Annotated in this window: 52 protein-coding genes, 3 tRNA genes, 1 pseudogene and 1 riboswitch (2 of these 57 running past the window's edge); of the genes and pseudogenes, 42 read left to right on the top strand and 14 right to left on the bottom strand. The window is 62.0% G+C overall.

Annotation, left to right across the window (positions count from 1 at the left end; genetic code table 11):
- The 11 genes from AB5Y98_RS01475 to AB5Y98_RS01425 all read left to right on the top strand — a co-directional run.
- Positions 1–65: the 3' end of a ketoacyl-ACP synthase III gene (locus AB5Y98_RS01475; protein WP_208200449.1), read on the top strand. Its footprint begins 1,024 nt before the window's first position; 65 of the gene's 1,089 nt are visible here — the last part of the coding sequence; the start codon falls outside the window, past its left edge; its stop codon occupies positions 63–65.
- Positions 66–364: 299 nt separating this feature from the next.
- A complete protein-coding gene (locus AB5Y98_RS01470; RefSeq protein WP_368231180.1) occupies positions 365–1,579 on the top strand; it encodes a methyl-accepting chemotaxis protein in 1,215 nt (404 codons plus the stop codon).
- A gap of 9 nt (positions 1,580–1,588) precedes the next feature.
- On the top strand, positions 1,589–1,957 hold the full coding sequence (locus tag AB5Y98_RS01465) for a response regulator (protein ID WP_005303778.1): 369 nt from the start codon (positions 1,589–1,591) through the stop codon (positions 1,955–1,957).
- A 14-nt stretch (positions 1,958–1,971) separates the two neighbouring features.
- Positions 1,972–2,298, top strand: coding sequence for an STAS domain-containing protein (locus AB5Y98_RS01460; RefSeq protein WP_042049606.1), 327 nt, complete (start codon positions 1,972–1,974; stop codon positions 2,296–2,298).
- A gap of 26 nt (positions 2,299–2,324) precedes the next feature.
- Entirely contained in the window at positions 2,325–4,538 is a 2,214-nt protein-coding gene (locus AB5Y98_RS01455; RefSeq protein WP_368231178.1) for a chemotaxis protein CheA, read from the top strand.
- A 15-nt stretch (positions 4,539–4,553) separates the two neighbouring features.
- The gene (locus tag AB5Y98_RS01450) at positions 4,554–6,476 is read left to right on the top strand and encodes a methyl-accepting chemotaxis protein (protein WP_368231176.1); all 1,923 of its coding nucleotides are present in this window, start codon (positions 4,554–4,556) and stop codon (positions 6,474–6,476) included.
- A 12-nt stretch (positions 6,477–6,488) separates the two neighbouring features.
- Positions 6,489–7,061 (top strand): chemotaxis protein CheW, encoded by a 573-nt coding sequence (locus AB5Y98_RS01445; RefSeq protein WP_017763910.1) that lies wholly within the window; start codon positions 6,489–6,491, stop codon positions 7,059–7,061.
- 65 nt (positions 7,062–7,126) lie between these two features.
- Positions 7,127–9,298, top strand: a complete 2,172-nt coding sequence (locus AB5Y98_RS01440; RefSeq protein WP_043171048.1) for a methyl-accepting chemotaxis protein — start codon at positions 7,127–7,129, stop codon at positions 9,296–9,298.
- Between the two features lie 56 nt (positions 9,299–9,354).
- Positions 9,355–10,158 (top strand): protein-glutamate O-methyltransferase CheR, encoded by an 804-nt coding sequence (locus AB5Y98_RS01435; protein WP_017779178.1) that lies wholly within the window; start codon positions 9,355–9,357, stop codon positions 10,156–10,158.
- A gap of 10 nt (positions 10,159–10,168) precedes the next feature.
- The gene (gene cheD / locus AB5Y98_RS01430; RefSeq protein ID WP_005303792.1) at positions 10,169–10,639 is read left to right on the top strand and encodes a chemoreceptor glutamine deamidase CheD; all 471 of its coding nucleotides are present in this window, start codon (positions 10,169–10,171) and stop codon (positions 10,637–10,639) included.
- Between the two features lie 10 nt (positions 10,640–10,649).
- On the top strand, positions 10,650–11,711 hold the full coding sequence (locus tag AB5Y98_RS01425) for a chemotaxis response regulator protein-glutamate methylesterase (RefSeq protein ID WP_010634881.1): 1,062 nt from the start codon (positions 10,650–10,652) through the stop codon (positions 11,709–11,711).
- Positions 11,712–11,757: 46 nt separating this feature from the next.
- On the opposite strand, the gene AB5Y98_RS01420 is transcribed toward AB5Y98_RS01425, so the two are convergent.
- Positions 11,758–12,990: a cysteine desulfurase-like protein gene (locus tag AB5Y98_RS01420; protein ID WP_005303796.1), complete on the bottom strand. Its 1,233-nt coding sequence runs from the start codon at positions 12,988–12,990 to the stop codon at positions 11,758–11,760.
- 335 nt (positions 12,991–13,325) lie between these two features.
- Here AB5Y98_RS01420 and AB5Y98_RS01415 point away from each other — a divergent pair.
- From AB5Y98_RS01415 to AB5Y98_RS01380, 8 genes and pseudogenes are all read left to right on the top strand, one after another.
- Positions 13,326–13,410 (top strand) — tRNA-Tyr (locus AB5Y98_RS01415).
- Between the two features lie 31 nt (positions 13,411–13,441).
- A tRNA-Tyr gene (locus AB5Y98_RS01410) sits at positions 13,442–13,526 on the top strand.
- Positions 13,527–13,557: 31 nt separating this feature from the next.
- Positions 13,558–13,642 (top strand) — tRNA-Tyr (locus AB5Y98_RS01405).
- A gap of 134 nt (positions 13,643–13,776) precedes the next feature.
- Positions 13,777–14,049, top strand: coding sequence for a hypothetical protein (locus AB5Y98_RS01400; RefSeq protein ID WP_005303800.1), 273 nt, complete (start codon positions 13,777–13,779; stop codon positions 14,047–14,049).
- Positions 14,050–14,774: 725 nt separating this feature from the next.
- On the top strand, positions 14,775–15,512 hold the full coding sequence (locus tag AB5Y98_RS01395; RefSeq protein ID WP_368231173.1) for an EAL domain-containing protein: 738 nt from the start codon (positions 14,775–14,777) through the stop codon (positions 15,510–15,512).
- Positions 15,513–15,731: 219 nt separating this feature from the next.
- A complete protein-coding gene (yegQ, locus tag AB5Y98_RS01390; protein ID WP_005303943.1) occupies positions 15,732–17,096 on the top strand; it encodes a tRNA 5-hydroxyuridine modification protein YegQ in 1,365 nt (454 codons plus the stop codon).
- Between the two features lies 1 nt (position 17,097).
- Positions 17,098–17,346, top strand: a complete 249-nt coding sequence (locus tag AB5Y98_RS01385) for a YfhL family 4Fe-4S dicluster ferredoxin (protein ID WP_005303946.1) — start codon at positions 17,098–17,100, stop codon at positions 17,344–17,346.
- Positions 17,347–17,370: 24 nt separating this feature from the next.
- Positions 17,371–17,457, top strand: a pseudogene (locus AB5Y98_RS01380) (ferredoxin); the annotation flags it as partial.
- A gap of 85 nt (positions 17,458–17,542) precedes the next feature.
- Here AB5Y98_RS01380 and alr read toward each other — a convergent pair.
- A complete protein-coding gene (gene alr, locus AB5Y98_RS01375) occupies positions 17,543–18,616 on the bottom strand; it encodes an alanine racemase (protein WP_211028148.1) in 1,074 nt (357 codons plus the stop codon).
- 149 nt (positions 18,617–18,765) lie between these two features.
- Complete coding sequence (gene dnaB / locus AB5Y98_RS01370) at positions 18,766–20,160, bottom strand: replicative DNA helicase (protein ID WP_010673258.1); 1,395 nt, start codon at positions 20,158–20,160, stop codon at positions 18,766–18,768.
- Between the two features lie 445 nt (positions 20,161–20,605).
- Between dnaB and AB5Y98_RS01365 the strand changes: the two genes are divergently transcribed.
- From AB5Y98_RS01365 to AB5Y98_RS01340, 6 genes are all read left to right on the top strand, one after another.
- Positions 20,606–21,466 carry a Tim44 domain-containing protein gene (locus AB5Y98_RS01365; protein WP_368231170.1) on the top strand — a complete coding sequence of 287 codons (861 nt, stop codon included), beginning with the start codon at positions 20,606–20,608 and terminating at the stop codon, positions 21,464–21,466.
- A gap of 158 nt (positions 21,467–21,624) precedes the next feature.
- Positions 21,625–23,166, top strand: coding sequence for an EAL domain-containing protein (locus AB5Y98_RS01360; RefSeq protein ID WP_368231168.1), 1,542 nt, complete (start codon positions 21,625–21,627; stop codon positions 23,164–23,166).
- A 233-nt stretch (positions 23,167–23,399) separates the two neighbouring features.
- Entirely contained in the window at positions 23,400–25,238 is a 1,839-nt protein-coding gene (locus tag AB5Y98_RS01355; protein ID WP_368231166.1) for a bifunctional UDP-sugar hydrolase/5'-nucleotidase, read from the top strand.
- Between the two features lie 86 nt (positions 25,239–25,324).
- Positions 25,325–25,666: a DUF2956 domain-containing protein gene (locus tag AB5Y98_RS01350; RefSeq protein ID WP_024943060.1), complete on the top strand. Its 342-nt coding sequence runs from the start codon at positions 25,325–25,327 to the stop codon at positions 25,664–25,666.
- A 127-nt stretch (positions 25,667–25,793) separates the two neighbouring features.
- Complete coding sequence (locus AB5Y98_RS01345) at positions 25,794–26,129, top strand: hypothetical protein (protein ID WP_005303968.1); 336 nt, start codon at positions 25,794–25,796, stop codon at positions 26,127–26,129.
- Positions 26,130–26,242: 113 nt separating this feature from the next.
- Positions 26,243–27,112, top strand: a complete 870-nt coding sequence (locus AB5Y98_RS01340) for a tetratricopeptide repeat protein (RefSeq protein ID WP_368231164.1) — start codon at positions 26,243–26,245, stop codon at positions 27,110–27,112.
- 81 nt (positions 27,113–27,193) lie between these two features.
- Here the strand turns inward: AB5Y98_RS01340 and AB5Y98_RS01335 are convergent, their stop codons facing one another.
- Entirely contained in the window at positions 27,194–28,600 is a 1,407-nt protein-coding gene (locus tag AB5Y98_RS01335; RefSeq protein ID WP_368231162.1) for a sigma-54-dependent transcriptional regulator, read from the bottom strand.
- Positions 28,601–28,738: 138 nt separating this feature from the next.
- Complete coding sequence (fkpA, locus tag AB5Y98_RS01330) at positions 28,739–29,545, bottom strand: FKBP-type peptidyl-prolyl cis-trans isomerase (RefSeq protein WP_005303977.1); 807 nt, start codon at positions 29,543–29,545, stop codon at positions 28,739–28,741.
- Positions 29,546–29,664: 119 nt separating this feature from the next.
- On the opposite strand from fkpA, the gene AB5Y98_RS01325 reads away from it, so the two are divergent.
- Both AB5Y98_RS01325 and AB5Y98_RS01320 read left to right on the top strand, forming a co-directional pair.
- Complete coding sequence (locus AB5Y98_RS01325) at positions 29,665–30,633, top strand: WD40 repeat domain-containing protein (protein WP_010634893.1); 969 nt, start codon at positions 29,665–29,667, stop codon at positions 30,631–30,633.
- Between the two features lie 14 nt (positions 30,634–30,647).
- Complete coding sequence (locus AB5Y98_RS01320) at positions 30,648–30,863, top strand: SlyX family protein (protein ID WP_005303987.1); 216 nt, start codon at positions 30,648–30,650, stop codon at positions 30,861–30,863.
- 62 nt (positions 30,864–30,925) lie between these two features.
- On the opposite strand, the gene AB5Y98_RS01315 is transcribed toward AB5Y98_RS01320, so the two are convergent.
- Positions 30,926–31,564, bottom strand: coding sequence for a peptidylprolyl isomerase (locus AB5Y98_RS01315; RefSeq protein ID WP_005303992.1), 639 nt, complete (start codon positions 31,562–31,564; stop codon positions 30,926–30,928).
- 232 nt (positions 31,565–31,796) lie between these two features.
- A complete protein-coding gene (locus AB5Y98_RS01310; RefSeq protein WP_005303994.1) occupies positions 31,797–32,003 on the bottom strand; it encodes a YheV family putative zinc ribbon protein in 207 nt (68 codons plus the stop codon).
- 39 nt (positions 32,004–32,042) lie between these two features.
- Between AB5Y98_RS01310 and AB5Y98_RS01305 the strand changes: the two genes are divergently transcribed.
- The 4 genes from AB5Y98_RS01305 to AB5Y98_RS01290 all read left to right on the top strand — a co-directional run bounded on the left by AB5Y98_RS01305 (position 32,043) and on the right by AB5Y98_RS01290 (position 35,192).
- Positions 32,043–32,729: a hypothetical protein gene (locus AB5Y98_RS01305; protein WP_368231160.1), complete on the top strand. Its 687-nt coding sequence runs from the start codon at positions 32,043–32,045 to the stop codon at positions 32,727–32,729.
- A 182-nt stretch (positions 32,730–32,911) separates the two neighbouring features.
- Complete coding sequence (locus tag AB5Y98_RS01300; protein ID WP_005304001.1) at positions 32,912–33,811, top strand: chemotaxis protein; 900 nt, start codon at positions 32,912–32,914, stop codon at positions 33,809–33,811.
- Between the two features lie 56 nt (positions 33,812–33,867).
- On the top strand, positions 33,868–34,842 hold the full coding sequence (locus AB5Y98_RS01295) for a hydrolase (RefSeq protein ID WP_368231158.1): 975 nt from the start codon (positions 33,868–33,870) through the stop codon (positions 34,840–34,842).
- Between the two features lie 107 nt (positions 34,843–34,949).
- On the top strand, positions 34,950–35,192 hold the full coding sequence (locus AB5Y98_RS01290; RefSeq protein ID WP_005304010.1) for a YheU family protein: 243 nt from the start codon (positions 34,950–34,952) through the stop codon (positions 35,190–35,192).
- Between the two features lie 433 nt (positions 35,193–35,625).
- Here the strand turns inward: AB5Y98_RS01290 and AB5Y98_RS01285 are convergent, their stop codons facing one another.
- A complete protein-coding gene (locus tag AB5Y98_RS01285; protein ID WP_126882483.1) occupies positions 35,626–36,972 on the bottom strand; it encodes a UDP-glucose/GDP-mannose dehydrogenase family protein in 1,347 nt (448 codons plus the stop codon).
- 221 nt (positions 36,973–37,193) lie between these two features.
- On the opposite strand from AB5Y98_RS01285, the gene arnB reads away from it, so the two are divergent.
- From arnB to AB5Y98_RS01240, 9 genes are all read left to right on the top strand, one after another.
- Complete coding sequence (gene arnB / locus AB5Y98_RS01280; protein WP_095593328.1) at positions 37,194–38,330, top strand: UDP-4-amino-4-deoxy-L-arabinose aminotransferase; 1,137 nt, start codon at positions 37,194–37,196, stop codon at positions 38,328–38,330.
- A 6-nt stretch (positions 38,331–38,336) separates the two neighbouring features.
- Entirely contained in the window at positions 38,337–39,317 is a 981-nt protein-coding gene (gene arnC / locus AB5Y98_RS01275) for an undecaprenyl-phosphate 4-deoxy-4-formamido-L-arabinose transferase (protein ID WP_005304019.1), read from the top strand.
- Positions 39,314–41,305: a bifunctional UDP-4-amino-4-deoxy-L-arabinose formyltransferase/UDP-glucuronic acid oxidase ArnA gene (arnA, locus tag AB5Y98_RS01270; protein ID WP_368231156.1), complete on the top strand. Its 1,992-nt coding sequence runs from the start codon at positions 39,314–39,316 to the stop codon at positions 41,303–41,305. The genes arnC and arnA overlap by 4 nt, the downstream gene beginning before the upstream one ends.
- Entirely contained in the window at positions 41,298–42,197 is a 900-nt protein-coding gene (gene arnD, locus AB5Y98_RS01265) for a 4-deoxy-4-formamido-L-arabinose-phosphoundecaprenol deformylase (RefSeq protein ID WP_042049585.1), read from the top strand. The genes arnA and arnD overlap by 8 nt, the downstream gene beginning before the upstream one ends.
- A gap of 68 nt (positions 42,198–42,265) precedes the next feature.
- Positions 42,266–43,909, top strand: a complete 1,644-nt coding sequence (gene arnT / locus AB5Y98_RS01260; protein ID WP_368231154.1) for a lipid IV(A) 4-amino-4-deoxy-L-arabinosyltransferase — start codon at positions 42,266–42,268, stop codon at positions 43,907–43,909.
- On the top strand, positions 43,909–44,253 hold the full coding sequence (locus tag AB5Y98_RS01255; protein WP_005304030.1) for an EamA family transporter: 345 nt from the start codon (positions 43,909–43,911) through the stop codon (positions 44,251–44,253). Before arnT ends, AB5Y98_RS01255 begins: the two co-directional genes overlap by 1 nt.
- Positions 44,250–44,663 (top strand): 4-amino-4-deoxy-L-arabinose-phosphoundecaprenol flippase subunit ArnF, encoded by a 414-nt coding sequence (gene arnF / locus AB5Y98_RS01250; protein ID WP_368231152.1) that lies wholly within the window; start codon positions 44,250–44,252, stop codon positions 44,661–44,663. The genes AB5Y98_RS01255 and arnF overlap by 4 nt, the downstream gene beginning before the upstream one ends.
- 166 nt (positions 44,664–44,829) lie before the next feature.
- Positions 44,830–45,699, top strand: coding sequence for a phosphoribulokinase (locus AB5Y98_RS01245; protein WP_019840217.1), 870 nt, complete (start codon positions 44,830–44,832; stop codon positions 45,697–45,699).
- A 15-nt stretch (positions 45,700–45,714) separates the two neighbouring features.
- The gene (locus AB5Y98_RS01240) at positions 45,715–46,248 is read left to right on the top strand and encodes a DUF4136 domain-containing protein (RefSeq protein ID WP_368231149.1); all 534 of its coding nucleotides are present in this window, start codon (positions 45,715–45,717) and stop codon (positions 46,246–46,248) included.
- 62 nt (positions 46,249–46,310) lie between these two features.
- Here AB5Y98_RS01240 and AB5Y98_RS01235 read toward each other — a convergent pair whose 3' ends face one another.
- Positions 46,311–46,607, bottom strand: coding sequence for an MliC family protein (locus AB5Y98_RS01235; protein WP_005304042.1), 297 nt, complete (start codon positions 46,605–46,607; stop codon positions 46,311–46,313).
- A gap of 49 nt (positions 46,608–46,656) precedes the next feature.
- Positions 46,657–47,061 (bottom strand): OsmC family protein, encoded by a 405-nt coding sequence (locus AB5Y98_RS01230; RefSeq protein ID WP_005304045.1) that lies wholly within the window; start codon positions 47,059–47,061, stop codon positions 46,657–46,659.
- Between the two features lie 311 nt (positions 47,062–47,372).
- On the opposite strand from AB5Y98_RS01230, the gene crp reads away from it, so the two are divergent.
- Both crp and AB5Y98_RS01220 read left to right on the top strand, forming a co-directional pair.
- Entirely contained in the window at positions 47,373–48,011 is a 639-nt protein-coding gene (gene crp / locus AB5Y98_RS01225) for a cAMP-activated global transcriptional regulator CRP (RefSeq protein ID WP_005304048.1), read from the top strand.
- A 126-nt stretch (positions 48,012–48,137) separates the two neighbouring features.
- Entirely contained in the window at positions 48,138–48,938 is an 801-nt protein-coding gene (locus AB5Y98_RS01220) for a putative RNA methyltransferase (protein WP_005304051.1), read from the top strand.
- Positions 48,939–48,997: 59 nt separating this feature from the next.
- On the opposite strand, the gene AB5Y98_RS01215 is transcribed toward AB5Y98_RS01220, so the two are convergent.
- From AB5Y98_RS01215 to AB5Y98_RS01200, 4 genes are all read right to left on the bottom strand, one after another.
- Positions 48,998–50,920 (bottom strand): glycoside hydrolase family 19 protein, encoded by a 1,923-nt coding sequence (locus AB5Y98_RS01215; RefSeq protein ID WP_368231147.1) that lies wholly within the window; start codon positions 50,918–50,920, stop codon positions 48,998–49,000.
- A 75-nt stretch (positions 50,921–50,995) separates the two neighbouring features.
- Positions 50,996–53,374 carry a M66 family metalloprotease gene (locus AB5Y98_RS01210; RefSeq protein ID WP_368231145.1) on the bottom strand — a complete coding sequence of 793 codons (2,379 nt, stop codon included), beginning with the start codon at positions 53,372–53,374 and terminating at the stop codon, positions 50,996–50,998.
- A 68-nt stretch (positions 53,375–53,442) separates the two neighbouring features.
- Positions 53,443–56,052 (bottom strand): glycosyl hydrolase family 18 protein, encoded by a 2,610-nt coding sequence (locus tag AB5Y98_RS01205; protein WP_368231143.1) that lies wholly within the window; start codon positions 56,050–56,052, stop codon positions 53,443–53,445.
- A 110-nt stretch (positions 56,053–56,162) separates the two neighbouring features.
- Positions 56,163–56,250, bottom strand: a riboswitch (cyclic di-GMP riboswitch).
- A 174-nt stretch (positions 56,251–56,424) separates the two neighbouring features.
- Positions 56,425–57,135, bottom strand: partial view of a NahK/ErcS family hybrid sensor histidine kinase/response regulator gene (locus AB5Y98_RS01200; RefSeq protein ID WP_368231141.1) — the 3' portion only. The gene runs 2,790 nt beyond the window's last position; 711 of the gene's 3,501 nt are visible here — the last part of the coding sequence; its start codon lies beyond the right edge, outside the window; its stop codon occupies positions 56,425–56,427.

Below are 57,135 nucleotides of genomic sequence, written 5' to 3'. Positions count from 1 at the left end.
GCGCGCTCGAACTCATCGCCCATGCCGTGGAAGGGTGCCAAAAAGCCCACGTCAACGAGGCATAAAGCCGCCCGCACAACGCCGAGAGCCTGCCATATGCAGGCTCTTTTTCGTTCTCCCCTCCTTCCTTATTGTGCAGATACGCCATTCCCCGCCAGCAAGGGGCTGCAAGCTGCCAAGCGTCCCCTCCATATTCCATTTTTCTCAGTAACCCCAATCAAGAAAGAGCAATTTGTAACCAGGCGATTTTTTTGCGCTAACCTTACTGAGTTATTGATAATTAGCGGGTTGCGCTTGGCTCATTCGGTCTGACTGAAATGACGGCTCACCCTCTTCACATTCAAGAGCAGGGGCCAGTTTGCGTATGACAGACAACACACGGGCACACACCTTAGCCTTCTGGGAGCCGGTCAGCTGGGCTTGCGGCCTTGGCCTGGGCCTGTTCAGCACCCTGCTGTTGCTGCTCGCAGGCAGCCCCCTCCCTTATCTGCTGGCCAACCTGGCGGCTGCACTGGCCGCCACCCTCTGGGGCGCCCGCCACTACCACGCCAAACCCGCCGGCACAGAGAGTGAGGCGACGCAGCCCCCCCCATTTGCCGATAACGGACTCAACCACTCCATCATCGGGCTCGAGCAGGTATGTGAAAAAGCGGTGCCTATCTGGTCGCAACAGATTGAAAACTCTCGCCAGCAAACCGAAGGAGCCATGATCGATCTCACCCAGCGCTTCGCCGGCCTGACCACCAAACTGGAAGAGGCGGTCGCTGCCTCCCACAATGCCGCCGGCGATCTGGGGGGGGAGAAGTCGGCCGGCATGGCCGCCGTGCTGGCCCAGAGTCAGGCCCAACTCAATCAGGTCATCACCATCATGCACTCCACCCAGGCCAACCGCGATGCCATGCTGGCTGAGATCAAGACACTCACCGCCTACACCATAGAGCTCAACACCATGGCGCTCGACGTGGCCAAGATTGCCTCCCAGACCAACCTGCTGGCCCTCAACGCCGCCATCGAAGCGGCCCGGGCCGGTGAGGCTGGTCGTGGCTTCGCCGTGGTGGCTGACGAGGTGCGCACCCTGTCGCGCCTCTCCAGCGAGACCGCCCAGAAGATGACCGACAAGGTCGACACCATCAATGCCGGTATCGGCCGCGCCTTCCAGATTGCCGAGAGCGCTGCCGGGCGCGACCAGGTTGCCGTCAGCGATGCCGAGCACGCCATCGAGCAGGTACTGGAACGCTTTCGGATGGCCACCACCAGCCTGGCAGAATCCGCAGCCCTGCTGCAGAGCGAGAGCAGCGGGATCCATCGCGAGATCTCCGATGTCATCGTTTCGTTACAGTTCCAGGATAGGGTCAGTCAAATCCTCAGCCATGTGCGTCAAAACATGGACAGCCTCAACGACCACCTGGTCTCGTCTCGCAACAGAACACACCAGTCAGGCCCCATCCGGATCGATGCGGAGAGCTGGTTGGCGGACATGGAGCTCTCATACGCCACCGATGAACAACGCAACATTCATCATGGTCGCCAGCACCAGGCGGCAACCCCTTCCAGCAATGCAGATGTCACTTTTTTCTAGGAGAGATATATGCCCAAAACAGTCCTGATCGTGGATGACTCGGCCACCATACGCCAGGTCGTCGGCATGACGCTCAAGGGAGCCGGTTACGAGGTGATGGAGGCCAGTGACGGCAAGGATGCCCTCAAAAAGCTCGACGGCAAGAAGATCAACCTCATCATCAGTGACGTCAACATGCCGAACATGGACGGCATCAGTTTCGTCAAGGAGGCCAAGAAGCTGGCCAGCTACAAGTTCACTCCGGTGATCATGCTGACGACGGAGTCCCAGGACAGCAAGAAGCAGGAGGGACAGGCCGCGGGAGCCAAGGCCTGGGTGGTCAAGCCGTTCCAGCCGGATCAGATGCTGGCTGCCGTGGCCAAGCTCATCATGCCCTGAGCCGGGAGGCGTTCATGCCGCTGCAAATCGAAACGGGTGAGCACAAGAGTGTCGTGACCATCTCGGGCGAGATGACCATCTACACGGCAGCCGAGCTGAAACAGGCGCTCACACCCCTACTCTATCGCCAGCAGGAGCTGGAACTGGATCTCTCCCAGATCAGCGAAATGGACAGCGCAGGTTTGCAGCTGCTGCTGGCGGCCAAGAAGACGGCGCAGCAGGGAGGCTATCCACTGCATCTGGTCATGCACAGCCATGCCGTGCTCGATGCCCTTGAGCTGTGCCAGCTGGCGGCCTTCTTCGGTGATCCCACCCTCATTCCCCACGCCGATCACGCCTAACCGGTTCCGCGGACAAGGAGTCATTCGTGAGCATCAATCTTGATCAGGCCCTGCAAACCTATATCGCCGAGGCGCGCGAGCTGCTGGAGGAGATGGAGTCCGCGCTGCTGACCCTGGAGAACGACCCGGACAATGGCGAGCTCATCGGCGCCATCTTCCGGGCGGCGCACACCATCAAGGGTTCCGCCGGCCTGTTCGGCCTGCAACCCATCGTCAGCTTCACCCACATCGTCGAGGACCTGCTCGATCAGGTGCGCAACCAGCAACTGGCGATAAGTGCCCCCCTCATCAGGGATCTGCTGGAGAGTCGGGATCACATCGAACGCCTGGTCAGCCTGGTGGCTGAACAGGGGGAAGCCCTTGGTGCGGATGAACAGGCTCAGGATGAGCAGTTACGGCGCAATCTGGCCCGTCACCAAAGCTGCAACCAGACCACGCTGCCGGAGCGGACCCAGCCTGCCGATGCCGATCCGGTCAGCAAGGAGGAGGGTCATGTCAGCGCTACCTCCCTGTGGCACATCTCCCTGCGCTTTGGTCCTGACGTGCTGCGCAACGGCATGGATCCCACCTCTTTCCTGCGCTACCTCGGTACCATGGGCACCCTCTGCGCCATCGAGACCATTCACCATGCCCTGCCGGAGTGGGAACATTTCGATCCGGAGAGCTGTTACCTCGGCTACGAGATTGATCTGGACTCCCAGGCCGACAAGAGTGCCCTGAGCGACGTGTTCGAATTCGTGCGAGATGACTGTCTCATCAGCATCTTGCCGCCCCACAGCAAGATCGCCGAGTACATAGCGCTCATCAACGCCCTGCCGGAAGACAACGAGATGCTGGGGCAACTGCTGGTCAAAACAGGCGCACTGACGGCCAGCGAGCTTGCGCTCGGCCTGCAAGCCCAACATGAGCAGCCGCAGGCCGACACCAACAAGCTGGGGGAGATCCTGATAGCCCAAGGTGCCGTCAATGAAGTGGTGGTGGACGCCGCGCTCAAGAAACAGAATCAGAGCAAGGAGAACAAGAACAAGGAAGGGCGTTATGTCCGGGTCCACGCCGACAAGCTGGATGAGTTGATCAATCTGGTGGGAGAACTGGTCGTGGCCAGCTCCGGCGCCAACCTGCTGGCCCAGCGTTCACGGGACAGCCAGCTGCAGGAGGCCAATTCCACCATTACCATGCTGGTCGAGGAGATCCGCGATGGTGCCCTGCGCCTGCGCATGGTGCCCATCGGCGATACCTTCAACCGCTTCCAGCGGGTGGTGCGGGATGTCAGCCACGAGCTGAACAAGGACATAGCGCTGGTGATCACCGGCGGCGACACCGAGCTGGACAAGTCTGTGGTGGAGAAGATCGGCGATCCCTTGATGCATCTGGTGCGCAATGCCATGGATCACGGCATAGAAGCGGCCGAGAAACGGCTGGCGGCCGGCAAGCCGGCACGAGGCACCTTGACCCTCAACGCCTATCACGACTCCGGCAGCATCGTCATCGAGATCCAGGACGATGGTGCCGGCCTCAACAAAGCCAGGATCCTGCAAAAAGCACAGGAGCGGGGGCTGGCGGCCGCCAATGCCACCCTGTCGGATCAGGAGATCTACCAGCTCATCTTCGAGCCCGGATTCTCCACCGCGGAGGCCATCACCAATCTCTCCGGACGCGGGGTGGGCATGGATGTGGTCAAACGCAATATCCAGGCCCTGCGTGGCAGCGTCGAGCTGGACAGCAAGCCCGACCTCGGCACTCGGGTGCAGATCCGGTTGCCGCTGACTCTAGCCATCATCGACGGTTTTCTGGTGCGCGTCAGCACCACTTACTACGTTATCCCCCTCGACATGGTGATCGAGTGCGTGGAGCTGACCCAGAGCGCGCTGGCCGATACCCAGGGGCGCAACTACATCAATCTGCGTGGTGAAGTACTGCCATTTGTCCGGCTGCAGCACTACTTCGATGTCGAGGGAACCCGTGGTCGCCGGGAAAATATCGTGGTCGTCAGCCACGGCGGCAAGAAGTCAGGATTGGTGGTCGACGAGCTGCTGGGAGAGTTTCAGACCGTCATCAAGCCGCTCGGCAAGCTGTTCCAGCGCCTACAGGGGATCAGCGGCTCCACCATTCTGGGTGGCGGCGAGGTAGCCCTCATTCTGGATATTCCCTCTCTGATCCAGCATGCCATCGACCAGGAGCTGGGCCAGCTGAGCCAGTACGCCATTCCACGTCTGCAATCCCAACCAAGAGTCAATTAACATCAGGAGCCTGACATGTTCAAAAACTCCACCATCAAACTGCGACTCACCATACTGCTCTGTCTGCTCTGCGTACTGCTATTCAGCGTGGGTGTGCTCGGGCTCTACAACATGCATAGCAGCAACAAGGGGCTGCAACGGGTCTACAACGACCGGGTGGTACCGCTCAAGCAGCTCAAAACCATCTCGGACAACTACGCCGTCGCCATCATAGACAATGTCAACAAGGCCAATGCCGGTCTCGTCAGCGCCGAGGAGGCGTTGCAGCAGATCCAGCATGCCCAGCAGCAGATCAAGCTGGAGTGGCAACACTATCAGGCCACCAAGTTGACCGCGGCCGAACAGAAGCTGTCAGCCGAGGCCAACAGCCTGTTCAATACCGCGGATCGAGACATCACCAGGCTGGAGGCCTTTCTCTCAAATCAGCATGGTGTCATTGCTGATACGCTCAATGAGTTTGACGGCAAACTCTACAGCTCCATCGACCCCATCGGCAGCAAGATAACCGAGCTGGTCAGTCTGCAGCTCGACGTTGCCAAATCAGAATACGAACAGGCCCAGGCCTGGTATGACGTCATGCTGCTTACCATGATGGCTGTGGTCGCCGCCGGCATGGTGGCTGCAGCCTGGTTTGGCATCGTCCTCATTCGCAGCATCATCTCTCCCATCAACCAGGCTCTGCAGGTTGCCAACCACCTGGCGGACGGCAATCTCGACGTCACCATCGACATCGGAGCCCACGATGAAGCCGGCCAGCTGTTGCTGGCCATGCAAAACATGGTCAACAAGCTGACGTCCCTCATTACCGACATAGAAACGCTGGTGACCGCCGCCGTCGAACAGGGGGATTTCAGCTACAAAATTGAACTGGACGGACGGCAGGGTTACATCAAGCGCCTGTCCGAACTGCTCAATCGTCTCTCCAACGTAACCGACACCAGCCTCAACGACGTGATGCGCATTGCCACCGCCCTGTCGCAGGGTGACCTCACCCAGAAGATTGAGCAGCCCTATCCGGGAATTTTCGGTCAGACCAAGGATGGTCTCAACAGCACCATCGCCGCACTGACCGCCATCATCGAGGAAGTACGCAACGCCGCCGACAACCTGACCAACGCCTCCAATCAGGTCAGCACCACGGCCCAGTCCCTCAGCCAGGCCACCAGTGAGCAAGCGGCCAGCGTGGAAGAGACCAGCGCCTCCATCGAACAGATGAGCGCCAGCATCAATCAGAACACGGACAACGCCAAGGTGACCGACAACATGGCGAGCAGCGCCGTACTGGAGGCCACCGAAGGGGGCCGTTCGGTACAACAGACGGTTGCCGCGATGCAGCAGATCGCCCGCAAGGTCAGCATCATCGACGACATCGCCTACCAGACCAATCTGCTGGCGCTCAATGCCGCCATTGAGGCGGCCAGGGCCGGTGAACATGGCAAAGGCTTTGCTGTGGTCGCCGCCGAGGTCCGCAAGCTGGCCGAACGCAGCCAGATCGCGGCGCAGGAGATAGGCGAACTCTCGTCAAGCAGCGTCGATACCGCCGAGAAGGCGGGCAGTCTGCTCGACAAGATAGTGCCCTCCATTCGCAAGACCTCCGATCTGGTGCAGGAGATCAACGCAGCCTCCGGGGAGCAGGCCAGCGCCGCCAACCAGATAAGCCTTGCCATGAGCCAGCTCAATCAGGTGACCCAGCAAAATGCTGCCAGCAGCGAGGAACTGGCCGCCACTGCAGAAGAGATGAGCTCCCAAGCCAACGAACTGCAGCAGACCATGGACTTTTTCTCCCTGCAAGGCAGCGGCCGCTCACCCAGACAGGTCGAAAACCTGCACAAGGGGGTGCCTCCCAGAGGCAAGTTTGTGATGCCGGCCCAGCCTCCGTTGCATGGCAATGTGGCTGCGCAACCGCAGGTTGACGAAACCGATTTTGTCCGCTTTTAACCGGAGAGCCTCATGAGCATGTCTACCGAAGTGGTCGCCCAGCCTGGCACGCTGGTACATGACAATCAGGGTGATGCCCAGTACCTGACTTTTCTCATCAACGGCGAGATGTTTGCCATCAACATTCTCGGGGTCAAGGAGATCATCGAATACGGCAACATCACCCCCATCCCCATGATGCCGAGTTTTATCCGGGGTGTGATCAACCTGAGGGGCGCCGTCGTCTCTGTGGTGGATCTCAATGCCCGTTTTGGCAATGCCCCCTCCAGCATCACTCGCCGCAGCTGCATCGTGATCATCGAGAACGTGCACCCGGACGACCCGGAACACGGCAATCAGGACATTGGCGTGGTGGTGGACTCCGTCTCCGAGGTACTGACCATCCCCTGCAACGAGATTGAGCCGCCACCAAGCTTCGGCGCCCGCATCCGGGCCGACTTCATCAGCGGCATGGGCAAGGTCAACGGCAAGTTCGTCATTCTCATCAATACCGAGAAGGTGCTCTCCATCGACGAGATGGCCCAGCTCAGCGAGCTGACCCAACAGCAGGAACGGCTACTGGAACAAAAACCACAAACGCCATGACAACAACATAAATCAGCGTTTCGCTCCACCACACAGCAATGACATGTCGCACAAGGATAAGGCCCATGACTCAATCACTCTTTGGCAATCTGTTTGGCAACGGCAATGCTCATGCCTTGCTGCAGGAACAACTGCGCCAGTTGACTGGTGCAACCCGCACCCTGGCTCAGGGGATCCAGCAAGGCAAACAGTCCGCCCAGCTAGAGCTGGATACGCTCACCGGCCCTCTCAAGGAGCTCTGCCAGGAGTTCAATGCCGTGCTGGGGCTGCTGGGAGATCGCCTTGGCAGTGCGCTCGCCGCCCGCGAGGCCAATCAGGCGCTCTACGAAGAAAACCTGCGAGTGCGCAAGGCGCTGGATGGTGCCTCGACCAATGTGATGATCGCCGATACCAATTTGAACATCGTCTACATGAATGAAGCCGTGCTGGCCATGCTGGGACTGGCCGAGTCGGATATTCGCAAGGATCTGCCTAGCTTCGACGTCAGGCACCTGATGGGCAAGAACATCGATACTTTCCACAAGGAGCCCTCCCACCAGCGCAACATGCTGGCCAAGCTGGACAAGACCTACCGTACCCAGATCACGGTCGGAGGCCGCACCTTCTCCCTGATCGCCAACCCCGTTTTCAATGACGGTGGCGAGCGGCTCGGCTCCGTGGTGGAGTGGGCCGACCGCACCAAGGAGATCGCCATCGAGAATGAAGTGAAAGCCGCCAATGCCGCCGCCAAGCAGGCGGCCGCCGAAAGTCTGCGAGTCAAGAAGGCGCTCGACGGGGCCAGCACCAACGTGATGATCGCCGATACCGATCTCAACATCATCTACATGAACGAAGCGGTCAGGGAAATGCTGGGCCAGGCCGAAACCGACATCCGCAAGGAGCTGCACCACTTCAACTCGGCCAACCTGATGGGCGCCAACATCGACAGCTTTCACAAGAATCCGGGCCATCAACGCAGCATGCTGGCCAAGCTGAACAACACCTATCGTACCCAGATCATGCTGGGGGGACGCACTTTCGCCCTCATCGCCAACCCGGTATTCGGCGACGATGGCGAGCGGCTGGGCTCCGTGGTCGAGTGGTCGGATCGCACCAAGGAGGTCGCCATCGAGCGGGAGATGTCGGAAATCGTCCAGTCTGTCATCAATGGCGAACTGCACCGTCGCATGGATCTCACCGGCAAGAGCGGTTTCTTCCAGAACCTTGGGGAGGGGATAAACCGTATCGCCGAGGTGATCGACACCAGTCTCAACGACGTGATCAGGGTGGTTCAATCACTGGCGCGCGGGGATCTGACCCAACACATAGAGGCCGATTATCCCGGCGTATTCGGCACGACCAAGGACTCCCTCAATCAGACCATCGTCTCGCTCACCAACATTGTCACCGAGGTGCTGGGGGCATCCGACAACCTCTCCAGCGCCGCCGAGCAGGTCAGCGCCACCGCCCAGTCCATCAGCCAGTCCAGCAGCGAGCAGGCTTCCAGCATGGAGGAGACCAGCGCCTCCATCGAGCAGATGAGCGCCAGCATCAACCAGAACACCGACAACGCCCAGGTTACCGATGGCATGGCCAGCAAGGCGGCCAAGGAGGCGGTGGAAGGCGGCGAGGCGGTCAAGCTCACGGTCGATGCCATGAAGCAGATTGCCAAGCGCATCGGCATCATAGATGACATCGCCTACCAGACCAATCTGCTGGCCCTCAACGCCGCCATCGAGGCGGCCCGGGCTGGCGATCACGGCAAGGGTTTCGCCGTGGTGGCCGCCGAGGTTCGCAAGCTGGCGGAGCGCAGCCAGGTAGCGGCCCAGGAGATTGGCGAGCTGGCATCAAGCAGCGTCGACATGGCGGAGAAAGCGGGACGCCTGCTCGATCAGATGGTGCCCTCCATCAACAAGACCTCGGATCTGGTGCAGGAGATCAGCGCCGCCTCCGCCGAGCAGTCAACCGGCGTCAGCCAGATCAACATCGCCATGAACCAGTTGAGCCAGGTGACCCAGCAGAACGCATCCTGCAGCGAAGAGCTGGCCGCCACTGCCGAGGAGATGAGCAGCCAGGCCGAACAGCTGCAACTGGCGATGGAGTTCTTCACCCTCGAGCGGCACAAGCTCAATGCCGGCCAGAAGGTGGCAGCCACCCGTACCGGCCCCCGTGGCCGCTTCATGCTCGAGAACAGTGCCGCAGAGGGTAATGGCAACCTGCCCCGGCCCCACAATGACGGCGACTTTGTTCGCTTCTAACCCGGATGCGGGTGAGTGGAACTCACCCGCATCCCGTTTGTTTCGGGAGTCCTTCCTTGTATCAGACCCAGTTGCATGATGATGAATTTGCGCAGTTTCAACGCTGGATCCACCAGACGGCGGGGATCGATCTGTCACCGGCCAAGAAGGCCCTGGTCGCCAGCCGATTGTCAAAACGGCTCTGTTACTATGAGCTGGAGAGCTATGGCGACTATTTCAGCCTGATCATGCACAACCGCGGCAGTGAACTGCAGATTGCGCTCGATCTGCTCACCACCAACGAGACCTACTTTTTTCGCGAACCCAAGCACTTCGAATTTCTCGGTAACAAGGTGCTGCGCCAGTTGCCAAAAGAGCGGATGGTTCGGATCTGGAGCGCAGCCAGCTCTTCCGGCGAAGAGCCCTACAGCCTGGCCATGACCCTGGCCGACCATCTGGAGCTGGGTAACTGGGAAGTGATCGCCTCGGATATCTCGACCCGGGTGCTGGAACAGGCGAGAACGGGGCTCTATCCCATCGAACGGGCCCACAACATCCCGCTGCCATTGTTGATGAAGTACTGCCTGAAGGGGGTCGGATTTCAGGAGGGCACCTTCATCATCGATCGCAAGCTGCGCGAGAAAGTGCAGTTTTACCATATCAACCTGAATCAGGAGTTGCCTGACATCGGGCTGTTCGACGTCATCCTGATCCGCAACGTGATGATCTATTTCAACCGGGAAACCAAGGGACAGGTGCTGCAGCGGCTGGTGCCGCGCCTGAGAAAAGGGGGCTATCTCATCGTCAGTCACGCCGAGAGCCTGAACGGCCTGCCCCACGGCCTGCAACTGGTATCCCCTTCCATCTATTTGAAACCTTGAGTTTTTCAGTATGAAAGAGGTCATGCTGCAACCGGGCGAGTTCTTCTTTGGGCAGGATGACGCCATCATCCGCACCCATCTTGGCTCCTGCGTGGCCATTACCATGTGGCATCCGGAGCAGAAGCGAGGTGGCATGTGCCATTACATGCTGCCCAGCCGCGGCCACAGCGCACCGAGTCTGGACGGTCGTTATGCCGATGAGGCAATCCAGCTGTTTATCCACGAAATAGGCAAGCACCCCGCCCCCATCCATGAATACGAGGTCAAGCTGTTTGGCGGCGGCAACATGTTTATAGAACAGCAAACGCTCAACACCATGAATGTGGCCATCAAGAACATCAAGGCGGCCTGGCAGCTGACCCAGCACCTGGGCCTGACCATCAAGGCCCACCATCTTGGCCATGCGGGACACAGAAGTCTGATTTTCGAGCTGGCCAACGGCAATGTCTGGGTACGTCATCATCGCTTGCCACACCGCTAAGGGGACGGGAATGAAACAGATAAGAGTCATGCTGGTGGATGATTCCGCCGTGGTGAGGCAGGTGTTGCAGGCCATTCTCGAGCAGGAGCCCGATATCAAGGTGATTGCCACCGCCTCCGACCCGCTGTTTGCACAAGAGAAACTGAAGAAGGAGTGGCCAGACGTGATCGTGCTGGACGTGGAGATGCCACGTATGGATGGCATCACCTTCCTCACCAAGATCATGGCCGAGCACCCCACCCCAGTGGTGATCTGCTCCTCCCTGACCGAGAAGGGGGCGGAAACCACGCTGCAGGCGATGGCCGCCGGCGCCGTCGACATCATCACCAAGCCCACGGTCGGCCTGAAAAGCTTTCTGCAGGAGTCGGCGCAAGAGCTGGCCATGGCGGTGCGCGCCGCTGCCCAGGCCAATGTCAGACGCCAAGTCAGAACCCAGTCCACCACGGTCGCCCCCAAGCTCAATGCCGACGCCATCATGGCGCCGGCCAGCCAGCATGCCATGGCCCAGACCACGGAGCGGATCGTGGCGATCGGCACCTCCACCGGCGGCACCCAGGCACTGGAGGCCGTGCTGACTACCCTGCCCCGGGTCTGCCCCGGCATCGTCATCGTGCAGCACATGCCGGAGAAGTTCACCGCCTCCTTTGCCGAGCGGCTCAACAACCTGTGCCAGATAGAGGTGCGGGAGGCCAGGAGCAATGATCGGGTGATCCCCGGGCTAGCGCTCATCGCCCCCGGCGGCAAGCACATGCTGCTCAAGCGCAGCGGAGCCTACTATCACGTCGACGTGATGGACGGCCCCCTCATCAACCGCCACCGCCCTTCGGTGGACGTGCTGTTTCGCTCGGTGGCCAAGTTTGCCGGCAGCAATGCCACCGGCATCATCATGACCGGAATGGGGGATGACGGTGCACGCGGTCTGCGCGAGATGCTGGAGGCAGGCGCCAATACCTTTGCCCAGGATGAGGCCTCCTGCGTGGTCTTCGGCATGCCCAAGGAGGCCATCAAGCTCGGCGCCGCCCGCCATGTCCTGCCGCTGCAGGATATCCATCACGCCATCGTGGGACGCTAGCAGACAGATGAGGTGACACAGCCCGGCCTGACCGGGCTGTGTTGTTTCAATGCGGCATGTCGTCGAGCAGGGCGAACAGGCGATCAATCTCCGCCGAGGTGTTGTAGTGCATGCAACCTATTCGCAGCACACCGTCGCTCACCCCCAGCTGCTCCACCAGTGCCAGCGCATAGAAGTGGCCGGCCCAGCTGCACACCTGATGCTGCCCCAGAAACTCGGCCATCTCGGCTGGGCTATGACGGCTTGAAGTGAGGGCGAAGGTAGGAGTGCGCCCCTTGCTGCCCTGAATGCCGTGCAGTGTGAACCAGGGGCGCTCGGCCAGCCTGGCCAGCAGATGCTCGCTGAGCTGCCGCTCATGGGCCTGGCTGCGGGCAAACGCCAGATCGAGGCGAGCCTCCAGCTCATGCTCGGTGCCGTCCAGCCCGGACAGGGAGGCCAGATACTCTACGGTCGCTTCTACTCCGGCCAGCGCCTCCCAGCTCTGGGTACCGGTTTCCCACTTGTAGGGCGCCACATTTTTGGCCGGTTCAACCTTGTAGGGGGTGAAATGCGCCAGGTGACGATGCTTGCCGAAGAGGATGCCGAGGTGCGGGCCGAAAAACTTGTAGGCGGAGCAACCGAGGAAGTCGCAATCCCAGGCCTGCACGTCGATGCGCTCGTGGGGCGCAAAGTGCACCGCATCTACATAGAGCAGGGCCCCCACCCCGTGCACCGCATCGGCGATACGCGGAATGTCGACCAGAGTGCCCGTGGTGTTGGAGGCCGCTGTTACCGCCACCAGCCGGGTTTTGGGCCCGAGCAGGCTGAACAGATGCGCATAGTCCAACCCCCCGGTCGTCACATCTACTCTTGCCTGATGCACTACCACGCCGCGATCCGCTGCCGCTTGCTGCCAGCTGGAGACGTTGGAGTAGTGATCGAGCGCGCTGACGATAATCTCGTCCCCCGCCTGCCACTCTCTGGCCAAGGCACGACTCAGCGCAAAGGTCAGGGTGGTGAAGTTGGCGCCGAACACTATCTCTTCAGCCCGCTCCGCCCCCAGCAAGGCAGCCACCGCCAGCCTGGCCCGCAGGGCCTGCTGCTCGGTCGCCCTGGCCGAGAAAAAGGGGCCGCCCAGATTGGCGTTGAAGCGGCCGAGGTAATCTGTCATGGCCGTGAGCACGGCGTGTGGTACCTGGGCCCCGCCGGGGCCGTCAAAAAAAACGGGGGTTTTGCCTTCAACCAACTGATTGAGAGCGGGGAACTGGCCGCGCAACACGGCGATATCGAGAGCCTGCATAGGAGAAGTCCACAATCCATGTTAACAGTTGAATAACATGGCGAGAGTAAAATGCGGCAGCAGCAATGTCCATCAGTGAAGCGGTCAGCCATCACACTTACAAAATAAGGTGAATTTTTCAGTATAAAACGCTGCCTGATGGCAACCGGCTGGTGCGACACCTCGCCTCGCCACCATCCTGATCAATGCCAGACAGCAGCAGGGAAGTCGTTGATAAGCGTGAAAAATGAGCGACAAATATCAAAAAATGACCGAATGATACTTTTTTGTCGCCAGATATGCCCGCAAGGGGTTCACAAAGAGCGAAGATCTGATAGTATGCGCCTCGCACTTGGGGAGGGGTTCCCGAGCGGCCAAAGGGATCAGACTGTAAATCTGACGGCTCTGCCTTCGAAGGTTCGAATCCTTCTCCCTCCACCATTCAAGTGCAACAATCAGGAAAATACCCCGTGGAGGGGTTCCCGAGCGGCCAAAGGGATCAGACTGTAAATCTGACGGCTCTGCCTTCGAAGGTTCGAATCCTTCTCCCTCCACCATCTTCCTGAACAATTTGTGTAGTCCCCCTGTGGAGGGGTTCCCGAGCGGCCAAAGGGATCAGACTGTAAATCTGACGGCTCTGCCTTCGAAGGTTCGAATCCTTCTCCCTCCACCATCATTCAAGAAAACCCGGCCTAGTGCCGGGTTTTCGCTTTTCATGCATCTATTCATTTGACACTGTCAGATCTGACAATTGCCTGTGGGCCCACTTTTGGAAACAGTATTGCCATATCGTTCAAGGACATGACCATGTTTGAGATCTGGGATGAAGCAGGGCAGGCGAAAGGATTGAACCTGCAGCAATTGCAACAGCGGCTGACCAGCTACCGGGGTGAGGTGATGGTGCGTTATATCAACCGCATCGGTTTGCCGACCACCCTGTTTCTGACGGTCGACAAGGGTCTCGCCTATCAGCGTTTCAAGGCAGACACCCCCCTGCTCGACTGGGACTGGCTGGCACAGGCCATAGAGCCAGAACAGCGCAAAACCCCATTGCTGCCGCTTGAGGCCGTTGCCCGCTGATAGTCAGCGCCCGCGATACCGTTACATACAGAAATGAACTCAATATCGGTATTTATTTTAAAAATTCTGTCCAAGACTTTTACCACAAGCTACTCACTATAGCTGGCCATGCGGCGGGATATATCTTCTCAACCAGGCAGCACATTTCTTTAATCCCCCCCATCATTATCCCTGCGAAATATCCCGCCAAACTATGAACCAATGAAAACAACCTTGATAAAATACATCGAAAGCTCGCCATCAATATTTTTGGTCAGTCACCAAGTCTGTTTCTCATAAACATTCTATTTTCCCCTCCCCTGTGGTCCTGGTTGATGACCCCAGAGGGAACGCCACCTAAGTCCTGCCGACTTTGCTCTGCTAAGGTGGTGAGCAAGGCAGGCCAGCTAGCGGGTAATCCAATGAATGGCAACCCTCACCAACACCTTGGCATCAGCAGTTTGAGTGCCCAATTTTTACCAAATCATGCTGACCTGCCATACAGCGTTGAAATGCTTGTTCAAGCCGACATTTAGACGCTGTTATTTAATACCAGCATCCGGTTAACTTCTCTGCATTATCACATGCAGTCAGGAAGTATTGATTTTATATAAAAAATATATTTCATCGAGGCACGTGAATATATCCATCCGGCTAGCTCATCCATATTATCAGAGAATTCCTATAGAACATTCCGCGCTCCCTCCGCTATTATCCACGGCCATATCCGTCAACAGGTGAGTGCCGTGTTTGCATTTCAAGCAGAGTATCCAATGAGTGACATGGCAAGCATCCCGGCGACCGAGCTTGCTGTGCCCTTCTATCAGCCGATCATAGGGCGGGACCATCAGGTCAAGGGTTATGAGGTGCTGGCCAGACGCTGGGATCCGGCGCAGCTGAGCTATCAGGGCATCGACTTTCTCTCCCTCAGTGAGGAGCAGTCACTGCATCTGGACATCGTCATGCTCAGAGCCGTCATGCGGGATCTGCCGACCCTGGCAAAGGCGGGCTCCTATCTGCTCTCCATCAACCTCAACCCGACCCTGAGCAGCCCCACCTATCAGAACCTGTTGCTGCTGGTGTTGATCCAGGCGCGCAAGCTGGGGATCGAGATCTGGTTCGAGGTGCTGGAGCACGCCCCGCTGCACCCTCCGCATCGGGCGCTGATCGAGGTGCTGCGCGAGCACGGTGCCCACATAGCCTGCGACGATTTTGGCCCCCAGGCCTGCAACTTCCAGCGAGTGATGGCGCTACCCTACGAGATCATCAAGCTGGATCGCTCCCTGCTGCTGCAAGCCAGCAAGACACCCCATGCCCTGCGCATGCTGACCGGTCTGGTGGAGTACCTGCAGCGGCTTGGCATCAAGGTGGTGTGCGAAGGGGTCGAAACCCTGCAGCACATCGAGACAGCCAACCGGCTCGGCTGCGACTATCAGCAGGGCTACGCCTACGCCATGCCTTCCCCCCTCTCCCGCTGGGCCTGAGCGGCCCATTTTACCCGTCGACTCGCGCCGGGGATGATTCCCTGCCAAATTGCATGATGCGGTGAGGGCGAGTACAATCTCGCACCCCGTTTATCCGGCCGATGCCGGGTATGCCGTGACCGGGTGTGCGGTGTGAGTATCCACTCCCGGCGCAGCTCAACCCATACGACGCCATCAGGTGGCGCCGTCCTGATTTGCAATCAGACATAAGAGTCCGACATGTTTAAACCAGAATTGCTCTCCCCCGCAGGTTCCCTCAAGAACATGCGTTACGCCTACGCCTATGGCGCCGATGCCGTCTATGCCGGCCAGCCCCGCTACAGCCTGCGGGTGCGCAACAACGAATTCGATCACGAGAACCTGCAGCTCGGCATCAACGAAGCCCATGCCCTCGGCAAGCAGTTCTACGTGGTGGCCAACATCCAGCCCCACAACTCCAAGCTCAAGACCTTCATCCGCGACATGCGCCCCGTGGTGGAGATGAACCCGGATGCGCTGATCATGTCCGACCCCGGTCTCATCATGATGATGCGTGAAGCTTTCCCGGACATGCCCATTCACCTCTCGGTGCAGGCCAACGCGGTCAACTGGGCTACGGTGAAGTTCTGGCATCAGATGGGCCTGACCCGTGCCATCCTCTCTCGCGAGCTGTCGCTGGACGAGATCGAAGAGATCCGCATGCAGGTCCCTGAGATGGAGCTGGAAGTGTTCGTCCATGGCGCCCTGTGCATGGCCTACTCCGGCCGCTGCCTGCTCTCCGGCTACATCAACAAGCGCGACCCCAACCAGGGCACCTGCACCAACTCCTGCCGCTGGGAGTACAAGGTGCACGAGGGTAAAGAGGACGAGGTGGGCCAGATCGTCCACCGCCAGGAGCCCATCGCCGTGCAGAAGGTCGACCCGACCCTGGGTGCCGGCAAACCGACCGATGCGCTGGTGCTGCTGGAGGAATCCAACCGTCCGGGCGAGTACATGAGCGCGTTCGAGGACGAGCATGGCACCTACATCATGAACTCCAAGGATCTGCGCGCCGTCGAGCACGTGGAGCGGCTGACCAGGATGGGCGTCCATTCGCTCAAGATCGAAGGCCGTACCAAGTCCTTCTACTACTGCGCACGCACCGCCCAGGTCTATCGCAAAGCGATCGACGATGCGGTTGCCGGCCGGCCGTTTGACCGCAGCCTGATGGGCACCCTGGAAAACCTGGCCCACCGCGGTTACACCGAGGGCTTCCTGCGCCGTCACAACCACAGCGAATACCAGAACTACGACTACGGCTACTCGGTCTCCGACACCCAGCAGTTCGTCGGCGAGATCACCGGTCGCAACGGTGACATGGTGGAAGTCGAGGTGAAGAACAAGTTCCTGGTGGGCAACAGCCTGGAGCTGATGACCCCGCAGGGCAACCTCAGCTTCAATCTGGAGCAGATGCAGAACCGCAAGGGCGAGCTCATCGACACAGCGCCGGGCAACGGCCACGTGGTCTATGTGCCGGTACCGAAGGAAGTGGACGTGAACTACGGCATCCTGCTGCGCAACCTCGGCGAGCGCGAGGACACCCGTCAGCCCCACTCGGCCGCCTGAGATGTCCCTGCTCATCACCGACAAGTGCATCAACTGTGACATGTGCGATCCCGAGTGTCCGAACCAGGCCATCAGCCTCGGCGAGGAGATCTACGAGATTGACCCCAGTCGCTGCACCGAGTGCGTCGGTCACTACGAGAAGCCGACCTGCATCAGTGTCTGCCCCATCGACTGCATCATCTGGGATCCCGCTCACGTGGAAACCGAAGAGCAACTGATGGAGAAGTTCGTGCGGATGCACAGGCAGTAACACTGGCATCAGCGTCAGCTCTACATGGACTGCATCCTCCGGGATCCCCTCCATATGGTGGAAACCGAAGAGCAGCTGATGGAGAAGTTTGTGCGGATGCACAGGCAGTAACATCGGTAATCCGGTAATCCGGTAATCCACAGGTATAAAAAAAGCCCCGCATGCGGGGCTTTTTCACGTTTGGCGCTCACGGCAGCTAGACGTATTCCATAAAGACCCGGGAGGTGAGCTTGGTGATGAGCTCGTAGGGAATGGTCCCGATCTGGTCGGCCACCCGCTCCACCGGCAAGCCCTCACCCCACAGCACCGCCTCGTCGCCCGCCTTGTCGGTGGCGCCGGGGCCGAGATCCACCGTCGTCATGTCCATGGAGACGCGGCCTACCAGGGGTACGATGCGACCGTTGACCAGCACAGGCGTGCCGTTGGGGGCCATCCGCGGATAACCGTCACCATAGCCGATGGCGATGACACCAAGGCGGGTATCGCGATCCGAAACCCAGTTGGCTCCATAGCCCACCGGCTCGCCCGCCTTGTGATCCCGCACCGCAATCAGTTGTGTCTTGAGGGTCATCACCGGCTGCAAGTCGTAATCCGCCGCCACCGTATTGGGGAAGGGCGAAACGCCGTAGAGGATGACACCCGGGCGCACCCAGTCGCAGTGGGAATCCGGCCAGGCCAGAATGCCCGCCGAGTTGGCCATGGCCCGCTCGCCCTTGAGCGGCGCGGTCAGCTGGCTGAACAGGTCGATCTGCTCGCGGGTGGTGGGCTGTTCTAGCTCATCTGAGCGGCTGAAGTGGGTCATGATGTTGAACGGCTGCACCACGTTCTTGCACTTGCCGAGCCGCTCGATAAAGGCAGGCATCTCGTCGGCCCGTACCCCGAGCCGGTGCATGCCGGTGTCGAGCTTGAGCCAGGCCACCACGGGAGCGGGCAAGTCCGCCTGCTCCAGCGCCTCGAGCTGCTCCCAGGTGTGCACCGCGGTCTGCAGGTTGTTGGCTGCCAGCACCGGCAGGTCGGCGGCGCTGAAGAAGCCCTCCAGCAGCACGATGGGCTTGACCACGGCGCAAGAGCGCAGCATCAGCGCCTCTTCGATGCGGGCCACCGCGTAGGCGTCCGCATCCACCAGGGTGCGGGCGACCGGCAGCAAGCCATGGCCATAGGCGTTGGCCTTGACCACCGCAATGATCTTGCATTGGGGAGCGTGTCGTTTGACCACGGCGAGGTTGTGGCGCAGGGCCGCTGTATTGATTTGGGCGATAGCCGCTTTCATCTGTTTTCCCTTACGAGGGCATGATAACGCGCCAACGCGTCAGGCACCGGGTGGTGTCAGCCCTCAAATGTCATCGTCTAAGGCCGGACCGGCAGAATTGTCGAACCGGGAAAACTGTTTCTGGATACCGGGAACACTGTCCGGCTTACTTAGTAGTCATCATCAAACGCCGGACCCGCGTAGTTGTCAAAACGCGAGAACTGACCCTGGAAAGTGAGGCGTACCCGGCCGATGGGGCCGTTACGCTGTTTGCCGATGATGATCTCGGCGATCCCCTTGTCGGGGCTGTCGTCGTGATAGACCTCGTCGCGGTAGATGAACATGATCAAGTCCGCATCCTGCTCGATGGAGCCCGATTCCCGCAGATCCGAGTTGACCGGGCGCTTGTCGGCCCGCTGTTCCAGGCTTCGGTTGAGCTGGGAGAGCGCCACTACCGGGCACTGCAGCTCTTTCGCCAGCGCCTTGAGGGAGCGGGAGATTTCACCGATCTCCAGGGTACGGTTGTCGGAGAGGCTCGGCACCCGCATCAGTTGCAGGTAGTCCACCATGATCATGCTGATGCCGCCGTTGTCCCGCGCCACCCGACGGGCACGCGAGCGCACTTCGGTCGGGGTCAGGCCGGAGGAGTCGTCGATGTACATCTTGCCCTTCTCGAGCAGCAGCCCCATGGTGGAGGAGAGACGTGCCCAATCCTCGTCATCGAGCTGACCGGTCCGCACCTTGGTCTGGTCAATGCGCCCCACCGAGGCGAGCATACGCATGATGATCTGCTCGGAGGGCATCTCGAGGGAGAAGATCAGCACCGGCTTGTCGGCGGTGAGCGCCGCGTGCTCGCACAGGTTCATGGCAAAGGTGGTCTTGCCCATGGAGGGACGGGCCGCGACGATGACCAGATCCGAGCGCTGCAGGCCGGCGGTCATCTTGTCCAGGTCGTTGTAGCCGGACGAGACGCCGGTCACCCCGTTGTGGGGGGTTTTGAACAGCTCTTCAATCTTGTCGACGGTCTGCTCGAGGATGAGCTTGAGCGGCTGGGGGCCCTCGTTGGCGCTGGTGCGCTGCTCGGCGATCTGGAACACCTTGCTCTCGGCAAGATCCAGCAGATCGTTGGAGGTACGGCCCTGGGGCTCGTAACCCGCTTCGACTATCTCGTTGGCGACCGAGATCATCTCCCGCACCACCGCCCGCTCACGCACGATCTCGGCGTAGGCGCTGATGTTGGCGGCACTCGGGGTGTTCTTGGCGATCTCCACCAGATAGGCGAAGCCACCGGCCTCTTCCAGTTGCTCGGAGCGCTCTAGCTCCTCCTGCAGGGTGATGAGGTCGATAGGGTTGCCCGCGTTGGAGAGGCGGGTCATGGCCTGGAAGATCAGGCGGTGCGGGCGGCTGTAGAAATCCTTGTCGATCACCCGTTCGGCGACCCGATCCCAGGCCTCGTTGTCCAGCATCAGGCCGCCCAGTACGGACTGTTCGGCCTCAAAAGAGTGGGGAGGTACTTTCAGCTGTTGTGTCTTGGCGTCTTTTTTCGCCGTCACTTGCTCTGCCATACACATAAAAACCGCAGCGGGAAGGGGACGGGAATTTTACAAAAGAAACCCCGCCATCGCGAGCGCAAATACGCGCTATTCACTTCTCTGTGGCCCAACCGCCCTCCTGTTGGTTGCTGCCATCGCCTCCTGATGTCCGTTGCCGCGCAAAACGGGGCTCAAACCACGATAAAGGGCCAGACCAGGGTCAGTTCACCCTTGCTCTGTCTGGTTTTGCTGCGCAGTTTGCGCTCCTTGCGGCTCAACCGTCTGTTTTTCATGGGACACACTCCTGCCATTGACACCCACACGACGTGGTTCTTCGTTCATGAATAATTCATGCCAATCATGGTACATATCGGCCCAAGCTGCGACACATTTAGGGACATGCAGCCTGCCATGCGCCTCGCTGAGCTTGCCAAAGCAGAGCATGCCCCACCCACAGACGAGAGTGAAAAGAGTCAAAATGAAAAAGATGCTGACCCTGTTTGCCGTGATCCTGGCCATTGGCCTGGGGGCACCTCACGCCGAAGCCAAGAAGTTTGGCGGCGGCAAATCCTTCGGCAAGAGCTACAAGACGGCGCCGGCCCAGCCCGCCGCCAAGCCGGTCGACACCAAGAACCCCACCGTGGGCGCCCAGACCCCGCCGAAAAAGAGCGGCATGATGGGTGGTCTGCTGGGTGGTCTGCTGGCCGGCGGCCTGTTCGCCTACCTGCTGGGCAGCGGTGCCTTCGAAGGCCTGCAAGGGATGGACTTCCTGCTGATCGCCCTGCTGGCACTGGGCGGCGTATTCCTGTTCCGCACCCTGCGCAAGGGCAAGGTGGCGGTATCGCAGCAGCAACAGACGGCCTATGCCGGCTATCAGCCGCCCCAGAGTGCGGCTCCCCAGCAGTTCGAGCAGAACCACAGCGCCCCGCAGGCCACCGGTTTCGCCGACAGCGACGTGCCGTTCCGCCTGCCGCCAGGTTTTGACATGAACGGTTTCCTGGCCGGTGCCCGCGATCACTACCGCACCCTGCAGGAAGCCTGGAACAAGAACGATCTGGAGAAGATCCGCGAATACGTCAGCCCCGAGCTGTTCGAGCAGCTCAAGGCCGACCGCGCCGAGCTGACCGGTGAGCAGCACACCGAGGTGATGTATGTGGATACCCAGCTGGTGCGCGCCGACTACGGCAGCGACTGGGCCCAGGTGAGCGTGCGCTTCAGCGGCCGCTACATGGATCGCCAGGAGCAGGTCGAGGAGGACATCAAGGAGGTGTGGCACCTCGAGCGCAACCTGGCCAAGGACAATGCACCCTGGCACATCGTCGGCATCGAGCAGCTGTAAGCTCGACCAGCCAGTGATGACGGATAAAGGCGGCCTGCGGGCCGCCTTTGCTTTTTGGTGGTCGCTGAAGCCCCTTGTGGTGGCTAGGAGATTGAGGTGTGATTGTGTAGTATGTCCGACCTTTTTTTGTTCAATTGAACCTTCACGAGGCGTGGTACATGGTGTTCCCCTTTCTGCGTAGCAGCAACATGCCTCGTCTCCTGGCCAGCCTGCTCTGCTGCGCCATCCTGATACTCATCTCCCTTGCCACCCTCTACTGGCAAACCTGGTCGATGACCCGGCAGCAGGCCCAGACCGCCGCCGAACGCGCCATCACGCAGATCGACAGCGCGCTCTCCCATTCGACCCAGGCGGCCAGGGCGGCCCTGCCGCTGGCCAGCCGCCCCTGTCGCGAGGTGGCCCGCGAGCTGCGGGTGCTGGTCGCCACTTCCCTCTATGTGCGCTCGATCAACCTCTCCCGCAACGGCCGTCTCTACTGCTCCTCCATCTTCGACGAGATCGATCTCGAGGACCGGTTGCAGGGCGATCGCCACAAGCGGCTCAGGCTGGAGGCCGTGACCCGGCTCGGACGCAAGCCGTCGCTGCTGTTTTATCACCTGAGCGAGGGGAACAACGCCGTGGTGGTCGCCATCAACCCCTATCACCTGAGCAAACCGCTGCAGTGGCGCCTCGCCGGGGCGCACAGCTGGGTACAGATAGGCGAGCAGTGGCTCGACCTGCGTGGCAAGGTGCACGATGGCCAACCGCCCAGGCTGCGAGGCTTCAACTACCAACTCGACTCGGCAGCATTCAACTACAGCCTCAATCAGGGATTCCCGCTGAGCGCCGTGCTGACCACCACCCTGCAAAAACAGAGCACCATCATACTGCTGATCCTGCTCCTGGGAGGGCTGGCCGGCCTCGCCACCTACCGCTGGTGGAGCCATATCTCGACCCCGATCCAGGAGCTCAGACGCGCCATCATCAAGCAGGAGTTCGTGCCCTATCTGCAACCCATCGTTGTCAGCCAGAGTGGCCAGCTGCACGGCTGCGAGGTGCTGATGCGCTGGCAGCATCACAGCCAGGGGCTGATCCGGCCGGATCTCTTCATCCCGCTGGCGGAGGAGAGCGGCCTCATCATCCTGATGACCCAGACCCTGATGCAGCAGGTGCGGCTGCAGTTCGCCCCCCATGCGGCAGCGTTGCCACCCCGCTTCCACTTCAGCTTCAACATCTGTGCCCGTCACTGCCAGCAGCTGAGCCTGGTGGATGACTGCCGCACCTTTCTCGCCGCCTTCGCCGCCAACGAGGTCACCCTGGTGCTGGAGCTGACCGAGCGCGAGCTCATCACCCCCAACCAGCTCACCGGGCAGCTGTTTGACGAGTTGCGGCAGATGGGGGTCAGGATAGGGCTGGACGACTTTGGTACCGGCCACTCCAGCCTCACCTATCTGCAGCAGTTTCATGTGGACTATCTCAAGATCGACCAGAGCTTCGTCGCCATGATCGGCACCAACGCCCTCTCCCGCCACATTCTCGACAGCACCATCAACCTGGCGACCCGGCTGGGGTTGAAAACCATCGCCGAGGGGGTCGAGACCCGGGAGCAGGCCGACTTCCTCACCGAGCGTCACGTCGACTACCTGCAGGGCTATCTCTATGGTCGCCCGCTCACCCCGCAACAATTTCTGCAGCGGCTGAACATCATTTCAACGCCCTGAATCCTGCCCGGGTACGGCAGGGTTGCATCGCCCGCCGTGCTGATGGAAAATCCCCGCCGCGCCCCTGTCCTGCTGCGCAAAATCACGCAAACGTTTATTTGCTTTATTAATGTGCAGTAGCTCAAAGGAATCAGCTCTGTTTATTTCCAATTATTACTTTTTGCCTAGAATCGCCACACTCCTGTCATGCAGGAACGATATACAGGACTATAACAACAAGAGGAATATTACCGATGAAGAAGACGCTACTGGCCGTCACCGTCTCTATTACCCTGTTCGGGCTGACCGCCTGCAATTCAGAAAACAGCAGCAAGGAACATATTCCGCTGGATCTGACCATTGCCCACATCAATGATACCCACGCCCACCTCGACCCGACCGAAAATGCCCTGGCGATCCAGCCGAGCGGGCAGGAGCTGTTCAAGTTCAACGCCAAGCTGGGCGGCTATCCGCGTCTGAAGTTCAAGCTGGACGAGCTGCGCAGCCAGGCGGCCAGCGAAGGCCGCAACTTCATGGTGCTCAACGGTGGTGACGCCTTCCAGGGCACCCTCTACTTCACCCAGTTCAAGGGGGAAGAGGAGTCCCGACTGCTCTCCGACATGGGTATCGATGCCATGGTGCTCGGCAACCATGAATTCGATCTGGGCAACCAGGCAATTAAAGACTTCGTCTCACGGGTGAATTTCCCGGTATTGGCTTCCAATATGGTGAAATCCAGTAGCGCCACCCTGAAGGACAGCGAGAATATTCACGAATATGTCATTAAGGAAGTCAATGGCGAGAGCGTGGGTATTTTCGGACTGGTGCTGGAAAATATGCATGATATTTCCTCACCGGACAAAGACACCCAATTCCTGCCGATGATTGAGACCGCCCAGAAAATGGTCGATACCCTCAAGTCCAAGGGTGCCAACAAGATCATCATGGTCACCCATATCGGTCTGCAAAATGACCAGGCGGTTGCCAAGGCTGTCAACGGCATCGACCTGATCGTCGGCGGTCACTCCCAGACCTTCCTCGGCGACATCACCGAGCTCAACAGCATCGGCTACACCGCCCACAACCAGAACCCGGCCGACGACAACACCTATGCCCAGATCGTCAACAACCCGGACGGCGGCAAGACTTGTATCGTGCAGGCCGGTGAATGGGCCAAGGGCTACGGCCTGGTCAACGTCTCCCTGAGCAAGGAAGGCGAGCTCACCAAGTGTGAAGGGCGCAACACCCTGATGACCGGCGACGACTTCACCAAGGAAGTGGCCAAGAAGAAGGTTCCGCTGAGCGGCACCGAGCAGACCAACGTGGTCAACTTCATCAGCAAGTCTCCGGTCATCGAGATCGTGCCGGAAGACACCGCCATGCGCGACGTGATCGACACCGAGTACAAGCCGGCCGTGGCCGAGCTCGAGGCCAAGATCATCGCCGACGTGCCGACCAAGCTGCCCCACGTGCGCGTGCCGACCACCCCGGACGGTGCCGGCCTCATCGATCCCCTGGTGGCCGAATCCCTCTACTGGAAGCTCAACAAGCTCAACACCAAGGTGGACTTCACCATCCAGAACGCCGGTGGCGTGCGTGCCGACGTGAACGCGGGCCCGCTCTCGGTCGGTTACGTGATGGGGACCCTGCTGCCGTTTGGCAACAAGATCGCCGCCTTCAACCTCAAGGGCAAGGACGTGCGTGCCACCCTGGAGTATGCCGTTGACTACTCCATCGGTCTGGAGACCGGGATCGCCGCCTCCAGCGGTGCCTTCCCCTACGTCGGCCACCTGAGCTACACCTACGACGGCAAGCTGGCCAAGGGCTCCCGCATCACCAAGCTGGAGATGCTGGACGCCAACGGCCAGTGGCTGCCGCTGGATGACGAGAAGGTCTACCGCGTTGGTGCCAACACCTACATCGCCTCCGGCAAGGATGGCTACAGCGGTCTGCTCAAACGCGAAGAGCTGCCCAACAAAGGTGACTACGTCGACTCCGGCGTGGGCGAGAACGAGATGTTCATGGAGTACGCCGAGTCCCAGGGCACCCTCAATCCGCTGCCCTATGCGACCGTGACCTACTACAAGCCCTGATCCGGCTCACAAGCTGTTGCAACGGCGCCTGAGGGCGCCGTTTTTATGGCATACTCCCCGCCAATCGATGCCGAGGAGACCCTTTGATGGCGAAGTACGACAAGATTTCCCCCGAGACCCAGCAGGAGGCGATGAAAATTGCCCGCGCCAACCAGAAACCGGGACAGACCAAGGAGCAGACCCAGCTGATCGCCCAGGGGATCCAGAAAGGCATAGACGAATACAAGAAGCAGATGAAGGCGCGGGCCCGCGAGGCCAATCGCCAGAAAAAACTGCAGGCCAAGGCCAAACAGTCTCACCTAGCGCAGCAGGATGAGGAGCAGGACGACATCGTCGAACTGGTGGAAGTGACCCGCCAGCATCCGCTGCCCTGGCTGCTGCTGGGATTGAGCTGGCTCGGCTTTGCCGCCTGGTACTGGCTGCGCTGAGACGCCGCCGGCAAACCTTTGCCTGGGATCTTCTTCACAGCCCGGGCCCTTGTGGCTGGTCATCCCGGCTGCGGGCTGATTAAATCCCGCCACTGCTGTTTACCCCCCCTTTTTCAGGATACCCGTTATGAACCCGGCTCCCCTCTACCTGTTGGCCCCCCTGGTGCTGTTTATCGTGACCCTGCTGCTCTATCGCATCTCGCCGCTGCGAGCGGTCGCGGCCGGCAGCGCCCGCTGGTTCATCCTGCCCGCCTTCACCCTCTTCATTCTGCTCATCATCATCAATGGTGCGGCAGACCCGAGCCTGCGCAACCCGGCCTTCCACTGGCTGATGCCGGGGCTCGGCTTTGCCCTCAGCCTGTTTCCGGCTCTGCCCAAGGCACTGGTGCCGCGCCTCGCCATCAAGGAGGGAGCCTTCGCCGCCCTCGGCCTGATGCTGATGAGCCTGGCCATGGTCTACTGACCGGCTGGCCGCTGCCGTTGCCATGACTCAAGGGGCGCTCTGTGACGAGGGCCCCTTGTACAAACAATGGCTTGCAGGCATCTTGGTGAAAGGATCGCCAGCAAGGAGGCCAGATGGACAATCCGCCTGATTTCATGGCGCAGTGGGATTACAAGGACCCCGCCGCCACCGCCCTGCGTTTTCATGCTCTGCTGCCCGAGGCGCGCGCCGCCGCCGACCTGCAATACGAGCTGGAGCTGCTCACCCAGATAGCCCGCACCCATTCGCTGCAACGCCAGTTTGCCGAGGCACACCAGTTGCTCGACGAGATAGAGCCCCGCCTCACCGAAGCGACCCCGCGGGCCCGCCTGCGCGCTCTGCTGGAGCGCGGCCGCACCTTCAACTCCGCCGGCGACAAGGCCAGCGCCAGGACGCTGTTTGAACAGGCGTGGCAGCTTGGGCTCAAGCACAAGGAGCTCTATCTCGCCATCGATGCGGCCCACATGGTGGCCATCGCCGCCCCGCTGGAGGAGCAGAACCGCTGGCATCAGCTGGCGATGGAGCTGGCGGAGCGCAGTCAGGATCCAAAGGTGCGCGGCTGGCTCGCCACCCTCTACAACAATCAGGGTTGGACCCTGTTCGAACTGGGCCGGCTGGAAGAGGCCCGCCAGTGTCAGCAAAAATGCCTGGTCTGGCACGAGCAGCACCACAATCAGGCCAAGGCCTTTATCGCCCGCTGGAGTCTGGCCCGCCTGAGCCGGGCCCAGGAACAACACGAGCAGGCCCGGGCCGAGCTGACCCAGCTGAAGGACGACATGGCAGCCGCCGGCGCGCCCGAGGATGGCTATGTGTTCGAAGAGCTGGGGGAGAATGCGCTGGTACTGGATGATCCGGCCGCTGCCGAATACTTCGCCCGCGCCTGGTTTCTGCTGTCTCAGGATCGCTGGCTCAAGGCCAACGAGGCCGAGCGGCTGGCCAGACTCAAGGCGCTGGGCAAGCTCTAGTCAACCATCGTCAGAAACGCAGCGGGGCGGCCAATGGGCCGCCCCGCATGCTTCATCCCCCGAGGGGGTAGCCCCAGGACGTCAGACCAGGCTCGCCTCCTCCCAGCTCTGTTTCTTGCGATAGATGGTGGAGGGGCTGATCTCCAGCAGGGCCGCCGCCTTGGGAATGTTGCCGTCACAGCTGGCGATGGCCTGCTCTATGGTCTCTTTTTCCACCAGCCAGAGCGGGCGGATCGGGGCATTGGACACCACAGGCTCGGTGCTGCCGACCGGCGCCGGGGTGGATACCGCCAGCGGCAGGCCCCCCCGGCTGCCGTTGAGGGGCGGCGGCAAGATGTCAGGGCTCACCAGCTCGCGGTCGTTGAGCACCACTATGTTGCGCACCACGTTCTGCAGCTCGCGCACGTTGCCGGGCCAGGGGTAGTCGAGCAGCACCCGCGCCGCTTCGGCATCGAAATCCTTGAAACGCTTGCTCTCTTCCTTGGCGTAGCTCTGCAACAGGTTGCGCGCCAGCAGCAGTATGTCTTCGCCCCGCTCGCGCAGCGGCGGCAGGCTCAGCGGGATCACGTGCAACCGGTAGTAGAGATCCTCGCGAAAACGCCCCGCTTTCACCTCCACCAGGGGATCCCGGTTGGTGGCGCAGACGAAGCGCACGTCCACCGTCTCCAGCTTGCCGCTGCCGACCCGCTGCAGGGTGCCGGTCTGGATGAAGCGCAGCAGCTTGCTCTGCAGGTCGAGATCCATCTCGCAGATCTCGTCGAGGAACAGGGTGCCGCCGTCCGCCAGGCTGGCCGCCCCCTTGCGATCCCCCTGGGCGCCGGTGAACGACCCCTTCACGTGACCGAAGATCTCGCTCTCCATCAGGTCGTGGGGGATGGCGGCGCAGTTGAGGGCGATGAAGGGTTGCTCGCGACGCGGGCTGCACTGGTGGATGGCCTCGGCGCACACCTCCTTGCCGGTGCCGCTCTCGCCGGTGATGAACACGGTCGCCTTGCTTGGCGCCGCGCTCTCGATGATGCGATAGACCGCCTGCATCGGCATGGAGGCGCCGATGAAACCGGCAAACGAGCTGCGCTCGAAGTTCTCCCGGTACTGGGCCACCAGCGAGCTGAGCTGCTGGTGCTTGAAGGCGTTGCGAACGGTAGCGCACAGCCGCTTGCCGTCAAACGGCTTGGTCAGAAAGTCGAAGGCACCGAGCCGCATCGCCTCCACCGCCACGTCCACCGAGCCGTGGGCGGTGATCACCACCACCGAGCAGGGCAGCTGCTGTTCGGTGATCTGCTGCAGAATGTCCATGCCTGACATGTCGGGCAGCTCGAGATCCAGCAGCACCACGGGGGGCGGGCTGCTCAGCAGCTGGGCCAGGGCCTGCTGGCCACAGTCGGCCCGCAGCACCTCATAGCCATCCTGGGCCAGATACTGTTCATAGACCACAGCCAGACTGCGGGTGTCTTCCACCAGCAGGACTCGGGGTTTGCTTTCCGCCACGGCGCCATCCTTGCAATTGATTTTGTTGTCTATTTCGCCATCTTAGCACAGTTGGCGACTCTCTCTTTTATCCCGCCATTCGGCAGGATATACAAGCAAAAACGGCTCCCTAAGGAGCCGTTTTTCAACGCGGGCCGTTTACTTCTTGGCGTTCTCGCCATCGGCAGCAGGCTTCTCGATGGCCAGCAGCTCAACGTCGAACACCAGCACGGCGTTGGCCGGGATGGAGCCTGCACCGTGCTCGCCATAGGCCAGCTTGGACGGCAGGAAGAACTTGAACTTGGAACCAACCGGCATCAGCTGCACGCCTTCGGTCCAACCCGGGATCACCTGGTTGAGCGGGAAGGTGGCCGGCTCGCCGCGATCGACGGAGCTGTCGAACTTGGTGCCGTCGGTCAGGGTACCGGTGTAGTGTACCTTGACGATGTCGGTGGCCTTCGGCTTGGCGCCGGTACCCATCTTCTCGACCTGGTATTGCAGGCCGGATTCGGTGCTCTTCACGCCCTCTTTCTTGGCGTTGGCGGCCAGGTACTCTTCACCCTTCTTCAGGTTTTCCACCGCATCCTTGTCAGCCTTGGCCTTGGTCAGCTCGTTGATCTTGGCATCGTATTGCTGCAGAACCTTCTGGATATCCTCGTCGGTCATCTTGGCTTCTTTGCCCAGACCGTCGGTGACGCCCTTCAGGATCACGGCATTGTCCAGCTTGATGCCGAGCTCCTGCTGGCGCTCCAGGGTATTGGCGATATAACGACCCATGGAGAGGCCAATTGCATAGCCGGATTGCTCTTCAAAGCTCTTGGCTTCAGCCTTGGGGGCCTCTGCCGGCTTGCTGGCTTCTGCCTTGACCTCTGCGGTATTCGCAGCAGTCTTCTCGTCTTTTTGGCAAGCAGTCAGACCTACGGCAACCGCCGCAGCCAACAGGGACACCTTCAGAAAATTGTTCATCAGTTTCTCCAAAACTCTAAATACCGCTCTCGGTTCCTTCGTGAAATGAGAGGTTTATCGTGATAAGCGCCTTATACTAACGCCGTGATCGCAGGTAACGAAAGCATGAGACAGGAAAAATGATAAAAAGTGCCATTTATCTCGTCGCGGTTTGCCTGATACTGACAGGCTGCGAACAGAGCTCATCGCCGGACCGGCAACTGACCCTCGCCAGCCAGGGGCTGCTGAGCGCCGATCTGGCCAGTGACGGCAAGCAAGCCATCGTCTCCAGCCTGGGCCAGGGCACGGTAGTGTGGGACCTGGAGCAGGACAAGGAGCGCTGGCGCTGGCGCCAGTCCGACAATCCGGACGACTTCGTCATCATTACCCGCTTCTCGGCGGACAACAGCCACGCCGTGACCGCCAGCCTGAATACCTTCGGGATCTGGCGCCTCAAGGATGGCCAGTCCCAAGGCTACTATTCGCTTCCTGAATCCAGGCTGAGGGACATCGCCCTCTCCGCCGACGGTCGCCAGGTGCTGATCGGCCGGGAAGACGGCAAGGCGGAGGTGGTGGACACCCGCACCGGCCGCAGATTGCAATTCCTCGGCCACACCGAGCAGGTCAACACAGTCGACATCTCCCCAAACGGCCGTTACGCCCTCACCGGCGGCAACGACTACAGCGCCTATCTGTGGGATACCCGCAGCGGCCAGGTGGTGTGGCGCTTCAACCACGCCGGCCGGGTGGTGCTGGCCCGGCTCGACCCGAGCGGACGGCTCGCCTTCACCGCCGACAGCCGCCAGGCCAGCATCTGGGATCTGAAAACCGGCAAGGAGCTGAGCCGGCTGCAGTTCGACCACCGCTTCGAGGTCTACACCACGGCGCGCTTTGCCAACGACGGCAAGTGGCTCATCACCGGCGCCCCCTCCCGCCAGCTCTCCCTGTGGCAGGTGAGCGACGGCAGCCTGCTGCAGAGCTGGCGCGTCTCGCCCCATCCCAAGGTGAAACCGCCGAGCGCAGTGGTCTACGGCGTGGCTTTGCGCGACAATAGCCACCTTGTCAGCGCCAGCTCCAGCGGCCTGGCCGAAATCTGGACTATCAAGTAAGGACCAAAAGGCCCATGAGTCAGCAATTAAACGATCGCCTCGAAACCCTGGAAAGCCGCCTCGCCTTCGCCGAATACACGGTGGAGCAACTCAACGAGGAGGTCACCACCCAAGGGCGCGAGCTGGATCGGCTCAAGCATCGGATCCAGCTACTGGTGGACAAGCTGCAGAGCGTGCAGCCAAGCCAGATCGCCAGCATGGCCGAAGAGACCCCGCCGCCGCACTACTGAGTGCGCAGCCATAAAAAAACCCGCGCCAGGCGCGGGTTTTTTTATCATCGGCCAGGCCGTGATCAGTGCTGATGGCCCTTGCCACCGCAACCGCCGCCACCGCAGCAGCCGCCGTGACCATGGTCGTCGCCGTGGTCATGACCGTGATCGTGGCCGTGATGGCCACCGCCGCAGCAACCGCCGTGCTCATGGTCGTGACCATGATCGTGGTCGTGGCCATGATCGTGACCGCAACCACCGGCACCGTGCACGTGGCCATGGGCCAGCTCTTCGGCAGTGGCGGCGCGCACGTCCTTGATCTCGACCTTGAAGCCCAGGGTCACGCCGGCCAGCGGATGGTTGCCATCCACCTTGACGAACTCTTCGGACACTTCGACCACGGTCACCGGACGGTGACCTTCGTCGGTCTCGGCCACAAAAGTATCCCCTTCAGACACTTCCATGCCGTCGAACAGCTCGCCCGGCACTTCTTGCACCAGGTTCTCGTCGTACTCGCCATAGGCCTGGCTCGGCGTCAGGGTGACGTCGAACGCCTCGCCCACGCTGCGCCCTTCCAGCTCGGCTTCGAGGCCGGAGACCAGATAACGGGTACCGTGCAGATACACCAGAGGCTCTTTACCGACAGTGGTGTCGATGACTTCACCGTGTTCGTCGGTGACCGTGTATTCCAGCGTAACCACGCTCAGGGGAGCTACTTTCATGTCAGGGATCCTGCGGATAGAAAAAAACGGGCCCAGAATACCTCAAAAAGGCAGACAAGCATATGGTGCGCCCGGCTCAGTCGTGATGAAAAAGCCAGCAGGGGATGGCAATGCAAAGCCGCCCGCCATCCCGTTGGCCGGCACTCATGGGAGTGAGCGGCGCGCTGGCCCGTGCAGGCCGGCGGCCGCCATCAGCCCGAGGGATGGGCACCATCTGCGCTCTGCCCCTCCATTATTCCGGGCGAAACACCCCGATCACCTGTTCGGTCTCGCGGGTCACCCTGGCCACCTCGGCCTCGGTCTGCACCTGGGTGTCCCCGCACTCGACGCAGGTCACCTTCTCGACTCCATGCTCCATATACAGCATCATGGTGTCCATTTTGCCGCACGCCGGGCAAACAGCCCCGGCAATGAAGCGTTTTTTACGTCTGGTTTCCATTTTCGTTACCTCCGGGCAGCATCATATCAGGGTTTTTACATGCATCACGCCATCGAACATCAGCATTTTTTCACCCCCCATCTGCAAGTCGGCGTTCGCAAGCGCATGCCGGCAGGGCAACTGCTGCGGATTGCACGGGGTGCGGCGCTGCTGCGACTCGGTGCCCATGAGCTGCTGCTGACGGCGGGAAGCCACTTCTGGCTCTGTGCCGATGCCCTGGCCGCGTTCAGCCCGTTGGCCGGCTGCCGTTACGATCTGCTGATCTGCTCGGTGCGTGTCGACCAACCCACCCAGGCGGGCTGGCTGCAACCCGGCCCGTTGCTGGATCCCCTGTTCGACAGCCTGGCCGACTGGCAACGCCCCCGCGACTGGCACGGCGCCTACGGTCACCGGCTGCAGGTACTGCTCGACGAGCTGCAGGGCTGCCCCATCCAGCCGCAAGCGGATGTTGCGCTGCAGACCGCCTGGCAGGGGTTGGCCGCTGGCCAGGCTGGCGGCAACGAGGCATGGCAGCAGGCGCTGGCGCAGCGCGGTCTCAACGAGCCGACACTGGCGGCCGATGCCCTGCGGGCGCAGTGGCAGCTGCTGCAGGCGATGCGTCTGCTCAAGAGCGGCAGCAAGGCTCCTCAGGTGGCGAGCAAGCTCGGTTACGAGGATGAGCGCGCCCTCGATCGCGCCAGCCAGCAGTGGCTCGGCTGCCCGCTGGCGACCCTGCTCGCGGTCTGACCGCCCTCTCGCAGCTCGGCCCCCGGCGGTTCGCACCAGGGCGGATCGCCGCAATAAATGGATGAAATGAGTCCAGTTTTACGGCAAACGGTCGTTAATAACGGAAGGGCCATTTCTCCTATAATCCTTTATGCTAGGGGCCTGAATCGACTGATACCGTTTTGACTCACAGGACATCTGCCATGAAAAGCAAGGCCAACCAATCCCAGGGCATGTTGCTGTTTCATCTCTCGGCCAAGCAATCCTTCGCCATCGGCACCCTCAAGGTAAAAGAGATAGTGCCCTACACCCAGCTGACAGCCATGCCGCACTCGCACCCGACCGTGCTTGGCGCCGCCAGCATGCGTGGCACTACCATCCCGGTGATCGACATGGCCATGGCGGTGGGTTATCGCCCGATCAGCCAGGAAGAGATGCCGCACTGCTTCATCATCATCACCGACTGCCGCCGCACCCTGGTGGGCTTTCTGGTGCGCGGCATCGACAAGATCACCGAATGCAACTGGCGCGACATAGCGCCGCCCCCCGCCTCCCTCGGTCACAACGTGTTCGTGACCGGCGTGACCCGGGTCAATGACCAGCTGATCCAGCTGCTGGACGTGGAGCTGATCCTCTCCCGGGTCTACCCGGACGACCCCAGTCACCTCTACCCGGTGCTGACCGACGTGCAGCGGGAGCGGATCAAGCCGATGCGGATCCTGCTGGTGGATGACTCCTCGGTCGCCCGCCGCCAGCTGATGGCGGCGCTGGACTACATCAACATCCCCTACGAGGTGTGCACCAACGGCAAGGATGCGCTGACCCTGATGCAGACCCGGGCCGCCCAGAAGACCCCCATCGACATCCTGGTGAGCGACATCGAGATGCCGGGGCTGGACGGCTACGAGCTGGCCTTCGAGGTGCAGAGCGACGCCAAGCTGGCGGGTGCCTACATCATCCTGCACACCTCGCTCTCGAGCGAGATCAGCGTGGAGCGGGCCCACCAGGTGGGTGCCCACGAGGCGCTGACCAAGTTTGAAGCCAACGAGCTGATCCAGGCCATGCTGCGCGGTGCCGAGCACCACGACAGCCTGCCGGCCTGATCCCGACGGCGAGCAGCCCGGCTGCTCGCCGTTTCCTTTTCTGTCCCGGACCCAGCATGCTGATCGAGAGCCACTTTCACGCCCCCTGGTGGGCGCGCAATCCCCACCTGCAAACCATCCTGCCCAAGTGGCTGCGCCGCCAACCGGCCCGCTTCGTGGCCGAGCGCTTCGAGCTGGCGGACGGCGACTTCGTCGATCTCGCCTGGAGCGGCGAGATCAGCCGGGATGAGCGACCGCTCATCGTGCTGTTTCACGGGCTGGAGGGAAGCATTCACTCCCACTATGCCAAGGGGCTGTTCGCCCACCTGCAACGCCAGGGCAACGAGGCGGTGCTGATGCACTTTCGCGGCTGCAGCGGCGAGCCGAACCGGCTGCTGCAGGCCTATCACTCCGGTGCCATCGAGGATGCCCAGGCGGTGATCGCCGAGCTCGGCCGCCGCTTTCCCGGCAAGCCGCTCATCGCCATCGGCTATTCGCTGGGGGGCAACATGCTGGTCAATCTGCTGGCGCGCGCCTGCCCGAGCGAGCTGACGGCGGCGGTGGTGATCTCGGCGCCGCTGCGGCTGGACAGCTGCGCCGATCGGGTCAATCAGGGCTTCTCGCGGGTTTATCAGCGTTATCTGCTGGGCACCATGCGCCACAACCTGCAGCAGAAGATCCGGCGGCAGGCGGCGGCCAGCGCCCGCTGGCAGCCGCAGCAGGTGCGCGCCATCGCCACCCTGCGCGACTTCGACGAGCAGGTCACGGCGCCACTGCACGGTTTTGACAGCGCCGATCACTACTACCAGCGCTGCTCTGGCCTGGGGATGCTGGCGCAGATCCCCATCCCCACCCTGGTGATCCACGCCGCCGACGATCCCTTCATGACCGAGGCGGTGATCCCGCAGGCGGAGCAGCTCTCCCCCATGGTGCGTTACGAGCTGAGCCGGCGGGGCGGCCACGTGGGCTTCCTGCACGGCACGCCCTGGCGGCCAAGATTCTGGCTGGAGGAGCGGATCAGCCAGTGGCTGCAGGAGCATACGGGCCGGTAGCCATGGCGGCCGCTCTCTCACCTCATCGGCTGGCGGCCAGATAAATCCCTTGCGCTGGCCGACCACAGATAGACAATACCCGCTCTCTGGTAACGGAAGATAAAACCATGATAATCCCCTGGCAAGAGCTGGATGCAGACACCCTCAACAACCTGCTCGAGCACTTCGTGCTGCAGGAAGGCACCGAGTATGGCGAACAGGATGTCAGTCTGGCCGACAAGGTCGACGATGTCAGAGCTCAGCTGCAGCAGGGCGTGGCGGTAATCGTGTACAGCGAGCTGCACGAGAGCGTGAACATAGTGCCCAAGGCGACCCTCGACAGGGCGCAGGTGGACGACCTACCGCAATAGCCTGCCCATCGCCGTTGCGGGCCTGCCACCCTGGCCGCCCTTCTCCCTGTCTGTTCCCGCCGGATCTCCCTGCACCCGATAAAACAACATGGCCCTGCGCAACTGCGCAACTGCGCAGGGCCATGTTGACTGGCATTGCTGCCATCTTGCCGAATCTTGTTCATGCCGGTTCTGCAAACACCTTGCGCCCCTGGCACAGCCTGTCCTGTCTCCCCGATAGCGGATAACGACAAGGTTGACCGCAATAATTAAGCGCCGGGTCGTATCGACAAAATAGAATAAATAAAGTGAAGCGCTTCACAATATTAAATTATGATGACAAAACTCGCCCTCACCATAAAAATAGTGAGAGCAATATCTCGCTGCAGCCAATATCCAGCAGATTAATCCGCCACACAGCTGATTATTGATGGCGGCCCAATATGACAAGATGTTATTTCATTACCGATTCGCCCCGGCCTATGGCGTAATAATGGAACCCATGATCTTTCATGCGACCCGGATCAAACAGATTGCGACCATCCACGATCAGGGGTCGCTTCAACGCCTGCTTGATGGCGGCAAAGTTGGGGGCCTTGAAATGGTTCCACTCGGTGCAGATCACCAGGGCATCCGCACCAAACAGGGCGGCCTCCTTGGTGCCCATCAAGCGCAGCTTGTCGCAGTTGCCGTAGATCTGCTGGGCCTCCTGCATCGCCTCGGGATCATAGGCCTGCACGATCGCACCGGCCTGCCACAGCGCCTCCATCAGGGCCCGGCTCGGCGCCTCGCGCATGTCGTCCGTGTTGGGCTTGAACGCCAGCCCCCACAGGGCGATGGTCTTGCCTGCCAGGGTCTCCCCTTCGGAGCGGAAGAACGCTGACAGCAGCTGAAACAGCCGCGACTTTTGCAATTCATTGACCCGCTCCACCGCCCGGATCAGCGGCGTGTCGTACTCCAGCTCCTGGGCCGTGGCCAGCAAGGCTTTGACATCCTTGGGAAAACAGGAGCCGCCATAACCACAACCCGGGTAGATGAACTGATAGCCGATGCGCTGATCCGAGCCTATCCCCTGGCGCACCATCTCGATGTCGGCACCGACCCGCTCGGCCAGTCCGGCCATCTCGTTGATGAAGCTTATCTTGGTGGCCAGCATGCAGTTGGCGGCGTACTTGGTCAGCTCGGCGCTGCGCACATCCATGAACAGGATGCGGTCATGGTTGCGGTTGAACGGCTCGTAGAGCTCGCGCATCAGCTGGCGGGAGGCCTCGTTGGCGGTGCCCACCACGATGCGATCCGGCCGCAGGCAGTCCTGGATGGCGGAGCCCTCTTTCAGAAATTCGGGGTTGGAGACCACGTCGAAGGTGAACGACTGCTCCCGCTGCTGCAGGATGCTCTTCACCCTGGCGGTCACCTTGTCGGCGGTACCCACCGGCACGGTCGACTTGTTGACGATGATGACGGGCCGGTCACGATGCCGGGCGATGGTTTCGGCCACCGTCAACACGTGGCTGAGATCGGCGGAGCCATCTTCCCCCGGTGGCGTCCCCACCGCCAGAAACTGCACATCACCGTGTTCGACGGCCTGTACGGCATCCGTGGTGAACACCAGGGCGCCGCTCTTGATGTTGCGTTGCAGCAGGGTGTCGAGCCCGGGTTCATAGATAGGGACATGACCGTCCATCAGGGCAGCCACCCGCTGTTCATCGACATCGACACAGATGACCTGGTGACCGACGTCGGCCAGCACGGTGGCCTGAACCAGGCCCACGTAGCCACTTCCAAATACAGTAATGTTCATATTGATACAACCAGAATGTCAGAGAATTTGTAATTTGGAAAAACAGTAGGTTTGGGGGGTTATAAATATTTATCACACTACCTAAGATGTCCGCACCAGTTAATTGTTACCAGCTGTTTCTGGACCATTGCAGGCCCGCTTTTATATCCGTATGTTGAGTAAAACAGTTTGGGGGAGCCCAATTTAATGGGCACTGATTAATATTCTTTGTTGGATCTCATATGCAAGATTTTCTGCCATTTTCACGGCCAGCCATGGGCGATGCCGAGATAAGTGCTGTCTGTGATGTATTGAAATCGGGCTGGATCACCACGGGCCCGAAGAATCATGAACTGGAGCAGCAATTCTGCCACACCTTCGGTTGCCAGCATGCCGTCGCCCTCTGCTCCGCCACCGCCGGTATGCACGTCACCCTGATGGCGCTGGGCATTGGCCCGGGAGACGAGGTGATCACCCCCTCCCAGACCTGGGTCTCCACCATCAACATCATCACCCTGCTGGGGGCCGAGCCAGTCTTCGTCGACGTGGACCCGGATACCCTGATGACCAGCGCCGAGCTGATCGCCCCGCTCATCACCGCCAGGACCAAGGCCATCATCCCGGTGCACTATGCCGGCGCCCCCCTCGACCTGGACCCCATCCTCGAGCTGGCCGGCCGGCACGGCATTGCGGTCATCGAAGATGCCGCCCACGCGGTCGGTACCCGCTATCGGGAGCGCTGGATCGGCGCCAGCGGCACCGCCATCTTCTCCTTCCACGCCATCAAGAACATGACCTGCGCCGAAGGGGGCATGCTGGTGACCGACGACAAGGCGCTAGCAGACAAGGTGCGGATGCTCAAATTCCACGGCCTGGGCGTGGATGCCTTTGATCGCATGAGCCTGGGCCGCAAGCCGCAGGCGGAGGTGATCACCCCGGGCTTCAAATACAACCTGGCCGACATCAACGCCGCCATCGCCCTGGTGCAGCTGGCACGCCTGCCCGAGCTCAATGCGAAACGGGCCGAACTGGTGGCCCGCTACCAGGAGCGGCTGGCCGGCCTGCCGCTGGCCCCCCTCGCCGTGCCAGGCTACCCACACCTGCACGCCTGGCACCTGTTCATGGTGCGGGTCGACCCCGAGCGCTGCGGCCTCGATCGGGATCAGCTGATGCAGGCGCTGCAGGAGCGCGGCATCGGTACCGGCCTGCACTTTCGGGCAGCCCATACCCAGAAGTACTACCGCGAACGCTACCCGACCCTCAGCCTGCCCCATACCGAGTGGAACTCCTCACGCCTGTGCACCCTGCCACTCTTCCCGGACATGACGCTGGCCGACGTTGACCGCGTGGTCGCGGCACTTATCGACATATTGGAGTAACCAAACGTGAACAACACTGACATCAAGCTGGTTTCGGTGGTCATCCCCGTCTACAACGAGGAGGCCAGCCTGCCCGTGCTGCTGAGCCGGGTCACCGCCGCCTGCGATCAGCTGTCGCAGGATTACGAAGTGATCCTGATCGACGACGGCAGCCACGACGGCTCCACCGAGCTCATCAGCGAAGCCGCCGCCCGCGAGGGCAGCAAGCTGGTCGGGGTGCTGCTCAACCGCAACTATGGTCAGCATGCCGCCATCATGGCCGGCTTCGAGACCGCCAAGGGGGATCTGGTGATCACCCTGGATGCGGATCTGCAGAACCCGCCGGAGGAGATCCCCCGCCTGGTGGAGGCCGCCATGCAGGGCTACGACGTGGTGGGCACCATGCGCCGCAACCGCCAGGACTCCTGGTTTCGCAAGACCGCCTCCAAGCTCATCAACAAGTCGGTGCAAAAGGCCACCGGCGTGCACATGAGCGACTACGGCTGCATGCTGCGCGCCTATCGCCGCCACATCATCGACGCCATGCTCTGCTGCCAGGAGCGCAGCACCTTCATCCCCATCCTGGCCAACAGCTTCGCCCGCCGCACCATAGAGCTGGAAGTGGGCCATGCCGAGCGGGCCCATGGCGAGTCCAAGTACGGGCTGATGCACCTCATCAACCTGATGTATGACCTGGTCACCTGCATGACCACCACCCCGCTGCGTCTGCTCAGCATCGTCGGCAGCGTGGTGGCGGGTATTGGTTTCGTCTTCTCCATCCTGCTGATCCTGATGCGCCTGGTAATGGGCGCCGACTGGGCCGCCGATGGCGTCTTCACCCTCTTTGCCATTCTCTTCACCTTTGTCGGCGTGCAGCTGCTGGGCATGGGGCTGCTGGGAGAGTACATAGGCCGCATGTACACAGACGTGCGCGCCCGTCCCCGCTACTTCATCCACCGGATCGTGCGCACCGCCACCACCCCTTCGCAACAGGAAGCTGAACAATGAAAGTCGTCGTCTTTGCTTATCACGATATCGGTTGCACCGGCATCGAGGCCCTGCTCGAGGCAGGCTACGAGATCCAGGCCGTCTTCACCCACGCCGACGATCCGGGCGAGAACCGCTTCTTCGGCTCGGTCGCCCAGCTCTGCGCCGAGCACAACCTGCCGGTCTACTCCCCCGAGGACGTGAACCACCCGCTCTGGATCGAGCGCATCCAGGAGCTGGCGCCCCAGGCCCTCTTCTCCTTCTACTACCGTAACATGCTCAAGCAGGCGATCCTCGACATCCCGACCGTCGGCGCCTTCAACCTGCACGGCTCCCTGCTGCCCGCCTACCGCGGCCGCGCCCCCATCAACTGGTGCCTGGTCAACGGCGAGACCGAGACCGGCATCACCCTGCACCAGATGACCGCCAAACCCGATGCCGGTGCCATCGTCGCCCAGCAGGCGGTGACCATTGCCGACGACGACACCGCACTGACCCTGCACGGCAAGGTGCGTCTCGCCGCCCGGGCGCTGCTGGAGCAGGAGCTGCCCAAGCTGCGCGCCGGCGACATCCGCCTCACCCCGCAGGATGAGAGCAAGGCCAGCTACTATGGCCGCCGCACCCCGGCCGATGGCGAACTGCACTGGCACCGCCCGGCCCGCGAACTGCACAACCTGGTGCGCGCCGTCACCCAGCCCTACCCGGGCGCCTTCAGCTTCGCCGGTGATCGCAAGCTGACGGTGTGGAAGAGCCACTGGCTGGCCCAGCAGAGCGACAAGCAGCCGGGCACCATCCTGAGCCAGGAGCCGCTGCGCATCGCCTGCGGTGAAGGGGTGCTGGAGATCGTGGCCGGTCAGGCCGAAGGGGGGCTCTATGTGCGCGGCGCCCAGCTGGCCCGCGAACTGGGGCTGGTGGAAGGGATGAAGATCGGCGCTAAGGCGAGCAATGCCCTGCGCAAGGCGCGGCTGACCCGGGTGCTGATCCTCGGCGTCAACGGCTTCATCGGCAACCACCTGACCGAGCGCCTGCTCCAGGATGGCGGCTACGAGGTGTATGGCCTCGACATCGGCTCCAGTGCGGTGGATCGTTTCATCGGCCACCCCAACTTCCACTTCGTGGAAGGGGACATCAGCATCCACACCGAGTGGATCGAGTATCACATCAAGAAGTGCGACGTGATCCTGCCGCTGGTGGCCATCGCCACCCCCATCGAGTACACCCGCAACCCGCTGCGCGTGTTCGAGCTCGACTTCGAAGAGAACCTCAAGATCGTCCGCTACTGCGTGAAGTACAACAAGCGCATCATCTTCCCCTCCACCTCCGAGGTGTACGGGATGTGCGACGATCACAGCTTCGATGAAGACAGCTCCCGCCTCATCGTCGGCCCCATCAACAAGCAGCGCTGGATCTACTCGGTCTCCAAGCAGCTGCTGGACCGCGTCATCTGGGCCTACGGCAAGAAAGAGGGGCTCAACTTCACACTGTTCCGTCCCTTCAACTGGATGGGGCCGCGTCTGGACAGCCTGGACTCCGCCCGCATCGGCAGCTCCCGCGCCATCACCCAGCTGATCCTCAACCTGGTGGACGGCACCCCGATCCAGCTGGTGGACGGCGGCACCCAGAAGCGCTGCTTCACCGACATCGAGGACGGCATCGAGGCCCTGTTCCGCATCATCGAGAACAAGGAGAACCGCTGCGACGGCCAGATCATCAACATCGGCAACCCGGACAACGAGGCCAGCATCCAGCAGATGGCCGAGATCCTGCTCGCCAAGTTCGAGGCTCACCCGCTGCGCGACCAGTTCCCGCCGTTTGCCGGCTTCAAGCTGGTGGAGAGCAAGTCCTTCTACGGCGACGGCTATCAGGACGTCTCCCACCGCCGGCCGAGCATCGCCAATGCCCGCCGCCTGCTGGACTGGGAACCGACCATCGAGATGGAAGAGACCATAGGCAACACCCTGGACTTCTTCCTGCAAGGAGCGGTCACCTCGGGAGTCGAGCATGACTGAGGTAGGTCTGCGGATCGACGTCGATACCTTCAGGGGGACCCGTGACGGGGTGCCCCGCCTGCTGCAACTGCTCGACAAGCATCAGGTCAAGGGGAGCTTCTTCTTCTCGGTCGGACCGGACAACATGGGGCGCCACTTGTGGCGCCTGCTAAAACCCCGCTTTCTGCTGAAGATGCTGCGCTCCAACGCAGCATCCCTCTATGGGCTGGACATACTGCTGGCCGGCACCGCCTGGCCCGGCAAGTCCATCGGCAAGCAGCTCGGCTCCCTGATGCGCGACACCGACAGCGCCCGCCACGAGGTGGGGCTGCACGCCTGGGATCACCACGGCTGGCAGGCCAACACCGGCCACTGGGACGAAGCCGAGCTGATTCGTCAGACCCGGCTCGGGGTGGATGCGCTCAACCAGATCCTGGGGCGCGAAGTGGATTGCTCCGCCGCCGCCGGCTGGCGGGCCGACCCGCTCACCACCCAGGCCAAGGAGCAGTTCGGCTTTCGCTACAACAGCGACTGTCGCGGCAGCGGCCTGTTCCGGCCCCTGCTGCAGGACGGTCGCCCCGGCACCCCGCAGATCCCGGTCAACCTGCCCACCTTCGACGAGGTGGTGGGTCATCAGGTGACGGTCGACGGCTTCAACCGTTTCCTGCTGGATCAGCTGGCGACCCCACCGGTACAGGGCCCCCACGTCTACACCATCCATGCCGAAGTGGAAGGGATCGTGATGGCGGATCAGTTCGATGCCCTGCTCGGCGAAGCCAGGGCGCGCGGCATCCGCTTCGTGCCGCTCGGGGATCTGTTACCATCGGACCCGACCGGCTTACCTACCGGCCGGTTGGTACGCGGCACCCTGCCCGGACGGGAGGGCTGGCTCGGCTGCAAGGCCGAGGCCTGAGATGAATGACGCCACCTCGGGTGGCAGGACTAACATCGCGCTAATCACACCATGCAACAGAGGATGTCATGACGTTGACCAAGTGGGCCCTGCCCCTGTTCTTTCTCTTCTTTTACCTGCTGCCGCTCGACCAGCGGCCGCTCTGGAGCCCGGACGAAAACCGCTACGCCGAAATAAGCCGGGAGATGGTGAGCACCGGAGACTGGGTGGTCCCCCACTTCCTGGGCTTGCGCTACTTCGAGAAGCCCATCGCCGGCTACTGGTTCAACAGCATCAGCCAGCAGCTGTTCGGTGACACCAACTTCGCCGTGCGCTTCGCCTCGGCCGCCGCCACCGGCCTCAGTGCCGTACTCATCTTCTGGTTCGCCCTGCAACTGTGGCAGTGCCGGCGCAAGGCCTTCCTCGCCGGGCTCATCTATCTGTCGCTGCTGCTCGTCTACGGCATCGGCACCTACAGCGTACTGGACGCCATGGTGACCCTCTGGCTCAACGCCGCCATGGTGAGCTTCTACATCATCCGCAAGGAGGGTTCCCTTGCCAGCCGGGTCGGTGGCTATCTGCTGTTCGGCCTCGCCTGCGGCATGGGCTTTCTCACCAAGGGCTTCATCGCCCTGGCGGTGCCGGTGGTGGTCATAGTGCCCTACGTCATCTATCAACGCCGTCTGCTCGAGCTGGTGCGCTTCGGGCCGCTGGCCATCCTGAGTGCAGCCCTGCTGGCAGCCCCCTGGGCCATCGCCGTGCACCTGCGCGAGCCGGACTACTGGCACTACTTCTTCTGGATTGAGCACATCCAGCGCTTCGCCGCCGACAACGCCCAGCACAAGGCGCCGTTCTGGTACTACCTGCCCATGGGACTGCTCGGCACCCTGCCCTGGCTCGGCCTGCTGCCCGGCGCCCTGCGCAAAGGCTGGCAGGAGCGCAAGATAAACCCGGAGACCCTCTACCTGCTGGCCTGGGTGGTGTTGCCCTTCCTCTTCTTCAGCGTGGCCAAGGGCAAGCTGATCACCTACATACTGCCCTGCTTCGCCCCGCTGGCCATGCTGATGGCCGCCAGCGCCGTCGACCTGCTCAAGGAGGGGAAAGAGCGGGCCTTCAAGGTCAACGCCTGGCTGAACGGCCTGTTCGGCCTCATCGGCCTGATCGTGATGGCGGTGCTGGCCTTCTCCCCCCGTCACGCCGTCTATGGCGAGGAGGATCACGGTGCGCTGGCGGTGGCCATGGTCATCTTCGCCGGCTGGAGTCTGCTCGGCTTCGTTCAGCTCAAGGCCATCAGCCAGCGCTGGACCCTGAGCGCGCTCTGCCCCATGGTGCTGGCCATCGGCCTGCCCTGGGCACTGCCGCAATCGCTGATCGACTCCAAGCTGCCGGAGCGCTTCATCGAGGCCAACCAGGCCGTGCTGATGAAGTCAGGCACCCTGCTGGCCAACGACGTCGGGCTGGCCTCCTCCCTCGCCTGGGGCACCCGGCGCAGCGAGATCAACCTGTTCGACAGCAAGGGGGAGGTCCATTACGGCCTCAGCTACCCGGATGCAGCGGGGCGCTACGTGGCCCGCGCCGACTTCCCGGCCTGGCTGGCAGAGGCGCGTAAAAATGGCCAGGTAGCCCTGCTGATGAAGACGGATCGCGACGGCAACACCGGGCCCGTGCCCCCCGCCGACGAGACCATCGTCAGCCACCGGCTGACCCTGCTCATCTACCACGGGGACCAGTGATGGACATACTGCTGCTGTTGCTGGTGTGCCTGCTGACCTGCAGCGGCCAGATGCTGCAAAAGCAGGCGGTCATCAGCTGGCAGCGCCGCCCCTGCAACCACTGGCAGAAGCTGCGCTCACCCTGGCTCATCGCCAGCGTGGCGGCCCTCGGCTGCGGCATGCTGCTCTGGATCTACCTGCTGCAGCGGCTGCCGCTCGGCATGGCCTACCCCATGCTCAGCATCAATCTGGTGCTGGTGCTGGTGGGCTCCAGACTGTTCTTTCACGAGCAGATCAGCTATCACAACTGGCTGGGGGTGGGCGCCATCATAGTGGGCGCCCTGCTGCTGGGAGGTTTGCTATGAGCGACGGTCATCAGCAGGCGCTGAAGGGGTATCTCTACGTGCTCGGCAGCATAGTGCTGGTGACGGTGGCCCAGCTCGGCATGAAGTGGGGGGCGATCCAGTTGCCGGCCTGGCAGCCGGATCTCGCCCTGATGCTGGCCCATCCGCTGCCGCTGCTGGTGATCCTGGCCGGCATCGGCTGCTATGTGCTGTCGCTGCTCTGCTGGCTGGCGGCGCTGCACTCCACCCCGCTCAACATCGCCTACCCCCTGCTCAGTACCAGCTATGCGCTGGTCTACCTGCTGGCGGTCAACATCCCGCTCTTCGCCGAGCCGCTGGAGCCGGGCAAGGCGCTCGGGGTGCTATTTATCCTGCTGGGGGCCGTGCTGGTGGGGATCAAGCCTGCTGCCAGCAACAAGCAGGCAGACTAGTTTTTCTCTTGTTTGTCGCAAGGGCTGCCACGGCAGCCCTTTTTTTGTCTGCCGCCGATGCTGGCACGCCAGCGAAGCAGTTGCGCGGCGGTACTGTCAGACCGCACACTTGACCGTACTCGGAACATGCCCTTATAACGGAAACTCCCAAGGAAGAGAGAATTCTATGTCGGCCAAGCATCCCATCATTGCGGTTACCGGTTCGTCCGGTGCCGGCACCTCCACCTCCACCATCGCCTTTCGCTCCATGTTTCATCAGCTCGGTTATCAGGCGGCCGTGGTGGAAGGGGACAGTTTTCACCGCTACACCCGCCCGGAAATGGACGTGGCGATCCGCAAGGCGCGCGAACAGGGGCGCCACATCAGCTATTTCGGTCCCGAGGCGAATGACTTCGGCCTGCTGGAGAGCTTCTTCCAGGAGTACGGCCAGAACGGCAGCGGCCAGTATCGGCGCTACCTGCACAGCTTCGACGAGGCGGTGCCCTTCAACCAGATGCCGGGCACCTTCACCCCCTGGCAGAACCTGCCGAACGACACCGACCTGCTGTTCTACGAGGGGCTGCACGGCGGCGTGGTCACCGAGGAACACAACGTGGCCCGCCACGTGGACTTTCTCATCGGGGTGGTGCCCATCGTCAACCTGGAGTGGATCCAGAAACTCATTCGCGACACCTCGGAGCGCGGCCATTCCCGCGAAGCGGTCACCGACTCCATCGTCCGCTCCATGGACGACTACATCAACTTCATCACCCCCCAGTTCTCCCGCACCCACATCAACTTCCAGCGGGTGCCGACGGTGGACACCTCCAACCCCTTCAGCGCCAAGGTGATCCCGAGCCTGGACGAGAGTATGCTGGTGATACGGTTTCGCGGCATCAAGCAGGTGGATTTCCCCTACCTGTTGTCGATGATCGACGGGTCCTTCATGTCGCGGATGAACACCATAGTGGTGCCGGGAGGCAAGATGGGCTTCGCAATGGAGCTGATCCTGCGCCCGCTGATCCAGCAGCTGCTCGAAACCGGCAAGATCACCTGAGCCAAGGAGCTGACGATGCGGTTAGCATTTATCTCTGTGGGATTGGCCGCCCTGCTGGGCGGCTGCAGCAGCGGCCCCGCTGCACCGATCCTGGAGGCGGGCACCATGGTGGTGCGCCCGGCGGCCAGCTGGCCGTTCGGGGCGACACCGCGCTATGCGCTGGCCGAGCAGTTCCAGTATGCCGGCGACAGCGCCGAGGGCTGGCTGGAGCCGGTCCAGCAGGCGGTCAACCAGGCGCTGGGCAGCAAAGGGTGGCAGAGCGTGCCCCTCGACGAGGCCGACCTCTGGGTCGCCATCGGGGTGGCCGGCAGCAAGGATCTGAGCGACGGCGAGATCTTCGCCCGCCTCGGCATGACGCCTGGGCTGCAGGCCAAGGCCGATGCCCGCAAGGGGACCCTGGCCATAGTGCTGCTCGACCGGCGTACCCAGCAGGCGGTGTGGAGCAGCGCCATCTCCCTGGCCAGCGACGTGGCCATCGCCGAAGGGGATCGCCAGCAGCTGAGCCGGCAGCTGGCCGCCAAGATGCTCGACTCCCTGCCCACCCGCTGATCCCTTCCTTTAAATGCAAAACGGCCTGCATCAAGCAGGCCGTTGCGATCACACCATGACAGTCACTTGCGCTGGCAAGTCAGCAGGGTTACCCCTTTCTGGCTGAGGATGGCCTGCTTCTCCTGGTTCCAGAAGGTGGTGACACCGTCGGAATACTTGGCACCGGACTCCGCCTCGACCCGGCCCAGCTTGTGGTAGACGCCGGCATAGGGGAACTGCACCATGTCGGCCTGGGCGTCATAGGTCACGGCCAGCATCTCTTCACCACACTGGTACTGGTTGAACTGGTATTGGGTCGGCTGCGGCATGCTGCAGGCCGCCAGTCCCAGCAGGGGGAGCAACACTATCATTTTTTTCATTGCACTTTCCTTATGTCATGGCGTTATTCGATCGGAATAATCACAGCTATCAGGCTTCAACAATTTGATAACTATGGGTAATTTCTACCGCTTTTTCCAACATCAGGGAAACTGAACAATATTTTTCCATCGACAGATCCACCGCGCGGGCCACCTGTTTCTCGGCCAGCCCCTTGCCGGTCACCACGAAGTTGAGGTGGATCTTCTCGAACACCCGCGGTACCGAGTCCGCCCGCTCTCCGGCCAGCTCCACATGACAGGCGGTCACGGATTGACGCGCCTTCTCCAGAATGGAGACCACATCAATTGAGCTGCAACCACCCACCGCCAGCAGGATCATCTCCATCGGGCTGGCACCCTCGCCGGGGTTGGCGCCGTCCAGGATCACCTGGTGACCGGACTCACTCTCGCCCACAAACTTCATGCCTTCCACCCAGCTGACCTTGGCTTTCATTTCACTTTTCCTCTTGATGACGACAGATCTGACCGACATAGCATACCCCAGACGGCGCGACAGCGGCACATATCCGCCATTTTCACGAACTTCCGGGCTAACTAGATCAAAATCAACATCTGATGCCCCCAGCTTCCTTACAATGGCGAACGGAGCGCAGCAGGGGTTGCAAGGGGAGCTGGCAAAAGCCCTCAAAGCCTTGTCAGCACAGACAAAGGCTCTTATCCTACTGCGACTAATACAAGGAATGGCAAGGTTGGCAGCTTGCCCGGACGCACGAGTCCATAAAAAGACACTACAGAGGAATTCTCATGGTCATTGGCAAACCGCAAAGCGATCCCACCCTGGAATGGTTCTTGTCGCACTGCCACATTCATAAGTATCCCGCCAAGAGCACCCTGATCCACGCGGGTGAGAAGGCGGAAACCCTCTACTACATCGTCAAGGGCACTGTGGCCGTCTTGATCAAGGACGATGAAGGCAAGGAGATGATCCTCTCCTATCTGAACCAGGGCGACTTCCTGGGCGAGATGGGTATGTTCGAGGAGAACGAGAATCCCGAGCGTTCCGCCTGGGTGCGTGCCAAAGGCTCCTGCGAAGTGGCCGAGATCTCCTACAAGAAGTTCCGCCAGCTGATCCAGGTCAACCCGGAAATCCTGATGCGCCTCTCAGGCCAGATGGCCAAGCGGCTGCAGCACACCAGCCAGAAGGTCGGCAACCTCGCCTTCCTGGACGTGACCGGCCGGATCGCCCAGACCCTGCTGAACCTGGCCAAACAGCCGGATGCCATGACCCACCCGGACGGCATGCAGATCAAGATCACCCGTCAGGAGATAGGCCAGATCGTCGGCTGCTCCCGCGAGACCGTCGGCCGGATCCTCAAGATGCTCGAAGAGCAGGAGCTGATCTCCGCCCACGGCAAGACCATAGTGGTGTTCGGCACCCGCTGATCCCCGCTACTGGCGGCCCCGCACTGGGTCGCCGGATAAAGAAGGCTGCCACGGCAGCCTTTTCTGATCGCCTCCCCTATAATCCCGAACGCCCCTGCCAGCACGGCTTTCGCCAAGAGAGATCCTATGCACCTTCAATGCCCCATTTGCCGCAGCCCCCTTCAGCTGCATGACGCCTCCAAGGGGCGCTACTGCGCCAACAAGCACCACTTCGATCCCGCCCCGGAAGGCTATCTTGATCTCATCCCCGGCAAGAAGAACCCCAAGGACAGTGACAGCCGCGCCCTGATGCGCGCCAAGCGCCACTTCCTGGAGCAGGGCCACCAGCTGCCGCTGGTCGAGGCGATGGCCAGCCTGCTCGCCCCCCTCGAACCGCGCGAGCTGATCCACCTGGGCTGTGGCGAGGGCTACTACTGCCGCGCCCTGGCCGAACGGCTGCCGGGCTGGCAGTTTGCCGGCGTCGACATCGCCAAGAACACCATCTTCGCCGCCAACAAGGCGCAGCCGGAGGGTCAGTTCGTCATCGCCGATCCGGCCCGTGCCCCCATCATGCCGGGCACGGCCCAGCTGCTGCTGGTCAACGATCTCAAGGTCAAGACCGAGCTGCTGGTCAACTGGCTGGCACCAGGCGGCTACCTCCTCTACCTGCAGCCGGGGCCGCGCCATCAGTGGCAGCTGAGGGTCAGCCTCAACCCGGTCAGCATGGAGCACCCGCTGAGCTGGCCGAGCCTGGCCGGCCTCGACCCCATGGGTCAGCTGCGCTGCCAGTTCAGCATGCAGATGGATCAGGGCCTGCGCGAGCACATTCTGGAGACCAGCCGCCTCGGCTGGCGTGCCAGCGGCGAGCAGCGTCACGCCTTCACCCACCAGGGGCCGGACGCGCTGGAGCAGGATCTGCTGCTGAGCCTGTGGCAAAAGCCGCTGTGAGCGCATTCATCCCATGAAAAAAGGCCCTGACGGGCCTTTTTTATTGCGCAGAATCGCCGTTACAGCTTGATCCAGGCATCGCTCCAGGCCGTGCCCTTGCCGGGCTCATAGGCCCAGGCCGCACCGGCACACCAGCCGGTGTAGGGATGGGGCTTGCACTGGTAGTTGCCCCCCAGGTTGCTCACCTTGTCACCGGCTTTGTAGGCAGTGCCCTCCTTATAGGGCGGGTTACCATCCGGCGGCGTGGTACCGCCGCTGCCCTTGATCAGGATCTCGTGGGTGGCGCTGCGGCTCAGCCCCTTGTCGTCGGTCACCTTGAGCACGAAGCCGTAGCGGGTGTCGCTGGCCGGGGTCGGCGGCAGGGTGGCACTCAGGGTGGACTGGGTCAGATCCGAGGCGCTGGCCCCGGCCGGCAGGGTCCAGGCGTAGCTGAGGGGCTTGCCTTCCGGATCGCTCGAGCCCTGGCCGGAGAGCAGCACGGTGGCGCCGCCCAGCGCCTCGCTCGGGCCACTGATGCTGGCCACCGGCGGCAGGTTGGTGCCACCACCGTTGTCCTCGATCACCACCTCGGGGAAGAAGTGCTGTACGCAGCGGCTGTAGTCACGCTCCTTGAAGGCGCTGAAACGGGTCTGGTAGCCCACCAGCTTGCAGGCATAGCTCTTGCCGCCATTGGGGTTGCCCGGTACATAGCTCCAGTCGTTCTCCCAGTAGATGGGCAGGGCGCCGGATCCAGCCTCGTCGAACACCTTCATGTTCTTGCAGCCGAGCACCTCGTCGGCGGGCACAGGCACCCCCAGATACTGGGCCTGGGCCTGGTAGTAGGTGATGCGGTTCTGGGACTGGGCATGTTCGGCCGCACCGCCGCACTCTACCCCGCCGTTGATGATCTGGGTGGTCACCCCGAAGCCCGGCACCAGGCCGTTCTGCCGGTCGTGGGCGTTGGGCTGCCAGGTGCCATCGACCACGTGCAGCATGGAGGGCTTGGGCGGCTGCGGATAGACGAAGAAGAAGACGGCGCTGGCCAGGTTGAGCCAGGTGTCCGCCACTTTCTCCGGGTTGTCCAGCAGGGTGCGCACTGTGCCGAACATGGCCTCGGAGAAGGGGCCGTAGTTGTAGTTGTACGACAGCTGCTTGGCACCGCGACCGAAGTAGCTCTTGAACTCGCCGTTGTCGAACTTGCCACACGGCCACTGCTGACCCTGCCACACCTCGGGGTTGCACTCGGCGTTGTAGCCGCCGCGCATCTGCTCGGTCCAGCCCATCTCGCGCACCCACACCAGGCCCTGGCGCCACTCGGGCTCGGGTCGCCAGTTCTCGTGGCCGCCGGTCTCCTGGGCGAAGTGGGCGAACATGGTGGCCAGCGACTTGCGGCAGATGGCCTCAGCGTTGCGCCCGTCGCTGTAGTCGCCACAGAAGGCCGGGAACTTGGCCACCGCCTGCAGGAAGCCGCGATAGGTGTACTCCGGCGCCCGCAGCGGGAACAGGAAGTTGAACTGCGACTCGCTGAGCAACCCCTCCACCCGTTTGACGTTGGCGGGGTTGAGCGGCAGGCCAGGGGCCACCGCCTCGACCACGGCGTTGTCGCGGGTGGCGATGGAGGCCTTGACCGCCGTCATGGCCGGGAAGTCGGTGAGCGCCTGCTCCCTGGCATCCAGCTCGCTCTGACTCAGGTAGACGGGGCTGCCGTCGGCGGTACCGCTGCCGCCCTGCGCGGGCGGGGCTATGCCCTCCCCGTCACCCGGTGGCGTCGCTTCACCCTCCCCCATCAGCGCCCACGGCGAGTCCCACTCGTTGGCCACCTGCAGCCCCGGGCTCTGGCCCGGATTGGCATACCACTTGGCCTCGTAGATCTGGCCGTTGAAGCTGACCTGGCTGCCGCCGGCATAGCCCTGATTGATGTCATAAGGGGTGGCGGCCCACAACTGGCCACTCAGACAGAGCGCGGCCAGCAGGGTGGCCACAGAGGACTTTCTTGTCATCATATTTACCTCTTGCTAGAGAAGGGCGGGGCTTGGCCCCCGCCCATGGCACCTCGCGTTGCGCGAGGCGAAAAGGGATCAACGCGTCGCCAGCGGCATGCCGTTGACCGTGTAGCCGAGCCCGGCCGGCGCAGCCGCAAGCTGGGCTTCAGCCTGTGACTGGTTGCGGCACAACACGCTGGCGCTGCGCGGCTCGCTCGCGGTCGGCACATTGACGTGGAACTTGTTCATCACGCTGGCGTTCAGCCTGTGGTTGGCCAGCTTGAAGCGCAGCAGGCCGTCGCGGGTCTCCACCTGCAGCTGGCAGTCGCTGTTGCCGAGCCGCTCGCCGTCATCGCCATAGGCAAAGCCGTAGGCGCCGTGCAGCGCCGGGTAGAGGTAGCTCGGCAGCTGACCCTGCGGGTCGTAGTAGCCGACCAGGGTGGTCACCGGCACGCCGAAGGCAGCGGGCTTGCGATCTACCGCCAGATCCGCCGGCGCCCCCTCGTTCCAGCGGCTGCCGTCTGAGGTGTAGCTCTTCTTGAAGCCGCGCGAGACGGTGATCTGCTGGCCGTTGATGAAGAGGGTGCTGTTGTAGCCGGCGTTGTGGTCGATGCTGACGATGCGGCCGCGATTGACCGCCGAGGCTGCTGGCAGCTGGATGTTGCGGGTCCAGTTGCCATCCCACATGGCCACCTTGACCAGATCGTACTCGGCCAGCAGGGCGGCCAGCCTGACCTCACCCAGGTCGCTCACCGGCGCGGTGATCTGCTCGGCGAGAGTGACCCGGTGGCGGTAGGGCTCCATCTTCGCCTGGCTTTCGTTCCACTTGCTGAAACCGGTAGGTGAGCTGGCATCGAACACCGCCTTGCTCTCGAGGAAGCGCTGGATGATGGCCGCCGAGTTGGGGGTGTAGAGGGTGAAGCGGTTGAAGCCGGAGAGCGGCTCGCCGCCGGCCATGGCGTCGAAGCCGAACTTGCGGCCATCAAACGGGGCCTGGCACTGACCGTCCAGGCAGGCGCTCTGGCCGCTGCGGCTCGCAAAGAAGTTGGGGATGAAGCGGTTCTTGTCGCCATCCCAGCCCCAGGTGGCGTTGATCTGGTCGGCGCTGCGGTGCACCGAGCCGGCAAAGCCGCCTACGTAGTGGCCGAGGCCGTAGTTGTGGCCCACCTCGTGGCTGAACTCGTTGCCAAGGGAGGCGTCTAGGGTGACGATGCCGCCCCCGCCGGAGCCGCCGTGCACCTGCACCCCGTTGGCGTACTTGCCACGGCTGTTGTGGGCCGCCAGCTGGGCCACCACGTAGGGATGGCTGCTCTCCCCCTCCCCGGCGGTGCTGTTGATGCCGTAGTTGGCGTTGTCGATGCCAAGGGAGATGAGCTCCTTGCCGATGCGTTGGCGCATGGTGCCGGTGTGCCAGCCCCCCTCGCTCGGATCAAAGTCGGTGAGCAGGGTGCCATCGGGCAGCATCACTTCCGGCAGCGCCAGCGGCGCATACTGGCTGACGACGAGGCGGCTGGCGGGAATGGTCTGGAAGTACTCCCGCTGGGCCTCTTTATCTTTGGCAAAGGCGAACTGGTCGCGCGGGCTGGTCAGCATGCCGATGTCGATGGTGTGAATGAGCAGCTCCCCCGGCGCCCCCACCTTGAGGTCGCTCAGCTCGCCGCTCAGATCCCCCTGGCTCAGGCGCAGGGTGAGGCCGGGCATGATCCACTCGGCCGGCAGCACGGCGCTCCAGGCGTCGCTGGCATAGGTGATGCCGTTGTTTTCCAGCTCGCCATCGCGGATCCACTGGCCGCGCACGAACTTGAACTGCTGGCTCTGGCCACGGGAGAGGGTCACCTGACGGCCGCTGAAGTAGACGGTGGAGTTGTAACCGGCATTGGAGGCGAGGCGCACCATCTTGCCCTCCAGGCTCGCATCGCGGGGCAAGAAGATGTCGCGCACCCAGCGGCCGTCGGCGGTCTGGATGGTGACCAGGGCATGGGGCTGCAGCTTGCCGAGCAGGAAGGCACCGCTCGGATCGCTCAGCCTGGCCAGCTCGCTGCTGCTGTTGATAAGGGTGCTGGTGCCGGGACCCGGGGTGAAGTCGACCCCCTCCTCCGGCGTTCCTTCCAGGTAGTAGGCGGTCTTGGGCAGGCGGGAGGGCGGCTCCAGCGTGAGGCTGCCGAGCAGCTTGCCGGCGCCGTCGCGGGCCTCTAGCGCCAGCGGCGCCTCGTTGCCGGCCTGCAGCGGGCGTACCAGCAGCAGGCTCTTGCGCAGGGCGGTGAGGCGGGGCTGGTTGTCACCCTCCCGCGGGTGGGCGGGCAGGATCTGGCTCTGGGCAAACTGGACCCCGGCCAGCAGCGATCCCTGCAGATCGTTCTGCGGGTGGGTGGTGTCAAAGACCAGTGGTGTGGGTGGCTGAACGGCGGCCAGCAGCGGGCCGCTTGCCAGGGCTGCGCCGATCAGGCAGGCAAGACGTGTGGTGCATGTGGTCATGGTGGTGCTCTTTTGTTGTTATGGGGGAAAAGGAGGGGCATGTCCTGCATGCCCCTGTGGATGGTGAATTACTTGCAGCTGGCGGCGCCGATGTCCTGCCAGACGTCGTGCTTGCCTGGCTCGTTGCCGCGGGTCCAGTACTGGGCCTTCCACTGGCGACCGTTGTGGCTGGTCACGTCACCTGCGTTGTAGGCGACATTGGCATCCCAACCCAGCTGCACCTGGCTTATCAGCTTCCACTGATCGGCGCTGCGGCTCGGCTCATTGCCCTGGGTCCAGTATTTGGCCTGCCATACCAGCTGGTTGTGGCTCACCTTCTCGCCACCGTTGTAGGTGGTTGCAGCCTTCCAGGCCGGCCAGTTGGCGGCATCCGGATCGGTGGCGTTGCAGTCGCCACCACCGCTGACCGGGGTCACGGTGAGGCGGGTAGCGGCCTGTGCATCCAGTGCGCCGTCGGTCACGGTGACAGTGAGGTCATAACCGGTCTCCACGGTTACTCTGGGGCCGGTCACTACCAGGGTCTTGCTGTTCTGACCACTGGCGGTGAGCCCGGCCGGCACGCTCCACTGATAGCTCAGGGTATCGCCGTTGGGATCGCTGGCGTTGGCGGTGATGCTCACCTGCTTGCCGGCCTGCACCGAGACCTTGTCCTGCACGGTAACGACCGGCGGCAGGTTCGGTTGCGGCGCCTTGTTGGTCACCACCACCTGATCCTTGGCGCTGAGGTTGTGGTCATCGGTCACGGTCAGCTCGAACACCAGATTGACGTCCTGGCTCACCGCATCGACGGCTACCTTGGCCTTGGCCTGGGTGGCGTCACTCAGGGTCGCCTTGGGACCGGAGATCTGGGCCCAGCTGTAGCTCAGTACCGCCCCTTCCGGATCGCGGGAGGAGGAACCGTCCAGCACTAGCTCGGCCGGCCCGGTCACCGCGAGATCGCTGCCGGCATTGGCCACCGGCGGCTTGTTGACCGGCGGTGTGCTATCGCCGTGGCCCAGCCCCTCGTGCATGGCGTTGAGAATGTCGCCGTTGTCGGCGTCGATTTCCCAGGCGAACATGCCGCCGAGCTGGTTGGCCAGCACGTACTGCCCCTTGGCCTTGACCGAGCGCTCGTCATCGAAGGTGATGAGCTCGCCGGTGGCAGCCTTGAACACGGACGGTGCCTCGGCCACTTCGTCATAGCTGTACTGCCAGTCGCCGGCCATCTTGCTCTTGGCGATGCCGCGGTAATCGATGACCCCCTTCTCCCAGATCCCTTCCGCTTCGGTGCCCGCAATCGGGCCGGTGGCGGTGCCGGTGAAGGGGTTGTTGCCCTGATACCCGCTGACGCCGGTCCAGCCGCGGCCATACATGGCGGCCCCCACCACCACCTTGCCGGGCTCGACGCCCTGACCCAGCAGCGCCTTGACCCCCTTGTCGGTGGTGTACTTGGTGTTGGGATCCCAGCTCGACTCGTAGAGCGCGGTCTGGTGACCCAACCCGGTGTTGGTCCAGGCGCCGTTGAAGTCGTAGCTCATCAGGAAGATGTGATTCATGTATTGCTGGGCGGCGCGATAGTCCACCTTGGCAATCTTGTCGCCGCCGGCACTGATGGCGGAGGTGAGCTCATAGGTGCGGCCCGTCTCTGCGCTCAGCTCGTCGAGCATGGCGCGCAGCTCCTTCATCAGCAGCACGTAGGTCTCGCCATCGGAGGGGCTGCCGAGGTTGGGGTTGGCCCCGAGGCCACCCGGGAATTCCCAGTCGATATCCACCCCGTCGAAGAATTTCCAGGTCTGCAGGAACTCCTTCACCGACCCGACGAAGGTGTCGCGCTTGGCCTTGTCACCGAAGAAGAAGAAGGGATCGGAGAGGGTCCAGCCACCGATGGAGGGGAGGATCTTCAGGTCCGGATAGGCCTTCTTGAGCGCCATCAGGTTGCCGAAGTTGCCCTTGTAGGGTTCGTCATAGGCGGTGAGATTGCCCTGCCCCATCTGGATGGCGGCCCAGGGATCGTGGATGGAGACCTTGAAGTCCTCGCGCCCGGCACAGGAGCGCTGCAGCGCCTCGAAGCTGCCGGAGATCTCTTTGAGGCTGTCATTGATGCCGTTGCCACCGCAGATCGGGGTGAAGCCGTAGAGGATGTGGGTCAGGTTCTGGGCCGGGATCTTGTCCACGGTGAACTTGCGACCATAGACCCCCCACTCCACGTAGTAGGCCCCCATCACCTTGCCGGTCTTGTTGACGTAGGGCTTGTTGTTCTCCTGGAGCGGCGCCTTGAGCGGCAGCAGGTGGCTGCCGTCGGTGTCGGCCACCAGGATCTCTTTCTTGTCGGAGAGGGTGCAACCGTCGGCGTTGCACAGGGCCACCTGCATCTGGTAGCGGCCCCCCTGGGTGACCTTGAAGTTAGCGGTGCCGGAGGCGGAGGCGGCGCCGGACCATACCTCCTTGCCGTCGAGCAGCACCTTGGCGGTCTGGCCGACATCACCGGACCAGAGGTTCCAGCTCACGCTGACCGGGGCACCATCCTTGTGAACCGTCACCAGCTTGTTGTAGGAGGTGGCGGCCTGGTCCACTTCGACGATGGCGAACTTGGTTTCGCCCCAGCCGATGGTGGGTTTGCCGGGGGCGGCAGCGAAGGCGGAGGAGGCGCAGAGCCCCCCGACGATCAGTGCCAGTACGGAGGGTTTTGGACTTAACATAGTTGAATATCCTTATTTCGTTCTTGGAATAGATAACGAAAAAGGCAACGCAACCTGACAGGTAACGCAGACAACATCGCACCATGGCTTGGCCCATGGACGAAACAACCTGTGGTGGCCCCGCTATCTTAGGTACCGCTGACCCTTAGACCGGAAGCTTTGCGTCCCGGACTTTCGTCCGGTTTGCCTTTTGCACAACTTGATTTGCGATAAAAATAATCGCGACCTGACTATAAGGGAGTCAAAGGAGAGAGGGCAAACCCCTGATTGATTATTAATAAGTCACTTTTTACCGATTTTGAGCCTCAAACGAGAAGAAAAGGCACATTTCCGGGTCGGAAAGTGCCGATCTTGCCACTTGAGGGCCGCCGATTAAAAATCGGACGAATTCCCGGATTCGTGATCACCATCAAGTTTGGCCGGCCGCAAGATGCTGTTCATCAGCGCCCGCAACTTGAGCGGTTTGACCGGTTTGCTGATGTAGCCGTAACCGTGTTCCCGGATCTGCGCCTGCAGCTCGCTCTTGCGATCCGCGCTGATGATGATGCCGCCGATGTGGTTGCCGTGGGCGAGGCGCAGCATGTGCAGCGCCTGCAATCCGGTCTTGCCGTCGTCCAGATGGTAATCGGAGAGCACCAGCTGCGGCAGGAAGCCGCCGGCGATGAGATCCTCCGCCTGGGCCTGGCTCTGGGCGCACACCACCTCGCAGCCCCAGCGCCCCAGCAGTGACTGCATGGCGATCAGGATATCGCTCTCGTTGTCGATGCAGAGCACCCGGATCCCCTCCAGTTGGCTGTCGCGCTGGGCGGGGGCCGCCACCTGCGTCGTTGCGACAGGACGGGTCGCCAGGTTGAGGGTGACGGCAAACACCGAGCCCGCCCCCGGCCAGCTGCGCAGGGTCAGGTTGTGGCCGAGCACCAGGGCGATGCCGCGGGCGATGGCAAGGCCGAGCCCCAGTCCCTGCTCCCGCGCGGTGCGGGAGTGATCGAGGCGGGAGAACTCGTCGAAGATCGCCTCCTGCTTGTCGGCCGGAATGCCGGGGCCGTTGTCCCACACCTCGATGCGCACCTTGTCGCCGAGCCG

Source organism: Aeromonas sp. s3, assembly GCF_040907805.1.
Lineage (GTDB): Bacteria > Pseudomonadota > Gammaproteobacteria > Enterobacterales > Aeromonadaceae > Aeromonas > Aeromonas dhakensis.
The sequence above is the reverse complement of the archived record's forward strand: the minus strand, read 5'-3'. Positions and strand labels throughout refer to the sequence as shown.

Coding starts and splice junctions, on each gene's coding strand:
- AB5Y98_RS01470 (WP_368231180.1), top strand. CDS start 365: ATGACAGACAACACACGGGCACACACCTTAGCCTTCTGGGAGCCGGTC.
- AB5Y98_RS01465 (WP_005303778.1), top strand. CDS start 1,589: ATGCCCAAAACAGTCCTGATCGTGGATGACTCGGCCACCATACGCCAG.
- AB5Y98_RS01460 (WP_042049606.1), top strand. CDS start 1,972: ATGCCGCTGCAAATCGAAACGGGTGAGCACAAGAGTGTCGTGACCATC.
- AB5Y98_RS01450 (WP_368231176.1), top strand. CDS start 4,554: ATGTTCAAAAACTCCACCATCAAACTGCGACTCACCATACTGCTCTGT.
- AB5Y98_RS01445 (WP_017763910.1), top strand. CDS start 6,489: ATGAGCATGTCTACCGAAGTGGTCGCCCAGCCTGGCACGCTGGTACAT.
- AB5Y98_RS01440 (WP_043171048.1), top strand. CDS start 7,127: ATGACTCAATCACTCTTTGGCAATCTGTTTGGCAACGGCAATGCTCAT.
- cheD (WP_005303792.1), top strand. CDS start 10,169: ATGAAAGAGGTCATGCTGCAACCGGGCGAGTTCTTCTTTGGGCAGGAT.
- AB5Y98_RS01425 (WP_010634881.1), top strand. CDS start 10,650: ATGAAACAGATAAGAGTCATGCTGGTGGATGATTCCGCCGTGGTGAGG.
- AB5Y98_RS01420 (WP_005303796.1), bottom strand. CDS start 12,990: ATGCAGGCTCTCGATATCGCCGTGTTGCGCGGCCAGTTCCCCGCTCTC.
- AB5Y98_RS01400 (WP_005303800.1), top strand. CDS start 13,777: ATGTTTGAGATCTGGGATGAAGCAGGGCAGGCGAAAGGATTGAACCTG.
- yegQ (WP_005303943.1), top strand. CDS start 15,732: ATGTTTAAACCAGAATTGCTCTCCCCCGCAGGTTCCCTCAAGAACATG.
- AB5Y98_RS01385 (WP_005303946.1), top strand. CDS start 17,098: ATGTCCCTGCTCATCACCGACAAGTGCATCAACTGTGACATGTGCGAT.
- alr (WP_211028148.1), bottom strand. CDS start 18,616: ATGAAAGCGGCTATCGCCCAAATCAATACAGCGGCCCTGCGCCACAAC.
- dnaB (WP_010673258.1), bottom strand. CDS start 20,160: ATGGCAGAGCAAGTGACGGCGAAAAAAGACGCCAAGACACAACAGCTG.
- AB5Y98_RS01365 (WP_368231170.1), top strand. CDS start 20,606: ATGAAAAAGATGCTGACCCTGTTTGCCGTGATCCTGGCCATTGGCCTG.
- AB5Y98_RS01360 (WP_368231168.1), top strand. CDS start 21,625: ATGGTGTTCCCCTTTCTGCGTAGCAGCAACATGCCTCGTCTCCTGGCC.
- AB5Y98_RS01355 (WP_368231166.1), top strand. CDS start 23,400: ATGAAGAAGACGCTACTGGCCGTCACCGTCTCTATTACCCTGTTCGGG.
- AB5Y98_RS01350 (WP_024943060.1), top strand. CDS start 25,325: ATGGCGAAGTACGACAAGATTTCCCCCGAGACCCAGCAGGAGGCGATG.
- AB5Y98_RS01345 (WP_005303968.1), top strand. CDS start 25,794: ATGAACCCGGCTCCCCTCTACCTGTTGGCCCCCCTGGTGCTGTTTATC.
- AB5Y98_RS01340 (WP_368231164.1), top strand. CDS start 26,243: ATGGACAATCCGCCTGATTTCATGGCGCAGTGGGATTACAAGGACCCC.
- fkpA (WP_005303977.1), bottom strand. CDS start 29,545: ATGAACAATTTTCTGAAGGTGTCCCTGTTGGCTGCGGCGGTTGCCGTA.
- AB5Y98_RS01325 (WP_010634893.1), top strand. CDS start 29,665: ATGATAAAAAGTGCCATTTATCTCGTCGCGGTTTGCCTGATACTGACA.
- AB5Y98_RS01320 (WP_005303987.1), top strand. CDS start 30,648: ATGAGTCAGCAATTAAACGATCGCCTCGAAACCCTGGAAAGCCGCCTC.
- AB5Y98_RS01315 (WP_005303992.1), bottom strand. CDS start 31,564: ATGAAAGTAGCTCCCCTGAGCGTGGTTACGCTGGAATACACGGTCACC.
- AB5Y98_RS01310 (WP_005303994.1), bottom strand. CDS start 32,003: ATGGAAACCAGACGTAAAAAACGCTTCATTGCCGGGGCTGTTTGCCCG.
- AB5Y98_RS01305 (WP_368231160.1), top strand. CDS start 32,043: ATGCATCACGCCATCGAACATCAGCATTTTTTCACCCCCCATCTGCAA.
- AB5Y98_RS01300 (WP_005304001.1), top strand. CDS start 32,912: ATGAAAAGCAAGGCCAACCAATCCCAGGGCATGTTGCTGTTTCATCTC.
- AB5Y98_RS01295 (WP_368231158.1), top strand. CDS start 33,868: ATGCTGATCGAGAGCCACTTTCACGCCCCCTGGTGGGCGCGCAATCCC.
- AB5Y98_RS01290 (WP_005304010.1), top strand. CDS start 34,950: ATGATAATCCCCTGGCAAGAGCTGGATGCAGACACCCTCAACAACCTG.
- AB5Y98_RS01285 (WP_126882483.1), bottom strand. CDS start 36,972: ATGAACATTACTGTATTTGGAAGTGGCTACGTGGGCCTGGTTCAGGCC.
- arnB (WP_095593328.1), top strand. CDS start 37,194: ATGCAAGATTTTCTGCCATTTTCACGGCCAGCCATGGGCGATGCCGAG.
- arnA (WP_368231156.1), top strand. CDS start 39,314: ATGAAAGTCGTCGTCTTTGCTTATCACGATATCGGTTGCACCGGCATC.
- arnD (WP_042049585.1), top strand. CDS start 41,298: ATGACTGAGGTAGGTCTGCGGATCGACGTCGATACCTTCAGGGGGACC.
- arnT (WP_368231154.1), top strand. CDS start 42,266: ATGACGTTGACCAAGTGGGCCCTGCCCCTGTTCTTTCTCTTCTTTTAC.
- AB5Y98_RS01255 (WP_005304030.1), top strand. CDS start 43,909: ATGGACATACTGCTGCTGTTGCTGGTGTGCCTGCTGACCTGCAGCGGC.
- arnF (WP_368231152.1), top strand. CDS start 44,250: ATGAGCGACGGTCATCAGCAGGCGCTGAAGGGGTATCTCTACGTGCTC.
- AB5Y98_RS01245 (WP_019840217.1), top strand. CDS start 44,830: ATGTCGGCCAAGCATCCCATCATTGCGGTTACCGGTTCGTCCGGTGCC.
- AB5Y98_RS01240 (WP_368231149.1), top strand. CDS start 45,715: ATGCGGTTAGCATTTATCTCTGTGGGATTGGCCGCCCTGCTGGGCGGC.
- AB5Y98_RS01235 (WP_005304042.1), bottom strand. CDS start 46,607: ATGAAAAAAATGATAGTGTTGCTCCCCCTGCTGGGACTGGCGGCCTGC.
- AB5Y98_RS01230 (WP_005304045.1), bottom strand. CDS start 47,061: ATGAAAGCCAAGGTCAGCTGGGTGGAAGGCATGAAGTTTGTGGGCGAG.
- crp (WP_005304048.1), top strand. CDS start 47,373: ATGGTCATTGGCAAACCGCAAAGCGATCCCACCCTGGAATGGTTCTTG.
- AB5Y98_RS01220 (WP_005304051.1), top strand. CDS start 48,138: ATGCACCTTCAATGCCCCATTTGCCGCAGCCCCCTTCAGCTGCATGAC.
- AB5Y98_RS01215 (WP_368231147.1), bottom strand. CDS start 50,920: ATGATGACAAGAAAGTCCTCTGTGGCCACCCTGCTGGCCGCGCTCTGT.
- AB5Y98_RS01210 (WP_368231145.1), bottom strand. CDS start 53,374: ATGACCACATGCACCACACGTCTTGCCTGCCTGATCGGCGCAGCCCTG.
- AB5Y98_RS01205 (WP_368231143.1), bottom strand. CDS start 56,052: ATGTTAAGTCCAAAACCCTCCGTACTGGCACTGATCGTCGGGGGGCTC.